This is a genomic window from Pseudomonas sp. Q11, from assembly GCF_024494355.1.
GTDB lineage: Bacteria > Pseudomonadota > Gammaproteobacteria > Pseudomonadales > Pseudomonadaceae > Aquipseudomonas > Aquipseudomonas hefeiensis.
Genome location: NZ_JAKNQY010000003.1, coordinates 7,666 through 64,473, shown reverse-complemented (window position 1 = coordinate 64,473; position 56,808 = coordinate 7,666). Strand labels below are relative to the sequence as shown.

Below are 56,808 nucleotides of genomic sequence, written 5' to 3'. Positions count from 1 at the left end.
GACGGTCGGCACACCGGCACCGGTGGTGGTAACCATTTCGTACTGGGTGGCGCGACCCCGGCTGACTCTCCATTTCTACGGCGCCCTGACCTGCTGCGCAGCCTGATCAGTTACTGGCATAACCACCCGTCACTGTCCTACCTGTTTTCCGGCTTGTTCATCGGCCCGACGTCCCAGGCGCCGCGGGTGGACGAAGCGCGCAACGACGCGTTGTATGAGCTGGAAATTGCCTTCGCACAAATGCCGCAGCCTGGCGAAGAATGTCCGCCCTGGCTGGTTGACCGGTTGTTGCGCAACCTGTTGATCGACGTGACCGGCAACACCCATCGTGCCGAATTTTGCATCGACAAGCTCTATTCGCCGGACGGCGCCACCGGGCGTCTCGGTCTATTGGAGCTGCGAGCTTTTGAAATGCCGCCCCACGCCCGTATGAGCCTGGCCCAGCAATTATTGCTGCGCGCGCTGGTGGCGCGGTTCTGGCGTGAGCCCTACCTGCCTGCGAAGCTGGCGCGTTGGGGGACCGAGCTGCATGATCGCTTCCTGTTGCCTCATTTTATCGAACAGGATTTTGCCGACGTCATCAATGAACTGAACGCTGCCGGTTACCCGCTGCGGGCCGAGTGGTTCGCCGCGCACCTGGAGTTTCGTTTTCCCAAGGTGGGCGATTACGCGGTCAGCGGCATCGAACTGCAATTGCGCCAGGCCCTTGAACCCTGGCATGTATTGGGAGAAGAGGGGGCGGTGGGCGGCACCGTGCGGTATGTGGACTCTTCTCTTGAGCGTTTGCAGGTCAAGCTCAGCGGCCTGGCGCCGCAACGGTATCTGCTGACCTGCAACGGTGTGCCGGTGCCGCTTCAAGCCACCGGTCGGGTCGGCGAATTCGTCGCCGGGGTGCGTTTTCGCGCCTGGCAGCCGGCCAACTGCCTGCAACCGACCATCCCGGTCCATGCACCGCTGGTCTTCGATTTACTCGACACCTGGACGCAACGTTCGGTGGGGGGGTGCCAGTATCACGTGGCCCATCCGGGGGGACGCAATTACGACAGCCTGCCGGTGAATGCCAACGAGGCTGAGAGCCGGCGAATGGCGCGTTTTTTCCGTCTCGGACACACGCCAGGGAAACTTCCGATTCCCAACCTGGCAGTGGATGACGAGTTTCCCCTCACGCTCGATCTGCGACGCTTTCCAGGGGCTTCAATGTAGGAGCTGTCGAGTGCAACGAGGCTGCGATCTTTCCCCCAGACACTTGAGTCCCAAGCGAAAGATCAAAAGATTGCAGCCTCCGGCAGCTCCTACAGGGCACCACCCAACGCCTCGTCATAATCTTCCACCTATCCGGGCGTCATGCGCTTGCGCTAGTCTCACGTTTCATTGCTGTCTGCCGAGCTTTCCATGCCTGACCTGCTTGACCGTTACCCGCTGACGACGGGCACCTATCACGAACTGTTGGACGACAGCGGCGCGGTGCGCGGGCACTGGCGACGCCTGCTCGACCATTTGCAGCGCAGTACGCCGGCCCAACTGGTCCAGCGTCAGGCACTGTTGGCCCGGCAGATCCAGGAAAACGGTGTCACCTACAACGTCTACGCAGACCCGAAGGGCGCCGACCGGCCGTGGGAGCTGGACCTGCTGCCCCACGTGATTGATGCGCAGGAGTGGAAGCAACTTTCCGCGGGCATTGCCCAGCGTGCACGCTTGCTCAATGCAGTGCTGGCCGACCTGTACGGGCCGCAACGGCTGATCAGTGAAGGGCTGCTGCCGGCGGAACTGGTGTTCGGGCACAACAACTTTCTCTGGCCGTGCCAGGGCATCACGCCGCCGGACGGCATTTTCCTGCACCTGTATGCCGTGGACCTGGCCCGTACGCCCGATGGCCGCTGGTGGGTCACGGCGGATCGGACCCAGGCGCCTTCAGGGGCCGGGTATGCGCTGGAAAACCGCATGATCGTCTCCCGCGCCTTTCCCGACTTGTATCGTGACCTGAAGGTCAAGCACCTGTCCGGTTTCTTCCGCACCTTGCAGCAGACCCTTGCGCGACAGGCTCCCGGTGATGGCGAGTCGCCGCTGGTGGTGCTGTTGACGCCAGGGCGGTTCAACGAAAGCTATTTCGAACACCTTTACCTGGCGCGCCAACTGGGCTATCCGCTGGTGGAAGGGAGCGACCTGACCGTTCGTGACGCCACGGTTTACCTCAAGACCCTGAGCGGGCTACGACGGGTCCACGCCATCATGCGCCGGCTCGACGATGATTTCTGCGACCCGCTGGAGCTGCGCACCGATTCTGCCCTGGGCGTACCGGGGTTGCTGGAGGCGGTGCGCCAGGGCCGGGTGCTGGTGGCCAATGCCTTGGGTAGCGGCGTGCTGGAATCTCCGGGCCTGTTGGGCTTTTTGCCAAAGATCAGCCAGTTTCTGTTCGGTGAGGAATTGATACTGCCGTCCATCGCCACCTGGTGGTGCGGTGAGCCGCCGGTACTGGCCCAGGCCTTGGAAAAACTGCCGCATTTGCTGATCAAACCGGCGTTTCCTTCCCAAAGCTTCAGCCCGGTATTGGGGCGCGACCTGAACGAACAACAGCGCGCTCTTCTGGCGGCACGCATGCAGGCGCGTCCCTACGCCTATGTCGCCCAGGAGCTGGCGCAGCTGTCCCAGGCGCCGGTCTGGCAGGCCGAAGACGGTCAGCTTCAGCCGCGGGCCATAGGCATGCGCGTGTATGCCGTTTCCGCGGAGGACGATTATCGAGTGCTGCCGGGCGGCTTGACCCGCGTGGCGGCCGAGGCCGACGCTGAAGTGGTGTCGATGCAGCGAGGCGGCGCCAGTAAGGACACCTGGGTCCTGGGAGAACAGGCGCCCAGTGGCGAACAATGGAAGGCCCAGCGAACCGTGGGCGTCCACGATCTGGTTCGACGTGATCCGTACCTGCCGTCCCGCGTCGTGGAAAACCTGTTCTGGTTCGGTCGCTACTGCGAGCGCTGCGACGACAGCGCGCGGCTGCTGCGGATCATGCTGGCGCGCTATGTCGATGGCGACGACCCGCAAGCGCTGCAATCGGCGGTGTCCCTGGGGGAAAGCCTGATGCTGTTGCCGGAGGAGGGCGAACTGCCCGAGCGTCTGCTGGCGGCGTTGTTGGGGGATGATTGGTCGTTCAGCCTGCGTTCCAACCTGCAGCGATTGCAGTGGGCGGCCTCCCAGGTTCGCGGCAAACTGTCCCGGGAGAACTGGCAGGCACTGGTGGAGTTGCAGCGCGAAGCCATGGAACTGGAAACCGCAGAGCCGGACTTTGGGGAGTTGCTGGATTTTCTCAACCGATTGGTGATGTCCCTGGCGGCGTTGTCCGGATTCGCCTTGGACGACATGACCCGTGACGAAGGCTGGCGTTTCCTGATGATCGGTCGTCGCCTGGAGCGCCTGCAATTTCTCAGCAGCAGCCTGGCGGCATTCCTGCGCGGCGATGCGGTGTTCGACCAGGCCGGGCTGGACTGGTTGCTGGAACTGGGCAACAGCAGCATCACCTATCGTTCGCGTTACCTGGCGGTGGCCCAGTTGATTCCGGTGCTCGACCTGCTGTTGCTGGACGAACAAAACCCTCACGCGGTGCTCTTCCAGTTGAAACTGGTGGCCCGTACCCTCAAGCGCCTGAACGATGACTTCGGCGCGCCCAGGGAAACCGCGTTGCCGGAGCTGGTCGCTCGCCTGTCATGCTTTGACCTGCGTTGCCTGGAGAATCCACTGTTCGGCGAGGCCAGCCTGCGTGCTGCGCTCGATGGATTGGCCGATCTGTTGCAGGAAGTGGCCGACGTCAGTGGCCTGGTGTCCGATCGCCTGGCCTTGCGTCATTTCGCTCACGTCGATGACGTCAGCCAGCGCACGGTGTCCGTCTGATGAGCGCTCGTTACCAGATTTTTCACGACACCCATTATCACTACGACAGCCCGGTGTCTCTGGCCCAGCAGCTTGCCCACCTCTGGCCACGCGCCTGTGAATGGCAGCGTTGCACCGAGCAGCAGTTGTTGATCAGCCCGGAGCCGACGACCCGTCGCGATGAGCTGGATGTATTCGGCAACCCTCTGACCCGCCTGGCGTTCGAACGGCCCCATGACGAGTTGCTGGTCAACGCGCGTCTGAGCGTGGAAGTGTTGGCGCGTCCTGAGCTGGACTTCAGTTTGTCCCCCGCCTGGGAGTCGACCTGTCAGGCGCTGACCTACAGCGGCCGGCCACTGGCTGCTCCGTTGCTGGATGCGTGCCGCTATCGTTTCGAGTCACCCTATGTGCACCTCAAGCGCAGCTTCGTAGAGTTTTCAGAAAGTTGCTTCCCTCCGGGGCGCCCATTGATACTCGGCGTGCAGGCGCTGATGGAAAAGATTTTCCAAGAGTTCACCTTCGACGCCGAGGCGACCCAGGTGGCGACGCCACTGGTGGAGGTGCTGGAACGACGGCGTGGGGTGTGCCAGGACTTTGCTCACCTGATGCTGGCCTGCGTGCGCTCCCGTGGGTTGGCGGCGCGGTACGTCAGCGGCTACCTGTTGACTCAACCACCGCCGGGCCAGCCACGGTTGATCGGTGCCGATGCCTCGCACGCCTGGATCTCGGTGTTTTGCCCGGTGCTGGGCTGGGTGGACTTCGACCCGACCAACAACGTTCAGCCGGCGCTGGAACACATCACGTTGGCCTGGGGCCGGGATTTTTCCGATGTGTCGCCGTTGCGGGGAGTCATTCTGGGCGGCGGCGATCATGACCCCGAAGTGCGGGTGACGGTGATGCCGCTTGAATCGTAGACAGATCCCATTGTGGGAAGGGACTGGCCTGTGAGGGCCGGCAGCGAGGCTGCCGGCCCTGGACACAGAACCGGGGGCCGGATCAGATCATCGGGCCCGGAGAGGCTCAGGCGTCCGGCGCCTGATCTTTCGGTGCATCAACATCAACGTCTGCCGCCACGTCGCCTTCGGTATCCGGGCTCAGTGCTGCTTCTTCTTCAGCGGTAGCTTTCTTGCGCTGAAGCTTTTCCTCTTTCTTCTGCTCCTTGGCCAAATCTCTCTGACGTTTGGCGAAGGAATAATTGGGTTTAGCCATGGGCGATCCTCTGGGGTCGAAGGTGAGGTTGAGCGGCGCGTATTCTGCCCTGTATCGGGGTCGAGCCGTTAGCTGGGTTTTTGTTCGGCCCACTTTGGATGTACCGACGGTTGCCACTCGTCCAGCGCATCGAGCAGGTTATGCGGTGATTCGCTCGCTTGCAGCATGTCACGATGGGGCGCGCGGACGAAGCCTTCGCCGACGATATGATCAAGAAAACCGGTGAGTTTGCTGTAGAAGCCGTTCACTTCCAGCAGTCCCAGCGGTTTTCCGTGATAGCCGAGCTGGCCCCAGGTCCAGACTTCGAACAACTCCTCCAGCGTGCCGAGGCCACCGGGCAGGGCGATAAAGGCATCGCTGAGCTGAGCCATGCGTGCCTTGCGGGCATGCATGCCGTCCACCACTTCCAGGCGGGTCAGGCCACTGTGGCCGATTTCCTTGTCTTTAAGGCTCTGCGGGATGATCCCGATCACTTCGCCGCCAGCCGCGAGGGCCGCATCGGCGACGATGCCCATCAAGCCGACCGCGCCGCCGCCATAGACCAGCGTCAGCTTTCGTTCCGCCAACGCACGCCCCAAGGCCTGCGCCGCTTCACGATAGGCCGGATGGCTACCGGTGCTGGCGCCGCAAAATACACAAACAGACGCTAAAGACATGCCTTACTCCGTGGTCAGTTACTGTTCCAGAGTAAAGCCTGGCTTTGGTTGCGCAAAGCAATTAAACCTCGCGCCGGGGTTTTTCGTAGGTGCCACTGGCGCCGCAGGCGTAGGCGGCGAGCAAGCTGCATAACAGGCTGTTGAGGTTCATGACGCGATACTCCAGAGAGAGGTGATGGAGTCGATCATATGGGTGCGTCATACCTTTGGCTGGTTGATTATGCTCATCAGGCTGATAGCCTTAAGTTGTATACAATCTTTGACTCAGGTCATAGGAACTTGTCTGAAATTCAGGCAGTCTTCCCCATTGACGGAATTTTTCTAACCATGCCTTGGAGATTCACCATGTTCGCCAAACTAGCTGCAGTATCCCTGTTGACGCTGGCCAGCAGCCAGCTGATGGCAGCCGAGTGCAAGACCACCATCGACTCGACCGACCAGATGACCTTCGGCACCAAGGCCATCGAGATCGACAAGAGCTGCAAGACCTTCACCGTAGAACTGACTCACTCAGGCAGCTTGCCGAAGAACGTCATGGGCCATAACTGGGTACTGAGCAAAGAGGCTGACATGCAGCCGATTGCTACCGATGGTCTGGCAGCCGGTATCGACAAGGACTATCTGAAAGAAGGTGATGCGCGCATCATCGCTCACACCAAACTTATCGGGGCCAAGGAGAAGGACTCGGTGACCTTCGACGTGTCGAAACTGAGCGCCGATGAGAAATACGGCTTCTTCTGCTCGTTCCCGGGCCACATCTCGATGATGAAGGGCACCGTTACCCTGAAGTAATTCTTCAGGCATAAAAAAGCGCCCCATCGCAGGGCGCTTTTTTTATGTCAAATAATCCCTGTGGGAGCGGGCTTGCTCGCGAAGGCGGTGGTTCAGGCAAGCTCAATGTTGACCGTGCCGACGTCTTCGAGCAAGCCCGCTCCCACAAGGGAATTGCGACCATAGCGGCGGTCAAGGGGCGTACGGCATCACCCGTTTGTGCTCGGTCTTGCAATAGGTCTCGCATATGATTCGGGCGGCCTCTTCGCGCACCGGCAGCCCGTGCAGGAATGCATCGATCTCGCCATAGGTCACGCCGTGGGCGGCTTCGTCGGGCTTGCCGGGCGACAGGTCCTCAAGGTCGGCAGTGGGGACTTTTTCCACCAGCGATTCCGGCGCGCCGAAGTCTCGGGCGATGGCCCGAACCTGGTTTTTCACCAGGCCGCTCAACGGGGCCAGGTCACAGGCGCCATCACCGAACTTGGTGAAGAAACCCATCACCGCTTCGGCCGCATGGTCGGTGCCGATGACCAGGCCTTGCTCGGCACCGGCGATGGTGTACTGCGCCACCATGCGCATCCGCGCCTTGGTATTGCCCAGCACGAAATCCCGGGAGCCCGGCGCTTTGCCTTCGAACGCCAACACTTCCTTGGCCAGTGCCTTGACCGCCGGACCGATGTTGACGGTATGACGCTCGTCCGGCTCGATGAAGTCCACGCAGGCCTGGGCGTCATGTTCGTCGAACTGGGTTTCGTACGGCAGGCGCACGGCGATGAACTTGTAGGCGGCGTTGCCGGTCTTCTCCCGCAGTTCGCGCGCTGCGCGTTGCGCCAGCAGGCCGGCGGTCAGCGAATCGACCCCGCCGCTGATGCCCAGCACGAGGGTCTTGAGTCCGGCGTTGATCAGACAATCCTGGATAAAGCCCACCCGACGAGCGATTTCGGCCTTGAGGGCAGCGTCATCGGCGAACGGCGGCTGAACCTTGAGCTGTTCAGCAATCTCACGCTGTACGGCTTGCATGAATTCACTCCTTGCTTGGTGTGTCAAAGGGCGGCAGGTACTTGGAAAACGTGTCGCATGTAGGCGACGAAATTCGGGTCCTTGCAGTGGGTCTTGCCGGGCTCGTCTGAAATCTTGGCCACGGGTTGTCCGTCACAGCTGATCATTTTAAGCACGATGCTCATCGGCTCCACACCCGGGATGTCACACGTCAGGTTGGTGCCGATACCGAAGCTGACATTAATGCGACCACGCAGTGCCCGAAAAATCTCCAGGCATTTGGGCAATGTCAGACTATCGGAAAACACCAGCGTCTTGCTCATCGGGTCGATACCGAGCTTGTGGTAGTGAGCAATGGCTTTTTCGGCCCAGATGACCGGGTCACCAGAGTCATGGCGCAAACCGTCGAACAGCTTGGCGAAGAACAGATCGAAGTCCTTGAGGAAGGCGTCCATGGTGATGCAATCGGTCAGTGCGATCCCCAGCAGACCCCGGTACTCACGCACCCAGCAATCGAGGGCGGCGATCTGACTGTCGATCAGTCGCGGGCCCAGTTGCTGGTGGGCCATGATCCATTCATGGGCCATGGTGCCCAGGGGTTTCATGTCCAGTTCCCGGGACAGATGCACATTGCTGGTGCCGACGAAGCGCCCGGGGAAATCGTGCTTGAGCACGTTCACCACTTCTTCCTGGACGCGGTAGGAAAATCGTCGGCGGGTGCCGAAGTCCGCGACTTGCAGTTCGGACAATTCCTCGACACTGGCGTTGGCGGTCAGCCAGTCGAACTTGCGATACAGCTGTTCGCGCGCCTGCTCCAGAACGATTTCGCGGTAGCGATAGCGGTTGCGTACTTCGCTGACAATGGCCAGCAGCGGCACTTCGAACAGGATCACGTGCAACCATGGCCCACGCAGGCGGATAAACAGCTCGCCGTTCTCGATGCCGGTGTGCATGTAGCGCAGATTGAAACGGAACAGGCCCAGAAAACGCAGGAAGTCGGGCTTGAGGAAGCTGATGCGCTCCAGGAAGCCCAACTGGTCGGCGCTCAGGCTCAGCTCGGCCAGGCGTTCGATCTGAACACGGATCTCTGCCAGGTATGGCCGCAGATCCTCGCTGTTGCGGCAGCGAAATTCCCATTCGACTTCGACGTTGGGGTAGTTGTGCAGCACCGCCTGCATCATCGTCAGTTTGTAGAAGTCGGTGTCGAGCAGGTTCTGCACGATGCGATCGGCAAATACACTCTCGCTCATGGCGGGAATCTCCAGACAGGCCGCTGCGGCGGGCAGCGGGGTGCAGCGGTTTGTGGTGAAGGGGCTAGTGGCGCATAACCGTGGTGAATATTGCCAGCGATTTTTTAACGGCGGGTACCCCGCTGGAGTATCTGGATATGCCAACGGGCCTCATCGCGGGCGAGCCTTGCTCCCACAGAAGAGCGGGTGACTGGCCGCTGCGCACACCCCTGTGGGAGCAAGGCTTGCCCGCGATAGCATTCTCAAGGTGCCATTGAAGCCTCGATCTGCTCCAGCATCCACTCCACAAAAAGCCGCACCTTGGGCACTTCCGCCGAATGCTCAGGATAGGCCAGGTAATAGGCATCGGTACTGGGCATCGCATATTGCCAGGGGATCACCAGCTTGCCGTCAGCCAGTTCTTCTTCCACCAGAAAGCGTGGCAGCAGGGCGACGCCGCAGCCAACCTGGGCGGCCCGAATGCACATGTAGAAGGTTTCAAAGCGCGGCCCGTGGTAGCTGTGTTCGGTGTGATAGCCCTGGCTGGCGAACCAGTCGTGCCAGGCCTGGGGACGTGAGGCGTTTTGCAGCAGCACCAGATCGGTCAGTTGCGTCGGGTCGCTGAAGGGTTGGGCCGGCAGATTGCCAGGGGCGCAGACCGGCACCAGCTCTTCGCCGAACAGTTTCAGGGATTCGGCGCCGGGCCGTGAGCCCTGGCCGAAATAGAACGCCAGGTCGCTGCGCCCCTGGACCAGGTCGTCGGCCTCCTGCTCGCTGCACAGATCCAGATGAATCTTCGGATGCCGCAGGCGCCAGCCTTTGAGCCGTGGGACCAGCCAGCGAGCACCGAAGGTTGGCGGCGTGGAAACCCGTAGGACTTCGGTATCGCCGCCGTAGGAGCGCAAATAGTGGGTGGACATCTCCACCTGCGTAAGGATTTTTCGTACCTCCCCCAGGTACAAATCTCCTGCCGGTGTCAGTTGCAAGCGTCGACGTACGCGGCGAAACAGCAAATGCTGTAGCAGTTCCTCCAACTGTGCGACCTGTTTGCTGACGGCGCTCTGAGTCAGATTCAGCTCTTCGGCGGCGCGAGTGAAGCTCAGGTGTCGGGTCACCGCTTCGAAGCACTGTAGCGCCGTGATCGACGGCAAATAGCGTTTATTGATCATGATGAGGCCTTAATTTCTTGTGGCTCTGCGTATCCGGTCATGGCCAGCATGAATAAACGGAATGATATCTCGCTTAAAGGTCGTTTGTTGGCAAGTCTCGGGCCAGCTACAACTACAGGTCTGATCAGCCGTGATTGTCCGGCTGCCAATTCTTTGTCTTTTGTTTGAGGAATTAACCATGGTTGCTGCATTGCTTGATCGTCTGGGTGTCGAACCGGCCTTGTACCAGAGCGGCACACAACCGGTGCATTCGCCCATTGATGGCAGTCGCATCGGCGCCGTGAACTGGGAAGGCGCTGCAGAGGTCGAGCAGCAGGTCAGCCGCGCCGAACATGCGTTCGACCTGTGGCGCCAGGTGCCGGCCCCGCGTCGCGGCGAGCTGGTGCGTCAATTCGGTGACTTGCTGCGCGAGTACAAAGCCGACCTCGGCGAACTGGTGTCGTGGGAAGCCGGCAAGATCACCCAGGAAGGTTTGGGTGAAGTGCAAGAGATGATCGACATCTGCGACTTCGCGGTCGGTCTGTCCCGCCAGTTGTACGGCCTGACCATCGCCTCCGAGCGTCCGGGCCACCACATGCGTGAATCCTGGCATCCGCTGGGTGTGGTCGGTGTGATCAGCGCTTTCAACTTCCCGGTGGCGGTCTGGGCCTGGAACACGACGCTGGCCCTGGTGTGCGGCAACGCGGTGATCTGGAAACCTTCGGAGAAGACCCCGCTCACCGCCCTGGCCTGCCAGGCGTTGTTCGAGCGTGTGTTGAAGAACTTCAGCGATGCGCCACCGTACCTCAGTCAAGTGATCATCGGCGGTCGCGATGCCGGCGAAGCGCTGGTGGACGATCCGCGCGTGGCGTTGATCAGCGCCACCGGCAGCACCCGCATGGGCCGTGAAGTGGCGCCGAAAGTCGCCGCGCGCTTTGCCCGCAGCATCCTCGAACTGGGTGGCAACAATGCGATGATCCTGGCCCCCAGCGCCGACCTGGACATGGCCGTGCGCGCCATCCTGTTCAGCGCCGTCGGCACCGCCGGCCAGCGGTGCACGACGCTGCGCCGCCTGATTGCCCATGAGTCGGTGAAAGAAGAGATCGTCACCCGGCTCAAGGCCGCTTATTCGAAAGTGCGCATCGGTCATCCGCTGGAAGGCAACCTGGTCGGGCCGCTGATCGACAAGCAAAGCTTCCAGGGCATGCAGGATGCGCTGGAGCAGGCGTTAAGTGAAGGCGGTAAGGTGTTTGGTGGTAAACGCCAGTTGGAAGACCAGTTCCCGAATGCCTATTACGTATCGCCGGCCATCGTCGAGATGCCGGAGCAGAGCGACGTGGTGCGCCACGAAACCTTCGCGCCGATCCTTTATGTGGTCGGCTACAAGGATTTTACCCAGGCCCTGCAACTCAATAACGCCGTGCCTCAGGGCTTGTCGTCCTGCATCTTCACCACGGATGTGCGTGAAGCTGAGCAATTCATGTCGGCGGTGGGCAGCGACTGCGGCATCGCCAACGTCAACATCGGCCCGAGCGGCGCGGAAATCGGCGGCGCGTTCGGCGGTGAGAAAGAGACCGGCGGCGGGCGTGAATCGGGTTCCGATGCATGGCGCGGCTACATGCGTCGCCAGACCAACACCGTGAACTACTCGCTTGAGCTGCCGTTGGCGCAGGGGATTACTTTCGACTGAGGTCGTGTCAACGCGTGTCCCCTGTGGGAGCGAGCCTGCTCGCGATAGCGTCGGATCAGCCAACATGGATGTTGCAAGGTAAACCGCATCGCGAGCAGGCTCGCTCCCACAATGAGTTTATGTGCAGTGGTTGGGTTTCATTTCCGGAGTCTGGCAATGCCGTTACGCGAAGAATGTCTGTGGGAAAAACTGACGCCGCAACGACCTGAGAATACTGCGCTCACTGGCGAAATCACGGTGGATGTCTGCGTAATAGGCGCGGGCTTTACCGGTTTGTCGGCGGCGGTGCATTTGCTGGAGCAAGGCAAGCGTGTCGCGGTGCTGGAGGCTCATCGGGCCGGGCATGGTGGGTCGGGGCGCAACGTCGGTTTGGTCAACGCCGGCTTGTGGATCCCGCCGGACGAGATAGAAGCCGGCTTCGGCGAAGCGGTGGGCAGCCAGCTCAATCGCATGCTCGGGGCGGCACCGGCGCTGGTGTTCAGCCTCGTCGATAAATACCACATTGATTGCCAGCTGCGGCGCGAAGGCACGCTGCACATGGCCCATAACGCCAGGGGCGAAGCGGACCTGCGCAGTCGTGAAGAACAATGGAAGCGCCGTGGCGCTCCGGTGGAGTTGCTTACCGGCCAGGCGTGTGCCGAGGCCACGGGCACCTCGAAAATCGCTGCGGCGTTGCTCGACCGGCGTGCCGGCACGCTCAATCCGATGGCCTATACCAGTGGGCTGGCCAAGGCTGCCAGCGACCTGGGTGGTCAGTTGTTTGATCATTCCCCCGTGACGCGCCTGGAACGCCAGGGTCAGCGCTGGTCGGTGCAAACTGCCCAGGGTTCGGTGCTGGCCGAACAAGTGGTGATCGCGTCCAATGCCTACACGGAAGGTGACTGGACCGAGCTGCGGCGCAATTTCTTCCCCGGTTATTACTACCAGGTCGCCTCCGCTCCGCTGACCGACGAAGCGGCGCGGCGCATCCTGCCGGGCGGCCAGGGCTCGTGGGACACTCGCCAGGTATTGAGCAGCATTCGTCGGGACAAGGACGGGCGCCTCTTGCTGGGTAGCTTGGGTAACGGCAATCGCAAGCCCGCCTGGTTCCTCAAGGCGTGGGCCGATCGTGTGCAACAGCACTATTTCCCTTACCTCAAGCCGGTGGAATGGGAATGCACCTGGACCGGTTGTATCGCCTTCACCCCCGATCATCTGATGCGCCTGTTCGAGCCGGCCCCCGGTCTGGTGGCCGTGACGGGTTACAACGGTCGGGGCGTGACAACCGGCACAGTGGTGGGCAAAGCCTTTGCCGACTATCTGTGTCATGGCAACGCCAGCGCGCTGCCAATTCCCTTCGCGGCTATGCGGCCACTGGCCGGGACAGGCTTGCGCAGTTGCTTGTATGAAGCGGGTTTTTCGCTGTATCACGCCGGCCAGTGCCTGCGGATTGTCATCTGAATGTTGAAAAATGTTGCCGGAGCACTCGTTTTCCCCCACAACGTCTAGCCTGTTATGGTGCGGGTTGTAGCAGTTGTGCACCGCCAGTGTGCAGTTAGGTGACGCGGGTTGTTACAGGCGGGTTGCACGTCGTTTCATGTGATGGTTGCAATGATGGCTCAGGGAGGGTTGTACCCATTTGGTTATACGGTTGTACCTTGTGCGGTTTAGACGGTTGCACGCCCAATAAAAAAGGGCTCGAAACAGTCGAAATAACAATAAAGCAGCGACTTTTCTAAGAATAAAAAACCGATGGCACGGCGCTTGCTCTGAGCTTTTCAGTGAAGTCGCAGTGCCAACTAAAAAAAACCTTGGAGCACCACCTCATGTCCCAGACGTTTTACAAGAAAGGCTTTCTGGCCCTCGCAGTGGCAGCTGCGCTGGGTGTTTCTGCGTTTGCTCAGGCCGACATCAAGATCGGCGTAGCGGGTCCGATGACCGGTGCCAACGCGGCATTTGGCGAGCAGTACATGAAAGGCGCACAGGCTGCGGCCGATGCGGTCAATGCAGCAGGCGGCGTGAACGGCGAGAAAATCATGTTGGTGGCCGGCGATGACGCCTGCGAACCGAAGCAGGCCGTGGCCGTGGCCAACCGTTTTGTCGACCAGGACAAGGTTCTCGCCGTGGTCGGGCACTTCTGCTCCTCGTCCACCATCCCGGCGTCCGAGGTCTACGGTGATGCCGGCATCATTTCCATCACCCCGGGTTCCACCAACCCGCAGGTCACCGAGCGCGGTCTAAGCGCGATGTTCCGTATGTGCGGTCGTGACGACCAGCAGGGCATCGTCGCCGGCGACTACATCGTTGATGTGCTCAAGGGCAAGAAAGTCGTCGTCCTGCACGACAAGGACACCTACGGCCAGGGCCTGGCGGATGCTACCAAGGCGCAGTTGGCCAAGCGTGGCGTTGAGCCGGTGCTGTACGAAGGCCTGACCCGTGGCGAAAAAGACTTCAGCGCCGTGGTCACCAAGATCCGTGCGGCCGGTGCCGACGTGGTCTACTTCGGCGGTCTGCACCCGGAAGCCGGCCCACTGGTTCGCCAGTTGCGTGAACAAGGCCTCAAGGACGTGAAATTCATGTCCGACGACGGCATCGTCACCGACGAACTGGTCACCACCGCCGGCGGCCCGCAATTTGTCGACGGCGTATACATGACCTTCGGTGCCGACCCGCGCCTGCTGCCAGACAGCAAGGCTGTGGTGGACGCGTTCCGTGCCAAGGGCACCGAACCGGAAGGCTACACCCTGTATGCCTATGCCTCGATCCAGGCCTTGGCTGCCGGTTTCAACGGCGCCAAGAAAAATGACGGCGAAGCCGCGGCTGAATGGCTCAAGGCCAATCCGGTCCAGACCGTGATGGGCAAGAAGGAGTGGGACTCCAAGGGTGACCTGAAAGTCTCCGACTACGTGGTTTACCAGTGGGACAAAGACGGCAAATACCATCAGCTGGAAAAACAGAAGTGACATGAGCGGCTGAATCGCCCGGCGCCCCAGGTGCCGGGCGATTTACCCGTGTCCATGCAATACCTGTCTTTTCTTCCGAGAGCTGCGCGCACATCGTGCAGCGTCGGCGGCTGAACCCCGGTCCGTCGCAGCGGTGTGCGTGCAGTCTCTCAAATGCGTGAGATTGCGTTATGGATGGTATTTTCCTGCAGCAACTGATCAATGGCCTGACCCTCGGGTCGGTCTATGGTCTGATCGCCATCGGCTACACAATGGTCTACGGCATCATCGGCATGATCAACTTCGCCCACGGCGAGGTTTACATGATCTCTGCGTACCTCGCGGCGATCAGTCTGGCTCTGCTGGCCTGGTTCGGTATCGAATCCTTCCCCCTCATGATTCTCGGCACGCTGGTGTTCACAGTGGTGGTGACCGGCGTCTACGGCTGGGTGATCGAGCGCGTCGCCTACAAACCCCTGCGTAACTCCACTCGCCTGGCACCACTGATCAGTGCCATCGGCATTTCGCTGATCCTGCAGAACTATGCCCAGATCAGTCAGGGCGCTCGCCAACAGGGCGTGCCCACGTTGCTCGAAGGCGCCATGCGCGTGGACATCGGCAGCGGCTTCGTCCAGCTCACCTACACCAAGATCTTCATCCTGATCGCGGCATTCGCCGGGATGGCCTTGCTGACCTACATCATCAAGTACACCAAGCTCGGCCGCATGTGCCGCGCCACCCAGCAAGACCGCAAGATGGCCTCCATCCTCGGGATCAACACCGACCGGGTGATTTCCTACGTGTTCATCATCGGTGCGGCCATGGCGGCCCTGGCCGGTGTGCTGATCACCATGAACTACGGCACGTTCGACTTCTATGCCGGCTTCATCATTGGCATCAAGGCGTTCACCGCGGCGGTACTCGGCGGCATCGGTTCCCTGCCAGGGGCGATGTTGGGCGGGATCATTCTCGGTATCTCCGAGTCGCTGTTCGCCGGTCTGATCAACTCGGACTACAAAGACGTGTTCAGTTTCTCGCTGCTGGTGCTGATTCTGATTTTCCGTCCCCAAGGCCTGTTGGGTCGCCCACACGTGGCGAAGGTATAAGTATGTCTGCTGCCAATAAACCGATTGATATCAAAAAGAGCGTCATCGACGCGATCCTGGCCGGCCTGATCTCGCTGATCGTGTTCGGGCCGATTGTCGGCGTAGTGCTCGACGGCTACAGCTTCAACCTGCAACCGGCTCGCGTGGGCTGGTTGGTGGCGATCGTGATGGTCGGGCGCTTTGCCTTGAGCCTGTTTCTGCAAACCCCCAAGGGACTGAAGATTCTCCAGGGTTTTGAAAGCACCAGCTCCGGCGTGCATGTGTTGCCCCCGGACTACAAGTCGCGTCTGCGCTGGATCATCCCGGCGCTGATCGTGATCGCCATCGTGTTCCCGTTTTTTGCCAACAAATACGTGCTCACGGTGGTCATCCTCGGACTGATCTATGTACTGCTGGGCCTGGGCCTGAACATCGTGGTCGGCCTGGCCGGGTTGCTCGACCTGGGTTACGTGGCGTTCTATGCCATTGGCGCCTATGGCCTGGCGCTGGGTTACCAATACCTGGGGCTGGGGTTCTGGACGGTGCTGCCACTGGCGGCGATTGCGGCGGCGATGGCCGGGTGCATATTAGGATTCCCGGTGTTGCGAATGCACGGTGACTACCTGGCCATCGTGACCCTGGGTTTTGGCGAGATCATCCGGCTGGTGCTCAACAACTGGCTGTCGTTTACCGGCGGGCCGAACGGCATGCCGGTACCGTCGCCAACCTTCTTCGGCCTGGAGTTCGGCCGGCGAGCGAAGGAGGGCGGGGTGCCGTTCCACGAGTTCTTCGGCATGGCCTACAACCCTAACGTCAAATTCCTGTTCATCTACATCGTGCTGTTCATCACCGTGCTGCTGGTGCTCTACGTCAAGCATCGCCTGACCCGTATGCCGGTCGGCCGCGCCTGGGAAGCCTTGCGCGAAGACGAGATCGCCTGCCGCTCCATGGGCCTGAACCATGTACTGGTCAAGCTCTCGGCGTTCACCATTGGTGCTTCCACGGCGGGCCTGGCGGGTGTGTTCTTCGCCAGTTACCAGGGGTTCGTCAACCCGTCGTCGTTTACCTTCTTCGAGTCGGCGCTGATTCTGGCGATCGTGGTATTGGGCGGCATGGGGTCGACGGTGGGCGTGGTCATCGCCGCATTTGTCCTCACCGTGGCACCGGAGTTGCTGCGCAGCTTCTCGGAATACCGGGTGCTGCTGTTCGGCGTGCTGATGGTGTTGATGATGATCTGGCGCCCTCGCGGCCTGATTCGCATCAGTCGTACCGGGGTGACGCCGCGTAAGGGAGTAGCGCCATGAGCGAAGTCGTGCTTTCCGTTGAAAACCTGATGATGCAGTTTGGTGGGATCAAGGCCCTTAGCGACGTCAGCCTGCAAGTCAAGCGCAACTCGATCTTCGCCCTGATCGGTCCCAACGGTGCGGGCAAGACCACGGTGTTCAACTGCCTGACCGGTTTCTACAAGGCCACAGGCGGCAAAATCGAGCTCAACGTGCGTGGCGAACGGACCGATGTCATCAAGCTGTTGGGCGAACCGTTTCGTCCGACCGACTTCGTGTCCCCCAAAACCCTCGCCAGTCGGGTGTTCTACAAGATGTTCGGCGGCACCCATCTGGTGAACCGCGCAGGCCTGGCGCGGACTTTCCAGAACATTCGCTTGTTCAAGGAAATGTCCGTGCTGGAGAACCTGTTGGTGGCCCAGCACATGTGGGTCAACCGCAGTCTGGTGGCAGGCGTGCTTAACACCAAGGGATACCGCCAGGCAGAAAGCGATGCCCTGGACCATGCCTTTTACTGGCTGGAAGTGGTGAACCTGGTGGATTGCGCGAACCGTCTGGCGGGCGAACTTTCCTACGGCCAGCAACGGCGCCTGGAAATTGCCCGGGCCATGTGCACCCGTCCGCAAATTATCTGCCTCGACGAACCGGCCGCCGGCCTCAACCCTCAGGAAACCGAAGCGCTGAGCGCGATGATCCGACTGCTGCGCGACGAGCACGATCTGACCGTGGTGCTGATCGAACACGACATGGGCATGGTAATGAGCATTTCCGACCACATCGTGGTGCTGGACCACGGCAACGTGATCGCCGAGGGCGGTCCCGAGGCGATTCGCAACGATCCGAAGGTGATCGCCGCCTACCTGGGTGCCGATGAAGAGGAGCTGGTATGAGTGGACCTATCCTCGAACTCAAGGAGCTGGACGTATTCTACGGGCCGATCCAGGCCCTGAAAAAAGTCTCGATGCACATTGGGGAAGGCGAAACCGTCAGCCTGATCGGCTCCAACGGTGCCGGCAAGTCCACGTTGCTGATGTCGATCTTCGGCCAGCCGCGGGCGGCGAGTGGGCAGATTATTTATCAGGGCGTGGACATCACGCATAAATCGTCCCACTACATTGCTTCCAACGGCATCGCCCAATCGCCGGAAGGGCGGCGGGTATTCCCTGACATGACGGTCGAGGAAAACCTGTTGATGGGCACCATTCCCATCGGTGACAAGCACGCCAGCGAAGACATGCAGCGCATGTTCGAGCTGTTTCCGCGGCTCAAGGAACGGCGCAACCAGCGGGCCATGACCATGTCCGGCGGCGAGCAGCAGATGCTCGCCATCGCCCGGGCGCTGATGAGCCGGCCCAAGTTGTTGCTGCTCGATGAACCCAGCCTCGGGCTGGCGCCGATCGTGGTGAAACAGATTTTCGCCACTTTGCGTGAACTGGCGTCCACCGGCATGACGATCTTTCTGGTGGAGCAGAACGCCAACCACGCCCTCAGGCTGTCGGACCGGGCCTATGTGATGGTCAACGGTGAAATCCGCCTGACCGGCACCGGCAAGGAACTGCTCGTCAATGAAGAGGTGCGCAACGCGTACCTGGGCGGGCATTGACACGAGCCAGCCATGAAAAAACCGGCGATTGATCGCCGGTTTTTTTATCTTTAAATCCACCACCCATCCCCTTGTGGGAGCGAGCCTGCTCGCGATGGCACCGGACCATCCAACCTCTTTATATCGGACATGACCCTATCGCGAGCAGGCTCGCTCCCACAGGGTTTGGTGCTGTGCCCGAGAATTGTGGACAACAATCCTGAGCCCCTGCGAAACCGCGACATAAAGTCGCCGCAAATAGTTGTTTTGTCACAGTTTTGACTTGTCCCCGTTTGCTGTGGAACCGGCTGTGGGTAACGTGGGAGTAGCTGGCTGAAAGCCTCTGAATACGTGGCTTTCAAGCCTATGGTTGTTTTTTGATCAGGGGTTTTCGGTCAACCGGGAGCGATGGTTGTCAACACTTTTATGAGGGCTGCAAAAGGTTTGAAAATCTGTGCGCAAGGCTGTGGATAAGTCTGTGATTAAACTCTGGAAAGACCGCGCGGAGGGCCGAATTTGCTGGCTTGAAGCCATCGTTCTTTTTACCGTCGGCTTATAGCAGATAAGTCGATCTGCACAACCTGCATTCCAGGGTCAAGGGAAAAAATTTTCCAAACCCCTCGCAAAGCCTTATGCACAGTGGCTTGTGGAATTTGCACTTGCCCCCGATTGCTGTGGACCCGCCTGTGGATAAGGTGCGGGCAACCGCCTGTGGCCCTTGTTTAATAAGGCCTGGCGCTGTTTGGTTGTTTTATGAGCAATCCTTGGGGTGCAACCTTGTCTCCAGAAGTCTTGCCCCTACCGTGTCAGGCCGGGCATGCTGTGGGCCGACTTCCATTCATTGGCTGTTTTGAGCCCCAAGGAGAACACGATGTCCAACACCCTGTTTATTACCGGCGCAACGTCCGGTTTCGGTGAAGCCTGTGCCCGTCGTTTTGCCGAGGCAGGCTGGAAACTGGTGCTGACCGGTCGTCGTGAAGAACGCCTCAACGCCCTGTGTGCCGAGTTGTCGAAGCAGACCGAAGTGCATGGCCTGGTGCTTGACGTGCGTGATCGCAAAGCCATGGAAGAGGCGATCGCCAACCTGCCACCGTCCTTTGCCAAGTTGCGGGGGTTGATCAACAACGCCGGCCTGGCCCTGGGCGTTGATCCAGCGCCCAAGTGCGACCTCGATGACTGGGACACGATGGTCGATACCAACGTGAAAGGCTTGATCTACAGCACCCGTCTGCTGTTGCCGCGGCTGATCGCCCATGGCCGTGGTGCCGGGATCGTCAACCTGGGCTCCATCGCCGGCAACTATCCGTACCCTGGCAGCCACGTGTATGGCGCGAGCAAGGCGTTCGTCAAACAGTTCTCCCTGAACCTGCGTTGCGATCTGCAAGGGACAGGCGTGCGGGTGAGCAACATCGAGCCGGGCCTGTGCGAGAGCGAGTTTTCCCTGGTGCGTTTCGCGGGTGATCAGGAGCGCTACAACGCGACCTATGCCGGGGCCGAGCCGATCCAGCCGCAGGATATCGCCGATACCATCTTCTGGGTGCTCAATGCCCCGGCTCACATCAACATCAACAGCCTGGAGTTGATGCCGGTGAGCCAGACCTGGGCCGGGTTTGCCATCGAGCGCAACAAGGCGTAAGACCGCGTTATCGTTCATCGCGGGCAAGCCTTGCTCCCACAGAATTGACTCATCCATGGGACAAGCCTTGCTCCCACAGAGTTGACTCATCTATGGGGACAAGCCTTGCTCCCCACAGAGTTGACTCATCCATGGGACAAGCCTTGCTCCCCACAGAGTTGACTCATCTATGGGGACAAGCCTTGCTCCCCACAGAGTTGACTCATCCATGGGACAAGCCTTGCTCCCACAGAGTTGACTATCCATGGGGGGCAAGGTCGGCCAAAGCCCTGTGGGAGCAAGGCTTGCCCGCGATAGCGATTTATCGGTCAGCCCAGATAATCAGCCAACCCGCGATAGCAGGTCATCAAGTGATAAGGCGTGGTCGATGGCATGTCCTGGCGGCTGACAGTGCCGTCAGCGTCCAGGCATTCATGCCAGCCTTCGGGGCGCAGGAAGTGTTGCTGCAACGCCTGCAACTGGCGCAGCAACGTCTGGCTTTCGGGGCGCAGGGTCAATGCCCGAATATACTCGGCCTGGGCCCAGATGCGCTGGGTGGCGTCCCGCGGCGCAACCTGTGATCCCAGGCTCAGCATGGCGCACACCGCGCCGGACTGCGGGCTCACGCCTTGCTGTTCGGTACGGTTGAAGCTGCTCTCAAGGGCTGTGTGCAACTTACCGCCGCGCAACATGGGCGATGAGGCCAGCAAGTAATACCACTCGAACTGATGGCCTGGCTCAAACCAGTTATCCACAGCCTTCACGGGTTTTTCCATCATGACGCGCTGCTGCGGGTCGATGAAGTGCTTGAACATGGCATCGCACAGGGCCAGCAATGCCTGATGGACGTTGACGTCGTCGCGAACCGAGAGGGTGGCGAGGAAGGCTTCGGCCAGGTGCATCAGCGGGTTTTGCAACGGGCCGGATTCGCGTGTCGACCAATCGCGTCCCAGGCTGGCCTCGTAAAGACCGTCTCCGGTCGCAAAGCGCCGGGCGATGACTTCGAGGGCTGCGTTGAGCACCGACTCCACCAGCGGTTCGCGAACCTTGCTCCAGTAATGGGCGCAAGCAAACAGGATGAAGGCGTGGGTGTAGAGATCTTTGCCGGTGTCCAGCGGTACGCCTTGGGGGTCAACGCTGTAGAACCAGCCGCCATGTTCGCCATCATGGAAGTGTCGCTGCAGCGAGCGGAACAGTGCGCCTGCCCGTTCTTCGGCCTGTGGTACTTCGCCGATCAGGCTGGCAAACACATATAACTGCCGCGCACAGGCCATGGCCCGGTAGCGCTGGGGCGCGAGCGGCTTGTGCCGGGTATCGAGAGATTCATAGGGCAGCGCCAGTTCGGCATTCCATCCCGGGCCTTGCCACATCGGCACGATCACGTCGTGAAAGTGCTGGCGTACCGTGGCGAACAGGGCAGGCAGTTCAGGCGCAGGAGCGGGGCGGGAAGCATCGGGCATTGGCGGACGTCGTCACGGCTGGGGGGCGATTGCGCGACATGGTAGCAGAGTGGCAAGTTCGAGAGAGGCGGGGCCCTCCAGTCCGTCATCGCGAGCAGGCTCGCTCCCACATTTATCGGCGTACACCACGCCCTGTGGGAGCGAGCCTGCTCGCGATTAGCCTTGATGGGCGCTGAAAATCAACCCGCCAACAACCACACCCCAGCCGCCGCCGAACCCACTCCGGCCAGGCGCACCAGTGGCGCGGCCGCTCGTGGCAAAACGCGAACCACGGCGTAGCCAGCGCCATGCAGCGCCGCCGTCGCCGCGACAAAACCGGCCGCGTAAGCCAAGGGACTTGTCATGTCCGGCAGTTCCAGGCCATGGGCCACGCCATGGAACAGCGCAAACACCGCCGTCGCGCCAATCGCCAGGCTCAGCGGCGGGCGTACCGCCAGAGCCACCGCCAGGCCCAGGGCCAGCACCGAGGCGGCAATCCCGCTTTCCAGTGCTGGCAGGTCCAGGCCTTCAAAGCCGAGCAAACCGCCGATCAGCATGCTGGCGACGAAGGTGCACGGCAGTGCCCAGCGCGCCGCGCCTTGTTGTTGGGCGGCCCACAAGCCGACCGCCAACATCGCCAGCAGATGATCAAGCCCGCCGATGGGGTGACCGAGGCCGGCCATCAGGCCGTTATCGCCATGGCCGGGGTGAGCGAAGGCCAAGGCCGGAGTCAGCAACAGGGCGAGGGCGCCAAGCAGGCGTTTGAAGGTCATGGATAAGCTTCCTTGTTGAACGGGTGAATCGTTGAAGTTGAAAAATCAGGCGGCGGTCAGCAGGCCCTGGCGTTCGATGAAGGCGATGATCTGCTCCAGGCCCTGGCCGGTTTTCTGGTTGCTGAACACGAACGGCTTGCCGTTGCGCATTCGTCGGGTGTCGCTGTCCATCATTTCCAGGGACGCCCCCACCAGTGGCGCCAGGTCGATCTTGTTGATCACCAGCAGGTCGGATTTACAGATGCCCGGCCCGCCTTTGCGCGGCAGCTTGTCGCCGGCCGAGACATCGATCACGTAAATGGTCAGGTCCGACAACTCCGGGCTGAAGGTCGCCGAAAGGTTGTCGCCACCCGATTCCACCAGGATCAGATCCAGCCCCGGAAACCGCCGGTTCAATTGATCCACGGCCTCAAGGTTGATCGAGGCGTCTTCGCGAATCGCCGTGTGCGGGCAACCGCCGGTTTCCACGCCGATAATTCGTTCCGGCGCCAGAGCTTGGTTGCGCACCAGAAAGTCGGCATCTTCGCGGGTGTAGATGTCGTTGGTGACCACCGCCAGGTTGTAGCGTTCACGTAGAGCCAGGCACAGGGCCAGGGTCAGTGCGGTTTTGCCGGAACCCACCGGGCCGCCGATACCGACGCGCAGAGGTTGTGTATTCATGAGGGTCTCCTAGGAACGGAACAGGCGGCTGTACTGGCGTTCATGGGCCATGCTCGCCAGGGACAGGCCAAACGCGGCGCTGCCGTAGTGGTCGGGATCGATGTTCGAGGCGTCGTGCTGGGCCTGTTGCAGCAGCGGCAGCAGTTCGCTGGTCAGGCGCTGGGCGGCTTGCTGGCCCAGGGGCAGGGTCTTCATCAGTACGGCCAACTGGTTTTCCAGCCAGCTCCATAACCAGGCGGCAAGAGCGTCCTGGGGGCTGATGTGCCAGGCGCGAGCGGCCAGGGCCCAACCCAGGGCCAGGTGCGGTTCGGTACGTTGTTCAACAAAGCTCCGTGCCGCGGCATCGAGTTCTGGCAGGCCGCCCAGCAACTGCTGCAACGAATAGCCCATCTGCCGGCTCTCCTGATACAGCTCGCGGGTTTCCCGGCTGGCGCGGTGTTCTTCGCAGTGTTGCAGCAAGGCGTCCCAGTCGTCGGCGGTGGCGGCGGTGCAGTGGGCCAGCAACAGAGGCGCCTCGAAGCGTGCCAGGTTCAACAGCAACTGATCGCTGATCCAGCGACGGGCGTCGTCGCAGGTTTTGACCTGGCCGTTATCCACCGCCATCTCCAATCCCTGGGAATAGCTGTAACCGCCAATCGGCAATTGCGGGCTGGCCAGACGCAGCAGCGCCCACGCCGGATTCATGTGCGTACGCCGAACTGATGCAGGCGGGGCGCGTAGTTGAAATCTTCGTCGCCGTGTCGGGAATGATGATGGCCGCCGCCATACGCGCCGTGTTCCGGTTGGAACGGCGCCTCAATGTTTTCGGCGTTGGCACCCAGTTGTTCGAGCATCGCCTTGAGCACGTAATCGTCCAGCAGGCGCAGCCAGCCATCGCCCACTTGCAGGGCAACATGGCGATTGCCCAGGTGATAGGCCGCACGGGTCAGTTCAAATGCATTGGCGCAGGTGACATGCAGCAATTGTTCGGGGCGGGCGCAGACGCGCACGATGCGCCCGTCTTCAGCTTGCAGGCATTCGCCATCGTAGAGCGGCGGCTGGCCTCGCTCCAAAAACAAACCCACGTCTTCACCTTCGGCACTGAAACAGCGCAGGCGGCTTTTGCTGCGGGCGTCGAAGGTCAGGTGCAGCTCGGCGTCCCAGCGGGGTTGAGTGTCGATTCTGCGATGAATCACCAGCATCGGAAGGCTTCCAGCAATGAACGGTGCTGTGTTTAGAGCAAGGGGCTTGCCAATAGATGGAGATGTAGGAAATAGCTGGGGTGGCGTTTCAGGATGGTTCGGATTGCGTGCTGTTATGGTGCGCCTACTGGTGCCGTGCACCATTTTGCAGCTTGCGCGAAACACTGTGGGAGCGAGCCTGCTCGCGATTGCGGTGCATCGGTGGAATCAATGTTGGCTGACCCACTGCTATCGCAAGCAGGCTCGCTCCCACAAAGGAAACCTCTCGGCGGCTACTCGGTGCTGCCCAAGCCTTGCCAGTGCTTGAGCCCGATGAAAATAAAGCGCAATTGCTGGGTGATTTTCACTTGGGGCGTGAGGTGTTCAGGCAGGGCTTCTGCGGGCGGGTCGAGGATGTCAGGCAGAGTGGCGAATACGCTTTTGACGATGAGGTCGGCCATTACGCTCAATGCGGCAAGGTCCAAATGCTGCAATTTGGGCATCAATGCCAGGTCGGCCGCCAGGTCCGAACTGATGCCTTCACGCAGACAGGCGATGGCTTTGCGCACGGGCAGGGAGCCGCCGTACTGCTCGCGGGCCAGGAACAGGAACTGCGAACGGTTGGCTTGCACCACATCCAGAAAAATACGCACCGAGGCATCAATGATGCCGCCCATGACGAATTCGTTGTGGCGCACCAGCCGGATGGTTTCGCGAAAGGTCTGGCCGACTTCGCTGACCAGTGCCAGGCCCAGTTGGTCCATGTCGTCGAAATGCCGGTAGAACCCGGTGGGGACGATGCCGGCGGTCCTGGCGACTTCCCGCAGGCTCAGGCTGCCGAACCCTCGGCCGCACTCCATCAAATGACGGGCTGCATCCATCAAGGCATTTCGGGTCTGTTGTTTCTGTTCGGCGCGGGGCAGCATCGCAGGGCTGACTTCTGATTCACGGGAGCGCTGCACTCTAGCAAATCGACTTTGTCGCCGTCGAACGGTAGAGGGGGATCAAACGAGAAAGCGAGGTTCTTGAAAAGTTAAAAGCCCGATTGCAGGAATCGGGCTTTTTTCCGGGCCACCATCGGCTCAGCTCAATGCGCTGTTGCGTTTGATCACGCGGTCACCACCGCCTTCAGCAACGGCCTGACCCTGTGGGGTGCGCTCGTAGCCACCTTCAACCAGGCCTTTTTCTTCCAGGCGACGACGGCCACCTTCAGCTACTTCCTGACCTTGAGGGGTACGTTCGTAGCCGCCTTCAGCAACTGTCTGACCCTGAGGGGTACGTTCGTAGCCACCTTCAGCAACTGTCTGACCCTGAGGGGTACGTTCGTAGCCACCTTCAGCAACTGTCTGACCCTGAGGGGTACGTTCGTAGCCGCCTTCGGCAACTGTCTGACCCTGAGGGGTACGCTCGTAACCGCCTTCAGCCAGTTCCTTACCTTGACGGGTCTGGTCGTAGCCATCATCAGCAACGGTCTGGCTATAGACCGAGCGGCTGTCCTTGACCTGTGGCGTGGCTTGTTCGGAGGCTGGCAGTGCGAAAGCGGTGGAGGCCAGCATGGAAAGGGTGAGGCTCATCAGTAATTGGCGTTTCATGATCATTGCTCCTTGGGGGGGCGATAAAGTGGGTACGGAGGCAATGCTACTCTCGATAAGTCGATATAAAAGTTCATAAACGCAATGGTAATAATCAACAGAATTGATTGTTTGGCCGGAAGGCTCTAGAACGGGTGTTTCCGAGGCGATGTTTTGCACTGAGTGGGTATTTTGTACCCATTCATGCCTCGCAAAAGTGCGGGGCCGGTAACACGTAGCTGGCGGTTCGGTCAGGTTTTTCCAGTTATTTGTGCCGTTCATCGCCCATAGAGTTAAACCAGTTGGCTGTTTTGCCAGTCCTACTCTTCACAACGAGCCGGTTACAGGTTCGTGCTTCCAAGCCGTCGCTTGTCCGGACGCAGACTTGTCATCAGGAGCCTTGTGCATGACGCGCACCTCAAAAATCCTCGCCTGGACCTTCGCCAGCCTTGTTGTCCTGCTGGCCGTGCTGGTGCTGGTCATCGCGTTCTTTGATTGGAACCGGATCAAGCCGCCGCTCAACGCCAAGGTTTCCGAGGAGTTGCATCGCCCGTTCGCCATCAATGGCAACCTGGCGGTGGTCTGGCAGCGCGAACCGGAGGAGGGCGGCTGGCGGGCCTGGGTACCGTGGCCCCATGTGGTGGCCGAAGACTTGAGTCTGGGTAACCCTGACTGGTCGAAAACCACGCAAATGGTCACGCTCAAGCGCGTCGAGCTGCGCATCTCGCCCCTGGCCTTGCTGGCGCAGCGAGTAGCAATTCCGCGCATCGACCTGACCGAACCCGACGCCAACCTGCAACGCCTGGCCGATGGCCGTGCCAACTGGACGTTTGAGTTCGACCCGAAAGAGCCGGACGCCGAACCGTCCAGCTGGGTGCTGGACATCGGCACCATCGGCTTCGACAAGGGTCATGTCACCCTTGACGACCAGACGCTGAAAACCCGGCTGGACCTGCTGATCGACCCGTTGGGCAAACCCATCCCTTTCAGCGATATCGTTGGCGACAAGACCGCGGAAAAGGCCCGGGACGCAGGTGCGGCGCCCCAGGATTATGCGTTTGCCTTCAAGGTCAACGGCCAGTACCACGGACAGAGCCTCGCAGGCTCCGGTAAGGTCGGTGGCTTGTTGGCGCTACAGGATGCGTCGCAACCTTTTCCGTTGCAGGCCCAGGCGAAAGTCGACGATACCCGTGTCGAACTGGCCGGCACGCTGACCGACCCGATGAACCTGGGCGCGCTGGATCTTCGCTTGAAACTGGCCGGTAGCAGCCTGGCCAATCTTTACCCGCTGACCGGCGTGACCTTGCCGGATTCGCCGCCGTATTCCACCGATGGCCGCCTGATTGCCAAGCTCCACGAGCCCGGCGGGGCACTGTTTCGTTATGAAGCCTTCAACGGCAAGATCGGCGATAGCGATATCCACGGTGACCTGGCCTACGTCGCCAGCCAGCCGCGGCCCAAACTCAGTGGCGCACTGGTCTCCAATCAACTGTTGTTCAGCGACCTGGCACCCCTGATCGGCGCCGACTCCAACGCCGAACAAAAGGCCCGAGGCGGCGCGAGCAAACAGCCGTCCGACAAAGTACTGCCCGTGGAGGAGTTTCGTACCGAGCGCTGGGGCGTAATGGACGCCGATGTGGAGTTCACCGGCAAGCGCATCGTCCACAGTGAGCAGTTACCCTTCACTGACCTTTACACGCATCTGGTGCTCAACGACGGCCAACTGAGTCTCGAGCCCCTGCGCTTTGGTGTGGCCGGTGGCCGGCTCGATGCGCAGATCCGCCTCAACGGCCGCACACGGCCCCTTGAAGGCCAGGCGAAGCTGACGGCGCGGGGTTTCAAGCTCAAACAGCTATTCCCCGGTTTCGCGCCGATGGAAACCAGCTTCGGTGAACTGAACGGCGATGCCGATATCACCGGCCGTGGCAATTCGGTGGCAGCGTTGCTGGGCACCTCCAGCGGTACGTTGAAAATGCTCATCAACGACGGCGCCATCAGTCGGGAGTTGATGGAGCTGGCGGGGCTGAACGTCGGCAACTACGTGGTGGGGAAAATCTTTGGCGACGAGGAAGTGAAGATCAACTGCGCGGCGGCGGACTTCGACATCAAGACTGGCCTGGCGACCACCCGCCTGTTCGTGTTCGACACCGCGAACGCGATCATTTACGTCGATGGCACGGCGAACATGGCTACTGAACAACTGGACCTGACCATTACGCCGGAGTCCAAGGGCTGGCGCTTGATTTCCCTGCGCTCGCCCTTGTACGTGCGAGGCACCTTCGCCAAGCCCGCGGCGGGCGTCAAGGCCGTGCCGTTGATACTGCGTGGGGCCGGGATGGTGGCGCTGGGTGTCATTGCCGCGCCGGCGGCCGGGTTGTTGGCCCTGGTTGCACCCAGCGGTGGTGAGCCGAACCAGTGCGCGCCATTGCTGGAACAGATGAAGGCCGGCAAGGCGCCGGTGACGGTCAAGCCAACCCGTTAACCAGGCTTTTCGGTGAGGGTTACTGGCCCCATCGCGAGCAGGCTCGCTCCCACATTCGACCGCGACAGGACACGATTCAATGTGGGAGCGAGCCTGCTCGCGATAGCGGTATTACAAGTCGGCCAGGATATCGGCCATGTCATCGGCATGCTCTTCTTCCTGAGCCAGGATGTCTTCAAAGATTCGCCGGGTGGTCGGGTCTTTTTCACCGATGTACTGGATGATTTCCCGGTAGCTGTCGATGGCGATCCGTTCGGCGACCAGGTCTTCGTAGACCATTTCCTTGAGGGTGTTGCCCGCCACGTACTGGGCGTGGGAGTTGCGCGTCAACAGGTCGGGGTTGAACTCCGGCTCGCCGCCCAACTGCACAATGCGCTCAGCGAGCTTGTCGGCGTGTTCGGCTTCTTGGTTCGCGTGTTCGAGAAACTCGCTGGCCGCCACGCTGGCCTTGAGGCCGGTGGCCATGAAGTAGTGGCGCTTGTAGCGCAGCACGCACACCAGTTCCGTGGCCAGCGCTTCGTTGAGCAGGCGAATGACTTCCTGTCGATCAGCGCTATATCCCTCGGTCACGGCGCCGTTCTGCACGTTCTGCCGCGCCCGTTCGCGCAGGGTGGTTACATCGGATAGGTGCATGTCGCTCATCTCGTTCTCCTGGAGGCTGATCCGGTAGGGCGTCACACTCTGATGGCGTGATCGCTCTAAATCTGAGTGACGCGATCCTCGAAAAGTTTTACTGAGTTTTTCAGTGCATGAGCGGATTGCCGCGCCTCTTGCTCCAGCCACTGGAAGAATGCCCGCACCGGCGGATGGCGTTCACGACCCGGAACGCACAGGGCGCTGTAGCCGGCGCCGTTGACCTGGATCTGCGGCCGATAAGCCACCAACAGGCCGCTGGCGACGCTTTCAGAAGCCAGGATGTTGCTCGCCAGTACCAGGCCTTGTCCGGCGATTGCCGCTTGCAGGGCGTAATGCTCCTCGTCGTACTCGCGTACGCAAGGTTGCTGGGCCAGCCAGGTTTCGCCGGCCTGGGCGCACCAGGCCTCCCAGCCATGGGCATACAGTTTGGCGTTGTGCCAGCGCACGCTGATCAGCGTGGGCGGCCTCTGCGCAGCCAGGGCCACTTGCTCCGGCGAGCCATACACGCCGAAGTTTTCATCGAAAAGACACAAGCCATACAGGTTCGGGTAACTGTCCAGGCTGTAGCGCACCACCAGATCGACACTGGCGTCCTGATGCAAATCGACCACTTCGCAATGGGTGTCCAGGCGCACGTTGATATTCGGGTGACGTGCATAAAACCGGCCCAGGCGCGGCACCAGCCACAGGCTGGCAAACGCTGCGGTGGTGGAAAGGGTCAGGTGAGTGTTGGTGCGTTGCGGGCGCAGGGTGTCGACGCTTTGCGCCACTTCCAGCAAGGCACTGTGCAAACTCTGGAACAAGCGTTGGCCGCCGTCGGTGAGCCGCACCTGGCGCGGCAGCCGTTCGAACAGTTGCAGGCCCAGCCAGGTTTCCAGGGCGCGAATCTGATGGGAGACCGCCGTAGGCGTCACCGACAGCTCCGCCGCGGCTGCCTTGAAGCTGAGCAGTCGTGCGGCAGACTCAAAGGCGCGCAGTGCGTTGAGGGGCAGCGTGGCAAACATTACTGATCTCCTGAATTGCCATGGATGAAGTCAACTCATCTAGCGTGACGAGCACTCATTTGCTCGGCTGTAGCGTCGGACATCAAGCTGGAGGCGAAAAAGATCTATTGATTCTAGTCGCAATCCAAGGAGATTCAGATGAGCAAAATTCTTGTCGTGCATGGCAGCCCTCGTGGTGAGCGCTCACACTCCCGACGCCTGACCGAGCGTTTTGTCTCGGCCTGGCAGGCCGCCCATCCGCATTGCCAACTGACCCGTCGCGAAGTGGGGCGCACCGTGATTCCTCCGGTCAACGAAGCGTTCATCGCGGCGGCGTTCTACCCCGAACCGCAAGCCCGACCGCTGACCATGCAGGCGGATCTGGCACTCAGTGATGCATTGGTGACGGAGTTGCAGGCCCATGATCGGTTGGTCATCTCCGCGCCCATGCACAACTTCAGCGTGCCCAGCGGCGTGAAAGCGTGGATCGATCAGATTGTGCGGATCGGTCTGACGTTCAACCACAGCCTGGATAACGGCGTGTCGCAGTACGAGCCGCTGGTGCTGGGCAAGAAAGCGCTGATCGTGACCAGTCGCGGCGACTTTGGTTTCGGGCCCGGCGGTCAGCTTGAAGGGATGAACCACGCCGACACGCTGCTGCGCACCGTGCTGGGCTTCATCGGTATCACCGAGGTGACGGTGGTTGCCGCCGAAGGCGAGGAGTCGGCCGAGCGCAGTTTCGCCCAGTCCTGCGCCGAGGCTGAGCAACGCCTGCTGGGGTTGGCGCAGACGTTCTGATGGCGCGGGTGTCATAGACGGGTCATCATCGATACCGATGCTGACCACCTATTGATCAAGGATGTCGCCATGTCACAACAGTGCGCCACTCGTTACCCGCTGGTGCTGGTCCCCGGAATGCTCGGATTTATTCGTCTGGTGCTGTATCCGTATTGGTACGGGATCGTTTCGGCGCTGCGCCGGGGTGGGGCAGTGGTGATTGCTGTGCAGGTGTCGCCGCTGCACTCATCCGAGGTGCGCGGCGAGCAGTTGCTCGCGCGGATCGAGGAGATCCTCAAGCAAACCGGTGCACAGAAAGTCAACCTGATCGGCCACAGCCAGGGCGCCCTCACGGCACGTTACGCGGCGGCCAAACGCCCGGACCTGGTGGCATCGGTCACCTCGGTGGCCGGCACCAACCATGGTTCCGAGCTGGCTGATTACCTGCAGACCCATTACCCGGCCAACAGCGCCAAGGGCCGCTTGCTCAGTGCCTTGCTTCGATTGATCGGCGCCCTGATGAGCCTGCTGGAAACCGGTTATCGCGGGCCCAGGTTGCCGGTGGATATCCAGGCGTCCCATGGCTCTCTCACGACCGCGGGCGTGGCCCTGTTCAACCAGCAATATCCCCAGGGCCTGCCAGAAACGTGGGGCGGGAGTGGACCCGAAGAGGTCAATGGCGTGCGTTATTACTCCTGGTCCGGGACCTTGCAGCCGGGCAAGACCGAAAGGGGACGTAATCTGTTTGATGGCACCCACCGCAGCTGCCGGCTGTTCGCCCGCACCTTCGTGCGTGAGGCCGGGCAATGCGACGGCATGGTCGGGCGCTACAGCTCGCACCTGGGCACGGTGATCGGCGATGACTATCCGCTGGATCACTTCGATATCGTCAACCAGTCGCTGGGGCTGGTGGGCAAGGGCGCCGAGCCGGTTCGTTTGTTCGTCGAGCATGCGGCGCGGTTGAAGGTTGCCGGGGTGTAGGGCTTCAGGTCGGGTTGTCCGTCATCGCGAGCAGGCTCGCTCCCACAGTTGACCGCACTCCGCCAGAAGAAACCCGATCCGAATGTGGGAGCGAGCCTGCTCGCGATGACGGTCAATCAGGCACAGAAATTCGCGCAGATGAAGGTGTAACGGGCGTTGTCTACACTGCATCTCATCGCCGTACCCATCGTGCGGCAGCCAGGAGAAAACATCATGAAGATGCTGCGTGTCCCTTTGTTGATGATCGGTTTGCTGTTGTGTGCCCAGGGCTTCGCCGCCACGGCCCAACAGAACAAGATGACCACCTGCAATGCCGACGCCACCGCCAAGGCCCTCAAGGGTGATGAGCGCAAAGCCTTCATGAGTAACTGCCTCAAGGCCAGCCCGGCCGCTGCGAGTACCCCGCAGGAACGCATGAAGACCTGCAACGCCACGGCCACTACCCAGGCGCTGAAGGGCGATGCGCGTAAAGCGTTCATGAGTGAGTGCCTGAAGAAAAAATAACGGCCAGGGTTTTCTTCAACCTTTGCCGGCCCCATCGCGAGCAGGCTCGCTCCCACAGTCGATTTGCACTGCCCGGTCCATTGTGGGAGCGAGCCTGCTCGCGATAAGTCTTCACAGGCGCTACAAAAAAACACCTGCACTGCGATCAAGGTCAGCCGATACAATCCCTAGTGCTGTTGGTGGAACGCTGGCAGACTGCCGATCCTTTCACGCCGTTTTGTTCTGAGGCTGTATGCCAACGTTTTCTCAGCGTCATGTCTTGTTGGTGATCAGTTGGGTGATCATTTTTGGTGGGTTGTTGCTGGTGCTGCCGTTGCGCCTGTTGCCGAGCCTGTTGGCCGGTTTACTGGTGTTCGAGCTGGTCAACATGCTCACCCCGCAGCTGCAACGGCTGATCGAGGGCCGGCGGGCCCGCTGGTTGGCGGTAGCGCTGCTGGGCACGCTGGTGGTCAGTGTGCTGTCGTTGATTTTCGCCGGGGCCATCAGTTTCCTGCTCCATGAGGCGGAAAACCCAGGCGCGTCCCTGGACATGTTCATGGCAGTGGTCGATCGCGCCCGGGGGCAGTTGCCACCGTTCATCGATGCCTACCTGCCGGCCAGCGCGGCCGAGTTCCGGGTGGCCATTGGCGACTGGATGAGCAAGCACCTGAGCGACCTGCAGCTGGTGGGCAAGGATGCGGCGCACATGTTCGTGACGTTGTTGATCGGCATGGTCCTGGGGGCCATCGTCGCTCTGCAGCGCATCCCCGACCTGACCAAGCGCAAGCCCCTGGCCGCGGCGCTGTTCGACCGTCTGAGCCTGTTGGTCAAGGCGTTTCGCAACATTGTGTTCGCCCAGATCAAGATTTCCCTGCTCAACACCTTCTTCACCGGGATTTTCCTGGCGGTGGTGCTGCCGCTGTTCGGTATCCACCTGCCGTTGACCAAGACTCTGATCGTCATGACGTTCCTGTTGGGGCTGCTGCCGGTCATAGGCAACCTGATGTCCAACACCCTGATCACCATCGTCGCCTTGTCGCTGTCGATCTGGGTGGCAATGGCGGCGCTGGGTTACCTGATCGTGATCCACAAGCTCGAATACTTCCTCAATGCGCGCATCGTCGGTGGGCAGATCAGCGCCAAGTCCTGGGAATTGCTCATGGCGATGCTGGTGTTCGAAGCCGCGTTCGGCCTGCCGGGCGTGGTGGCGGGGCCAATCTACTATGCGTACCTCAAGAGTGAGTTGAAGCAGGTGGGGATGGTGTAGGAAAGCAGCTGCAAGCTTCGAGCTTCGAGCTTCAAGCTGCAAGTAAAAGCCAGCCGCGCCGCCTGACCGCTCTTACTTGCAGCTTGAAGCTTGCAGCTCACAGCTGCTTTTTACCCATACCGCTTCATCGCCTCGATCGCCAACCCGCTGCCGATGCTGCCGAAGATGTTGCCTTCCACATGCCGGGCCAGGGGCAGCATGGCCGAGACGCTGTTGCGCAGCGCCGGGATGCCGCTGGAACCGCCGGTAAAGAACACCGTATCCACCTGGTCGACGCGCACATTGGCATCGTTGAGCAATTGCGTGACGCTGCCGCGTACCCGCTCCAGCAGGCCGTCGATGGCCGATTCAAACAGTTCGCGGCTCAGGTCCACGCTCAGGCCCGGCTCGATCCGGTCCAGCGGCACGTGGCGCTGGTCGGTGTGGGTCAACTGGATCTTGGTTTCTTCCACTTCCATCGCCAGCCAGTGCCCGGCGCGTTGTTCGATCAACTTGAACAGCCGGTCGATGCCACCGGTGTCTTCGATGTCGTAGCGCATGCTCGCCAGGGCCAGGGTGGATTTTTGTGAGTACACGCCATTGATGGTGTGCCAGGTCGCCAGGTTCATGTGGTGGCTGGTGGGCATGTAGGCGCCGCTTTTCATGCGGCTGCCGTAGCCGAACAGCGGCATCAGGCCGGCCAGCGAGAGCTGCTTGTCGAAATCAGTCCCGCCGATGTGCACGCCGCCGGTGGCGAGGATGTCAGCGTGGCGGTTGTCGTGGGTGCGGCGCTCGGGCGACAGGCGCACCAGGGAGAAGTCGGAAGTACCGCCGCCGATGTCGACGATCAGCACCAGCTCCTCTTTCTCGATGGTCGACTCATAGTCGAATGCCGCCGCGATGGGCTCATACTGGAACGAGACTTCCTTGAAACCGATGGCGCGGGCCACGTCCACCAGGGTGTTTTCCGCTTCCTGATCGGCCATTTCATCGTCGTCGACGAAAAACACCGGGCGACCCAGCACCACTTCTTCGAATTCCCGACCGGCGGTGGCCTCGGCGCGTTTCTTCAACTGGCCGATGAACAGCCCCAGCAGATCCTTGAACGGCATGGCCGTGCCCAGCACGCTGGTGTCGTGCTTGATCAGCTTGGAACCCAGCAGGCTCTTGAGCGAGCGCATCAGCCGGCCTTCGTAGCCTTCCAGGTATTCGTGCAGGGCCAGGCGGCCATACACCGGGCGGCGTTCCTCGAGATTGAAAAAGACCACCGAGGGCAGGGTGATCTTGTCGTCCTCCAGCGCAATCAGCGTTTCCATGCCGGGGCGCAGCCAGCCGACAGTGGAGTTGGACGTGCCGAAGTCGATGCCGCAGGCACGGGCCGGGGATGCGTTTTTCATGTCTTTCGGGTTCCAGTTGAAAAAACGGCCGCGCAGTGTATGTCAGTGCGACGCGGATTCGAAGGCCGGTTATCTGCTAATTCGCAAACATCGGCCTTGAAAGACCGTGTCCGACCCCCAAACTTGCTGGCATGAGCCTGGTAGCCACAGGGCGGGTACAAGAACCGCCACCGGCTGCCGATAAACTTCTGAAGCGCCGCCCGGTCACAAACCTTGAGATCGGTCAAACCCCAGGACTTGTATCACGAGCATGCTGCGGGTGGCGGTGCGATATCGATAACGGATGGTGATCCTTCGATGGACTTCAAAGACTATTACAAGATTCTGGGTGTGGAGCCGACGGCTGATGACGCCACGATCAAGGCTGCTTATCGCAAACTGGCGCGCAAATACCACCCGGATGTGAGTAAGGAAAAGGATGCCGAGACCAAGTTCAAGGACGTCTCCGAAGCCTATGAGGCGCTGAAAAGCGCCGACAAACGCGCCGAGTACGACGACCTGCGTCGCTATGGCCAGCACGGCCAGCCTTTCCAGGGACCGCCGGGCTGGCAAAGCCGGGGCGGTTTTGGCGGTGGCCAGGACACTGGCGATTTTTCGGATTTCTTCAGCTCGATTTTTGGTAATCGCGGGCCGGGTTTCGGTGGTGGACAGTCAGGCCGCAGCACCGGCCGTCGAGGGCAAGACGTGGAAATGGAATTACCGATCTTCCTGGAGGAGACCCTGTCGAGCGATTCGAAAAAGGTCAGCTTCCAAGTGCCGCAGTACAACGCCGCCGGCCAGCACGTCAGCAATACCAGCAAAAGCCTGAACGTGAAGATTCCACTGGGCGTGACCGACGGCGAACGCATCCGCCTCAAGGGCCAGGGTGCGCCGGGTATCGGTGGCGGTGCCAATGGTGATTTGTACCTGATCATTCGCTTCGCCCCGCACCCCAAGTTCGACGTCGAAGGCCAGGACCTGATCATCACCTTGCCCCTGGCGCCTTGGGAATTGGCGCTGGGCACTGAGGTGGCGGTGCCGACCCTCACCGGCAAGATCAACCTCAAGGTCCCGGCCGGCAGCCAGAACGGCCAGCGCATGCGCGCCAAGGGCCACGGTTTGCGCAACAAAGCGGGCGAGCGCGGCTACCTGTTCGTGCAGCTCAAGGCCGTGATGCCCAAGGCCAGCGACGAGGCGGTCAAAGCGTTGTGGGCGGAACTGGCGAAGAAAGCTGCGTTTGATCCGCGGGAGAACTTCTGACAGTGGCCGGTCACTGTTGGTAGGAGCTGGTAGGAGCTGACGAGTGAAACGAGGCTGCGATCTTTTGATTTTGATCTTTCGCTCTAGACTCAATGGGTAGTAGAAAGATCGCAGCCTCGTTTCACTCGTCAGCTCCTACGCTCCTACGCAGTTAAAGTATTGGGAGAAGCAGATCATGAACACCCCGATCATTGAACTGAACCTGTTGGAATTCTGTGAAGCCGCCGCATTGGCCGATGTCCATGTGATCGAAATCGTCGAGCATGGCATCCTCGAACCCCACGGCGCGGCCCCGACGGATTGGCGTTTTACCGATTACGAACTGGCCCTGGCCAAGCGTGCCGCGAAGCTGCGGCACGATCTGGACCTGGAGTGGGAAGGCGTCGCCCTGGCGCTGGACCTGCTGGAGGAAGTCCAGCAACTGCGGGCCGAGAACCGTCGGCTGCGCCAGCAACTGGGCCGCTGGGTGGACTGACAGCGGCCGCGCGTGTCCGTCATGTCTTGTCAAAAAAAGCGATAAATAGTTACCGCACTTCTCGGTGGCACACTGGTTAGGCTCGGGTTTTCCATCGTCAAGGATGACCCGATATGCCAGGCTTCACCCCCCGTCTCGCCATTCCCCAGGGCGAGCATTTCGAGCTGCTCAAAGCCCATATTCCCGGCTGGTACCGCGGGGCCATCGTGCAACGCCAGCAAGAGCTGAGCGACCATGCGCTGGAACTTCCGGACTGGTATGCGAAAGCTTCCCCCGACCTCTGGAGCAGCCTCAAGGACAGTCATTCTCTGTACCGCGAGCGCCTGAACCAGGTCGACAACCGGCTGGGCAATATCCAGGACATTCGCGCCTTTGCCGAACCCTTGCTCGAGCAAGCGATCCTGGATGAGTTCAAGCTCGCGCTGAACGTCAACGCGGTGTATTTCGTCCGTAGGTACGTGCGCAAGACCCACGATGATTTTTTTGGGGCGCTGGTCCTGGACAGCGAGGGCGGCCATTTCGATCGCTACGAATACCGCGGCACGTCGCTGCTGGAGGCGGCGCTGGCCAACTTCACGCCGGAGGAAACGGGCAAGCCCACCTGTGCCGATTGCAACCTCATTACCACGGTGCATCCGTTCCAGGGCGGCGCTGTTGTGCCTTCCATCGACGCCGTTCGCGCAGGGGCATTGCCGATTGCCCCGCAAGCCTTCGCCAAGTTGTGTCGCACCCTGGACCTGGGGCGCCGGTATCAGGAACACATCAACGCTGTCCTGCGGCCCGACGACAGCAAGACGTACAACCATTCGCTTGAGGAGCATCACCGGCAGGGCCTGGCGCTGAGCATCCAGATCGCCCGGGCCAAGGCCGACATCAGCCCGGCGGTCTACCAGATGTTGCAGCAGGTGATCGACGGGGCCAGCGATGTCACCCTCGATGGCCAGGCAGTGACGTTCACTTCCCTGAACGTCTTCGACATCGAACTGGTCGGCCCGCTGTTGATCGGCCCCGACCTTGAAAACAGTCGCCGGGTGGTGCCGGTCGTGGCCTACCTTCCGGGTGATCCCGAGCATCCCCTGAAAGCCTATGCCTCCAGCGCCGAGTTCATGGCCGAACTGCGGCGACGCCTGCACGGCGGCGCCTACCGCCGTTTCTTCAGCCGTTTCGTGCCGCTGCGTCAGCAGGGGGTGTTTTTCCGGCAGTTCAAGCACCTCTATCAAATCCTGCCGACGGCCGATGACCAGGCCGATTACCCACTCAAATCATCGTTGCGTAACCTGCCCATGGGCACGGTGCCGATTCCCGGCGACCTGTGGGTTTCGCTACGCCTGCGGCAGATCGAGAAGATCCGGGCCGACGCACGCGCGGTGGCGGTGCCTACCGGTGATGAAGACAAGAAAGCCCGCCTGGCGCGCCTGGACAGTTACCTGGACGCGGTGGTCGACGTGTTCAACCTGGCGGCGTTCGTCGTACCAGGGTTGGGGCCGTTGATGTTGACGGTCGGCGCCGTGCAGATGTTCAACGAGGCCTTCGAAGGCATCGAAGCGTTCGAGCGTGGGGAGATCCGGGAAATGTGGGCGCATTTTTCCAGCGTGGCCCTCAACACGGCCTTCGTCGCCACCGGTGCGGCGGTGCTGCCGCACATTCGATGGTCAGGCGCGGTGGATCAGTTGGAGCCGGTTCAATTGGCCAATGGCCAATCGCGTCTGTGGCGCCCCGACCTGAGTGTTTACCAGAGTGAACTGGCGCCTCCCGCGACTTCGGGTCCGAATACCCAGGGCCTGTATCGGGTCGGCGACCAGCAGCTTCTGCCGCTGGGTGAGCACTATTATGAAGTGCAACAGGACCCGCAGACCCTTCGCTATCACATTCGTCATCCTTCCCGTCCGCAGGCCTACCAGCCTGAGTTGACGGACAACGGCAGCGGTGCCTGGCACCACGAACTGGAACAGCCGCGTACCTGGGAAGGCCCGACACTGATGAGACGCCTGGGGCACGGCGTCAAGGATTTCAGCGATGCCGAACTGGAGCAGATCCGCCTCGCCAGCGCGACCCCGCAGGACGTGCTGCGACGGCTGCATGTCGAGGGCGAGCCGGTGCCGGCGTTGCTGGCCGACACCCTGGGTCGCTTCGACCTCTGCCGACAAATCGACACGTTCATCGGGCAACTGCAGAGCGAGGAGCCGCTGGGCCATGACCTGGCCGAGCCGATGGTGCACCTGCTGACCCACTACGGCCCGTGGCCAAGAGGGCTGAGGCTGAAGATCGTCGACGGCTCCGGCCGGACGCGCTGGGAATACGTCCGGCCCTCGGAAGGCGAGACCCTGGTTCGTGAGGCCAGCCTGACCGAGGACAAGGTCCGCACGGCTGCGCTGTTGAAAAACCTGATCGAAGCGGTGGATGCCGCAGGCGTCGATCTGTTGGCCACGGCGAGCCCGCCGATTGCGAAAACCAACATGGACGCTCGCGTCGGGCACCTGCGCCAGGCACTCGCTGAAGCGGCGCTGAATGAAAAGGTGCAGTTGCTCAACGATTACTACGCGCTGGGCGAGACGAGAGGTGACCCCCATGTGGCGCTGATCAAGTCGCGTTTTCCTTCGGTTCCGGCCACGGCGATCGAGCAGATCATCACCTTGGCCGGCACCGAAGAGCTGCAGCAAATGGCCGCCTGGAATTTCGCTGAGGCCAGCCAGACCAAACCCATCCCGCTGCGCATCGCCGAAGAGCTGCGCCACTTCCAGCGCGCGGTGCGTCTGAACCGAGCCTACGAGGGCCTGTACCAGGACGCCTTGGCCACGGCGGACACGCCTCGACTGGTGTTGGCCACCCTGGAAACCTTGCCCGGCTGGAGCGACACGCTGCGCATCGAACTGCGCGAAGCGACTGTTTCCGGCGCCTTGATCGACAGCATCGGGCCGCTGGATGCGACGCAGACCAAGGTCGTGGTCAGGGACGATGATCGCTACCAGGCCTTTGACGACAACGGCAATGAACTGAGCCATTGGGGCAGCGTCTTCGATGCCTTGCAGCATGCCCTGCCGGATGCCGAACGCCGGGCCATGGCTCGACCTTCGATTCATCACGGCGACCTCTTGAAAGAGGCGGTCGGCGCTTCGCCGGTGGGCCGGGATGCGCTGGCGAGCCGCTTGCAGATGCCCGCGCTCAAGCCTGCCTTTAAATCGCCGATGCGCCTGGCTTCGGGCCGAGTCGGTTACCCCCTGGGTGGACTGCGGGATTGGTTGGGCCTAGGCCGAACGCCGGAAAGCCGGGTGCTGGAGCTGTACCCGAGCTATGCGGAGGAGCAAACCGAGGCGCTGTTGCGATCACTGGGCGACGGCGCGGTAAGGGAACTCAAGCGACGTAAAGTCGAGCTGAAAATGCTGCGTCGGGATCTGGACCGTTGGGTCGCTACCCTTGGCTGGCGCCATGTAAGTGATGGCCTGGTGGCAGTGCCGAAGTCACTCAGGGAGGTGGCGGCTGAGCAAATCGAGCGATGCTGGCGGCGCCAGACCCCGGTCGTTGTGGGAGCGGATGGCCGCAGGATTGGCTATGGACTTGATCTGAGTGGCGTGAACGTCGGGGCACTGCCGGAGTTGACGGCGGACTTCAGCCATGTGGGTGTGCTCAAGCTGCATGACATGGGCTTGACGCTGCACTACTGCGATAGCTTCCTCCGTTCTTTCTCCTCCCTTCGCCGGTTGGACATGCCCAGGAACCGGTTGATCGATATTCCCCAGTCCCTGGAAGGCATGAGGAATCTGGAGACGCTGCGACTGGATGCGAACCGGATCGGCCTGACTGCTCGCGGCGCCGGGATCCTGCAAGGCCTTACCCGCTTGAAAAACCTCGACCTAGATCACAACTTGCTGGGGCGCCTGCCGGATTTCAGCAGGTTGCCTGACCTGGAACGATTGCACCTGAAGAGTACCGGGATCACGGCTTGGCCCACCGGCCTGCGCGACCAGCCGCTGACGCTGATTGATTTGCGCGACAACGGCTTGACCCAGGTGCCAGATCACCTGCTCGACCCGCCCGCCGAGCGTGCCCATGTCACCGCACGCCTCAATCGCGTGACGTTGTTGCAGGGCAACCCGTTGAACGAGTTGGTCCAGCAGCGCATGCGTGATTATTGGGCGACGGTCTTGCAGACGCGTCCTGAATGGGCAGTCCTGCGTTTGCCCGATGCGTTTGGGTTTTCAGCGTCGGTCGGGCCGTCGAATATGCAGCAATGGATGCTCAACCTGCCTGCGGGCCAAACGGCGCACAAAAGAGTCTTGTGGCAAAGCCTGGCGGATGAACCGCAATCGGGAGAGTTTTTTGAGTTGTTGCATCGGTTGGCTAACTCTTACCATGGTCTGAAAGATCATCCGGACCTCCAGGCCCGCGTCTGGCAGATGCTCGACGCGATGGGGCGTTCCACCGAACTGCGTGATGAACTGTTCGACCTGGCCGGCCAACCGGCCTGTGAAGATCGCGCAGCCTTGTCGTTCAGCTACCTGGAAATCCGCTTGATGATCCACAACGCCAGGGCCATGGCGGTTGGAAAGGATGAGGCGGCAACGCTGGTCCAGTTGGCCAAGGGGCTGTTTCGCCTCGATGAGGTAGAAAGTATTGCCCTGAAGGATATCCAGCGGCGCCGTGACGCGATCAACGCCCGCCCCGACCTGACCAACGAGGAAAAGCTCGAAAACCTGGCGCTGATCGAAGAGGTCGAGGTGCGTCTGGCTTTCCGGGTGGGGCTCAAGGATCGACTGAAACTACCGGGGCAACCCGCGGGCGGGGTTTTTCTCACGCTGGGAGATGTCACCCCTGAAATGCTCGATACCGCTGCCGATGAGGTTCTTGCGCTGGACGATTCCCCCCAGCAGTTTCAGTCGCTGGTGGGCCGGGATTTCTGGATCGACTATTTGAAGCAGCAACATGGGGTTTCTTTCCAAGCGCTGAATGACACCCTCATCGCCAACCAGATTGAACTGGATGAAGCGAAGGCGGCCGGGACCCTGGAGGACGCCGACTACGTCAGCCAGTCCGAGGCGCTGGGCCTGCAACACAAGATCAAGGAAGCGGAGCTGGTCCAGTCGTTGACGCGAACTGAGCTGGATGCGCTGCCGGAAGGTACTGACCTGTAATCTGACCCGGCCCCCGGTCATTTCAGGACGCAATGAAACCCTGTGGCGAGGGAGCTTGCTCCCGCTGGGGTGCGAAGCAGCCCTCGCTTTTTTGCGGTTGCTGCGCAACCGAGCGGGAGCAAGCTCCCTCGCCACAAGAACTGCACAAGAACCGCGCCGGTTTAAAACAGGAAATAACGCTGCGCCATCGGCAGCACTTCAGCTGGTTCGCACCACAGCAATACGCCGTCGGCCTTGACCTGATAGGTCTGTGGGTCGACGTCGATGCTCGGTAAATAGTCGTTGTGAATCAGGTCGGTTTTCTGCACATCGCGGCAGCCTTTGACCACGGCGATTTTCTTCTTCAGCCCAAGCTGTTCCGGCAACCCCGCCTCGGCGGCCGCCTGACTGATGAAGGTCAGGCTGGTGGCATGCCGCGAGCCGCCGTAGCTGGCGAACATCGGCCGGTAGTGCACCGGTTGCGGTGTCGGGATCGAGGCGTTGGCGTCGCCCATCAGGCTGGCGGCAATCGCCCCGCCCTTGAGAATCAGGGTCGGCTTGACGCCGAAGAACGCCGGACGCCATAGCACCAGATCGGCCCACTTGCCCACTTCGATGGATCCCACTTCATGGCTGATGCCGTGGGTGATCGCCGGGTTGATGGTGTACTTGGCGATGTAGCGCTTGATGCGGAAGTTGTCGTTGCCTTCGCCGTCGCCGGGCAGGGCGCCGCGCTGCTTCTTCATTTTGTCGGCGGTTTGCCAGGTGCGCGTGATGACTTCGCCGACGCGGCCCATGGCCTGGCTGTCGGAGCTGATCATCGAGAACGCACCCAGGTCATGGAGGATGTCCTCGGCGGCGATGGTTTCGCGACGGATACGGCTTTCGGCGAAGGCCACGTCTTCGGCAATGCTCGGGTCCAGGTGATGGCAGACCATCAGCATGTCCAGGTGTTCGTCGATGGTGTTACGGGTGAACGGTCGGGTCGGGTTGGTGGAACTGGGTAGCACGTTGGCGAAGCCGCAGGCCTTGATGATGTCTGGCGCGTGTCCGCCGCCGGCGCCTTCAGTGTGATAGGTGTGAATGGTGCGGCCCTTGAACGCGGCCAGGGTGGTTTCCACGAAACCCGATTCATTGAGGGTATCGGTGTGGATCGCCACCTGCACGTCGTACTGGTCGGCCACGCTCAAGCAGTTGTCGATGGCGGCCGGGGTGGTGCCCCAGTCTTCGTGCAGCTTCAGGCCGATGGCGCCGGCCTTGACTTGCTCGACCAATGGCTCCGGCAGGCTGGCGTTGCCCTTGCCGGTGAAGCCGATGTTCATTGGAAAAGCGTCGGCGGCCTGGAGCATGCGCGCCAGGTGCCACGGCCCGGAGGTGCAGGTGGTGGCATTGGTCCCGGTGGCCGGGCCTGTACCGCCGCCGATCATGGTGGTGACGCCGCTCATCAGCGCCTCTTCGATCTGCTGCGGGCAGATGAAGTGGATGTGGGCGTCGATGCCGCCGGCGGTGAGGATCATGCCTTCGCCGGCGATCACTTCGGTGCTGGCGCCGATGGCGATGGTCACGTCGGGCTGGATGTCCGGGTTGCCGGCCTTGCCGATGGCCGCGATACGCCCGTCCTTGAGGCCGACATCGGCCTTGACGATGCCCCAGTGATCGATGATCAGCGCGTTGGTGATCAGCGTGTCGACGACCTCGGCGGCCAGCAGCTGGCTCTGGCCCATGCCATCGCGAATCACCTTGCCACCGCCGAATTTCACTTCTTCGCCGTAGGTGGTGAAGTCCTTTTCCACTTCGATCCACAGTTCGGTGTCGGCCAGGCGGACCTTGTCACCGACGGTGGGGCCGAACATGTCGGCATATGCCTGACGACTGATTTTCATTTCCTGGTTCCTCGGAACTGAGCTGCAAGCTTCAAGCTGCAAGCCTCAAGTAAAAACAAAGCAGGGGGGAGCGCCGCAAACCGCTGTTTCTTGCAGCTTGCAGCTAAAAGCTTGCAGCTGAAGTCATTCACAAGCTGCCCATGATTCGTCCGGCGAACCCATAAACCCGCCGCAACCCGGCCAGTTCGACAAGCTCGACTTCCCGACTCTGGCCCGGTTCGAAGCGTACGGCGGTGCCGGCCGGGATGTTCAGGCGCATGCCACGGCTGGCGGCGCGGTCGAAGGTCAGGGCGTCGTTGGTTTCGAAAAAGTGATAGTGCGAGCCGACCTGGATCGGCCGGTCGCCGCTGTTGGCTACGTTCAGCGTGAGGGTGCGGCGACCGACGTTGAGTTCGATGTCGCCGGGCTGGACCCGGTATTGGCCTGGAATCATTGCGGTTGCCCCAAAGTCTTGTAGTAAATAGTGGTCGGGGTGTAGGTCCCGTCCGGGCTCTGGCAGTAGTCGGGCAGTTCACCGACGCGGATGTAACCCATGGCGTGGTAGAACGCTTCGGCTTCGGAGCCAGCCTGGGTGTCGAGGTACAGCAGGCCGCGCTTGTGCTGGCGAGCGCCGAGTTCCAGGGCACTCATCAATTGCTGGCCCAGTCCCCGGCGGCGCGCGTCGCCGCGCACCAGCAGCTTCTGCACTTCGGCGCGGTTAAGCCCGTTGCGCTTCTGGCACAGGGCAAGCTGTACGCTGGCCTGCACTTGCTCATCCTTGACCACCACCCACAGCAACAGGCTGCCCTGGTCGAGGCTGGCCTGGACCTCGTCGAAATAGGCGCGGGCCTGGACCGCATCGAGGTCGGCCATGAAGCCCACGCTGGCGCCGTAGCCCACGGCATCGAGCAACAGATCGATCAGGCCCTGGCGATAGTGTGCAAAGCTTTCTGCGGGGACTCGACGCAACTGGGCGGCGTTCATCGGTTATCACTCCTTGTCGACGGCAGGCGGTAGCGCCCCTGGGTTGAGGATCAACTGCATGAAAGTCAAATCCAGCCAGCGGCCGAATTTGCTGCCCACCTGGGGCATCTGCCCGGTGGTGATGAAGCCCGCTCGCTCATGCAGGCGAATCGAGGCGGCGTTGGCGCTTTCGATAGCCGCGACCATGACGTGCTTGCCGCACGCCCTGGCGCGCTCGATCAGCGCCATCATCAACAGTGCGCCCAGGCCGTTACCGCGCTGGTCGTCACGCACGTACACCGAATGCTCCACGGTGTGCCGGAAACCGTCGAAGGGCCGCCAGTCGCCGAACGAGGCATAGCCGAGCACATTATCCTCGTCATCGACCACCACCAGCACCGGATAACCTTGGGATTGTCGGGCGCTGAACCAGGCCTGGCGATTGCCCAGGTCCACGGCCTGTTCGTTCCAGATCGCCGTGGTGCTCAGCACCGCGGCGTTGTAGATGTCGCGGATCGCTGGCAAGTCGGCGTGCCGGGCGTCACGAATGTCATAGGTCATGGCGCAGCCTCATGCGATCGGCTGGTGGACGGTGACCAGTTTGGTGCCGTCGGGAAACGTCGCTTCGACCTGGATCTCCGGGATCATTTCCGGGATGCCTTCCATCACCTGTTCGCGGGTCAGCAGCGTGGTGCCGTAATGCATCAGCTCGGCCACGGTCTGGCCGTCGCGGGCGCCTTCGAGCAGGGCGGCGGAAATATAGGCCATCGCCTCCGGGTAGTTGAGCTTCAAGCCGCGAGCCAACCGCCGCTCGGCGACGAGGCCGGCGGTGAAGATCAGCAGCTTGTCTTTTTCGCGTGGGGTCAGGTCCATGTGCAATCCATAAGGGCAGATAAAAAATTCGCTGTAAACACATCCCACTGGGAGCGGGCCTGTGGGAGCAAAACCTGTGAAAAGCAAACCTGTGAAAGCCAAACCTGTGGGAGCAAATTGTGAAAACCAAACCTGTGAAAGCAAACCTGTGGGAGCAAAGCTTGCTCGCGATAGCAGCGCCTCGGTCGATCAGAAGGACCGCGTTATCGTTCATCGCGAGCAAGCTTTGCTCCCACAGACATTAATTGCAGCATGCCATTGCTCCCACAGACATTCATTGCTTGCACACCATTGCTCCCACAGAAAAGCAAATTCAGGTACTCCAGATTCTGGGAGGTATCGCCTCTCGCCCCAGCAACGCCGGGCGCAGAAGTCGCCACAATTCAATCAACCACCCCCGCGCCAGCAGCGCCTCGCTCGCCAGGCACCGGGCCACGACCAGGCCTGGCAACTGAGTCAGATCACCGCGCACTTCATGGCCCAGGGATCGGCACCGTTCCAGCAACTCGCTATCCATCTCCCCAGTCACCAACAGCGTGGCAAACACCGGATCGCCGCCCAGCCCGATGGGCGAGTCGAGCAACCCGTCACCGCCCACAATGCGCTGGCGTTCATGCCAGAGCAACTGCCCGTCGCGGCGGATGTCCAGCCGCGACTGGAAGTGCCCCAGGTCAAATCGCTCACCGCTGGCCGGCCGACCGAGGGCCACCATGTCCCAGTAGAACAAGCGCCCGTCACCCTGCAAGTCGATGCTGGTGTTGAGTTCGGCCTGGGCGGCGCTGAAGACGATGGTTTCCTGGGGCAGCCATTCCAGGGTCGCCCCCGCGGCCACGCTCAGGTTCAGTTGCTGATAGGCCGGGCCGGCGGCGCGATACCACTTGGCCGCGCCGGGGCTGGTCAACTGCGCCCAGGCCCCGGGGCCGACGTGGGCCGCGATGTCCAGCCGGTCACCGCCGGCAATTCCGCCGGGCGGGTGGACGATGATGTGCTGGCACACTTCGGGACCTTCGGCGTACAGATGCTTTTGCACCCGCAGCGGACCTTTGTGGCGGCGCTGCACCGGGCGCGTGCAGTCACCGAACCGGGCGTAACCCAGTTCCAGCTCGGCATGCCAGCTGGGGGTGAACAGGGCCGAAGGTGGCAGTGAGGAGACAGGTAGGTTCATGATTTCCGATTATCGTTAGAGCGCTACAGACTAGATCGTAACCAGGCCGCGCACACCCTCGGCTTCCATATTTTCTCCGCGTCCCTGCTGCACGATCTCGCCCCGGGACATCACCAGATATTGATCAGCCAGCTCGGCGGCGAAGTCGTAGAACTGCTCCACCAGCAGAATTGCCATGTCGCCCCGAGCCGCCAGTTTCTTGATGACCACGCCGATCTCCTTGATCACCGATGGCTGGATGCCTTCTGTGGGCTCGTCGAGGATCAGCAGGCGCGGACGGCTGGCCAGCGCCCGGCCAATGGCAAGTTGCTGTTGCTGGCCGCCGGACAAGTCACCACCGCGGCGCAGTTTCATCTGCTGCAGCACGGGGAATAATTCGTAGATGAACGCTGGCACCTCCTTGGCCTCGGAACCCGGAAAGCGCGACAGACCCATCAGCAGGTTCTCTTCCACCGTCAGCCGACCGAAAATTTCCCGGCCCTGGGGCACGTAGGCAATGCCGGCGTGCACCCGTTGGTGCGGCTTGAAGGTGGTAATGGGTTTGCCTTCCCAGCTCACCGCCCCTTCCTTGGCCGGCAACAGGCCCATCAGGCATTTGAGCAGGGTGGTCTTGCCCACGCCGTTGCGGCCCAGCAGGCACGTTACCTCGCCGACCTTCACGTCGAACGACAGGCCGCGCAGGATGTGGCTACCGCCGTAGTATTGGTGGAGGTGTTGGACCTGTAGCATTTGAACTCCGTTTTTTAGAGCTTCAAGCGGCAAGCTTCAAGCTGCAAGTAAGAGCAGGATGGTGTACGGCTTTGCTTTCAACTTGCCGCTTGAAGCTTCACCTTCCCAAATAAACTTCTATCACTCGCTCATTGTCCTGCACCTGCGCCAGCGATCCTTCGGCCAGCACGCTGCCCTGATGCAACACCGTGACGTGGTCGGCAATCGCGCCGACGAAGCCCATGTCGTGTTCCACCACCATCAGCGAGTGCTTGCCCGCCAGGGACTTGAACAGCTCGGCGGTGAACTCGGTTTCGGCGTCGGTCATGCCCGCTACCGGTTCGTCGAGCAGCAGTAGCTGTGGGTCCTGCACCAGCAGCATGCCGATCTCCAGGAACTGTTTTTGCCCGTGGGACAGTAACCCGGCGGGGCGATTGACCGAAGTCGTGAGGCGAATGGTCTCCAGCACCTCATTGATGCGCGCGTGCTGCTCGCCGGTCAGTTTCGCCCGCAGGCTGGCCCACACCGACTTGTCGGTTTTCAGCGCCAGCTCCAGGTTCTCGAATACGCTCAGGGCTTCGAACACCGTGGGTTTCTGGAACTTGCGACCGATGCCGGCCTGGGCGATCTGCACTTCGCTCATGCTCGTCAGGTCCAGGGTTTCACCGAACCAGGCCTTGCCGTGGCTGGGCCGGGTCTTGCCGGTGATCACGTCCATCAGCGTGGTCTTACCCGCGCCGTTGGGGCCGATGATGCAGCGCAGTTCACCGACGCCGATGTACAGGTTCAGCGCGTTCAGGGCCTTGAAACCGTCGAAGCTGACGCTGATGTCTTCCAGGGTCAGGATGGTGCCGTGACGGGTGTTCAGGCCCTTGCCGGCAGCCTGACCGAGGCCGATGGCGTCGCGACTGCTGCCTTGGTCTTTGTTGGGATCCAGTATGGGTTCGAGCATGAAATCGGCTGTGGGTGCTGCTCTCATTTCTAGATGCCGCATCATTCGCCCCTTTTCTTAAGTAGCCCGATCACACCCTTGGGCAGATACAGGGTCACGACGATGAACAGCGCGCCGAGGAAGAACAGCCAGTACTCGGGAAAAGCCACGGTGAACCAGCTCTTCATGCCGTTGACCACACCGGCCCCCAGCAGCGGCCCGATCAGCGTGCCGCGCCCGCCAAGGGCCACCCACACGGCGGCCTCGATGGAGTTGGTCGGCGACATTTCGCTGGGGTTGATGATGCCCACCTGCGGCACATACAGCGCCCCGGCCAGGCCGCACAACACGGCGCTCAATACCCAGACGAACAACTTGAAGCCTCGGGGATCGTAGCCGCAAAACATCAGGCGGTTTTCCGCATCCCGCACGGCGGTCAATACGCGGCCGAACTTGCTGCGAGCCAGACGCCAGCCGATAAACAGGCTCGCCACCAAGAGCAGCACCGTGGCCAGGAACAGCACCGCCCGAGTGCCCGGTTCAGTGATGCCAAAGCCCAGGATCGAGCGAAAATTGGTGAAACCATTGTTACCGCCAAATCCGGTTTCATTACGGAAAAACAACAACATCCCGGCAAACGTCAGGGCCTGGGTCATGATCGAGAAGTACACGCCCTTGATCCGCGAGCGGAAGGCGAAGAAGCCGAACACCAGCGCCAGCAAACCCGGCGCCAGCACCACCAGGCACATGGCCCAGAGGAAGCTGTCGGTGCCGCTCCAGTACCAGGGCAATTCGCTCCACGACAGAAAGGTCATGAACGCCGGCAAGCCGTCACCGGCGGCCTGGCGCATCAGGTACATGCCCATGGCATAGCCGCCCAGGGCGAAGAACAGGCCGTGGCCCAGGGACAACAGGCCGGCGTAGCCCCAGACCAGGTCCAGCGCCAGGGCGACGATGGCGTAGCAGAGAATCTTGCCCACCAGGGTCAGGGTGTAAGCCGAAACGTGCAGCGGATTATCCACCGCCAACAGCGACAGCAGCGGCAGACTCATCAGCACTGCCAGGATCACTACGCCGACGGCGATGGTGATTTTGGGGCCGGCCTTTTGCGAGGCCGTGAGCATCAGGGGCTGGTTCATCAGTCGATTACCCGTCCTTTAAGCGCGAAGAGGCCTTGCGGACGCTTCTGGATGAACAGAATGATCAGCGCGAGGATCAGGATTTTGCCGAGCACGGCGCCGATCTGCGGTTCAAGAATCTTGTTGGCGATGCCCAGGCCGAACGCGGCGAACACACTGCCGGCCAACTGACCGACGCCACCGAGCACCACCACCAGGAACGAGTCGATGATGTAGCTCTGGCCCAGGTCCGGGCCAACGTTGCCGATCTGGCTCAGGGCCACGCCGCCGAGCCCGGCGATGCCCGAGCCGAGGCCGAAGGCGAGCATGTCCACGCGGCCGGTGGGCACGCCGCAGCAGGCGGCCATGTTGCGGTTCTGGGTCACCGCGCGCACGTTCAGGCCCAGGCGGGTCTTGTTCAGCAACAGCCAGGTCAGCACCACCACGAACAGTGCGAAGGCGATGATCACGATGCGGTTATAGGGCAGCACGAGATTCGGCAACACCTGGATGCCACCGGACAGCCAGGCCGGGTTGGCGACTTCGACGTTCTGCGCGCCGAACATCAGCCGCACCAGCTGGATCAGCATCAGGCTGATGCCCCAGGTGGCGAGCAGGGTCTCCAGGGGGCGCCCATAGAGGTGACGGATCACCGTGCGCTCCAGAACCATGCCGATGGCGGCGGTGATGAAAAACGCCACCGGCAGGGCGATCAACGGGTAGAACTCGATGGCGTTCGGAGCGAAGCGCTGGAACAGCATCTGCACCACGTACGTGGAGTAGGCGCCGAGCATCAGCATCTCACCGTGGGCCATGTTGATCACACCCAGCAAACCGAAAGTGATCGCCAGGCCCAGGGCGGCCAAGAGCAGGATCGAGCCCAGGGACATGCCGCTGAAGGCCTGGCCCAGCAATTCGCCGATCAGCAGCTTGCGCTTGACCTGGCCGAGGCTGGTTTCGGCGGCGGTGCGCACCGCGGCATCGGTTTCAACGCCGGGCTCGAGCAGGCCTTCGAGGCGGGTGCGGGCCAGCGGATCGCCGGTTTCCCCCAGCAGCCGGACGGCGGCCAGGCGAACTGACGGGTTGGGGTCCACCAGTTGCAGGTTCGCCAACGCCAGGCTCAGGGCGGCATGCACGTCTTCGTCCTGCTCGCCGGCCAACTGCCTGTCGAGAAATGCCAGTTGGGCCGGGCGGGCGCTTTTTTGCAGTTGCTGGGCGGCGGCCAGGCGCACATTGGCGTCGGCGGCGAGCAGTTGATGACTGGCCAGGGCGGTTTCGATCAGCCCTCGCAAGCGGTTGTTCAGACGCAGGGTCTTGGGCTGGCTGTCGACGGTCAACTGGCCTTGTTGCAAGGCGTTGATCAGTTCGACACGCTCAGGCTCCGGTTGCGCGGCCCAGGTTTGCAGCAGCTTGGCTTGCTGGGGCGGCTTGGCGGCGACGAAATCTTCGGCGTCACCGGCGTGGGCGCCTATCGGCAACAGCAGACAGGCAAGAAGAAGGAGCAAACGATAAAGGGACATAGCTACGTCCTGTAAGACTGCGACGGACCCTGTGGGAGCAAAGCTTGCTCGCGACAGCGGTATGTCTGGAGGACCGCTATCGCGAGCAAGCTTTGCTCCCACAGGGCTAGGGGCATGTTCCCGAACTCAGTTGCTCTTCACCGCATAGTCAGGCTTCTTGTCGTTGCCTTCGATGAACGGGCTCCACGGCTGGGCGCGGATCGGGCCCTCGGTCTGCCAGACCACGTTGAACTGGCCGTCGGCCTGGATCTCGCCGATCATCACCGGCTTGTGCAGGTGGTGGTTGGTCTTGTCCATGGTCAGGGTGTAGCCCGACGGTGCGTCGAACGTCTGGCCGGCCAGGGCTTCGCGGACTTTGTCGACGTCGGTGGACTTGGCCTTCTCAGCCGCTTGCGCCCACATATGGATGCCGACGTAGGTGGCTTCCATCGGGTCGTTGGTCACGGCTTTATCGGCGCCCGGCAAGTTCTTGGCCTTGGCATAGGCTTTCCAGGAATCGACGAATTTCTTGTTCGCCGGGTTCTCCACAGACTCGAAGTAGTTCCAAGCGGCCAGGTTACCCACCAGCGGTTTGGTGTCGATGCCGCGCAGTTCCTCTTCGCCCACCGAGAACGCCACCACCGGTACGTCGGTGGCTTTCAGGCCCTGGTTCGCCAGTTCTTTATAGAACGGCACGTTGGAGTCGCCGTTGACCGTGGAGATGACCGCGGTCTTGCCGCCGGCCGAGAATTTTTTGATGTTGGCCACGATGGTCTGGTAGTCGCTGTGGCCGAACGGGGTGTAGACCTCTTCGATGTCCTTGTCCGCCACGCCTTTGGAATGCAGGAACGAGCGCAGGATCTTGTTGGTGGTACGCGGGTAGACGTAGTCGGTGCCCAGCAGGAAGTAGCGTTTGGCGCTGCCGCCTTCTTCGCTCATCAGATATTCCACCGCCGGAATGGCCTGCTGGTTCGGCGCCGCGCCGGTGTAGAAGACGTTAGGCGACATCTCTTCGCCTTCGTATTGCACCGGGTAGAACAGCAAGCCGTTGAGCTCTTCGAACACCGGCAACACGGATTTGCGCGACACCGACGTCCAGCAGCCGAACACCACCGCGACCTTGTCCTGGGTCAGCAATTGGCGACCCTTTTCCGCGAACAGCGGCCAGTTCGATGCCGGGTCCACGACCACCGCTTCGAGCTGCTTGCCGTTTACCCCACCCTTGGCGTTGATCTCGTCGATGGTCATCAGCGCCATGTCCTTGAGGGACGTCTCGGAGATCGCCATGGTGCCGGACAATGAATGCAGGATGCCGACCTTGATGGTTTCGGCGGCCTGGACGGTCCAGGCCATGCCCATCGCGGCAATGCTTGCCGAGAGTGTAAAAGCCTTGATCAAGCTACGACGCTTCATTGTGCGATCTCCGTGCAATTATGAGTTTTTTTCGATGGCAGATGCAGACGCTGAAGAGGCTTTTGCAAGGGGTGTGCCCGGTTGGAGAAAGGCTTGGGAATGCGGGTTTGGCGCGAGGGGGAAAAGTGCCGGTGCACCACGATCGAACGCAGCATGGGCGCCGGTGCGAAGGGATGCGCCACATTGGGGCGCAGGATTGCAGTTCCCCTGTGGGAGCGAGCCTGCTCGCGATAGCGGTGGATCAGCAGCACAGATGTGACTGACACACCGCTATCGCGAGCAGGCTCGCTCCCACAAGTTATTTGCAAGTCAGGGAAACAGGGGAGGTTCAGCGACGGCGCATCAGGCCGATGAAAAACAGTCCGCCGATAGCGGCAGTGGCGACGCCAATGGGCAAGTCCTCCGGTGCGATCAGGGTCCGGGCCGCCACATCCACCCACACCAGGAACAGGCTGCCGAGCAGCACACACGCCGGCAACAGCCGACGGTGCTCGGCGCCCACCAGACGCCTGGCAATGTGCGGCACCATCAGCCCGACAAAACCGATCGAGCCGCTGATGGACACCAGCACGCCAGTCATCAGCGAGGCGATCAGGAAAATCCACAACCTCACCTTCGCCGCGTTCAGGCCCAGGCTCACGGCAGTCTGTTCGCCCGCCATCAGTGCGTTCAGCGGCCGGGCCATGCCCAGCAGCAATCCCAGCCCCAGCAACACACTGGCGGCCGGCACCGCCAGCAATTCCCAGCGCGCCAGGCCCAGGCCGCCGAGCATCCAGAACATCACCGCGGAACTGGCGCGATGGTCACCCAAAAACAGCAAGAGGTTGGCCGCCGCCATCATCACGAATGACACCGCCACGCCGCACAGCAACAAGCGATCGCTTTCCAGACGGCCTTGGCGACTGGCGATGGCCAGTACCAGCAACATGCTCAACAGTGCGCCGATAAATGCCGCCAGCGGCAGGGTCAACAGGCCGATGATCTCACCGACATGCAGCACCACGATGACTGCCCCCAACGTCGCGCCGGACGTGACCCCCAGCAGGTGCGGATCGGCCAGGGGGTTGCGCGTCACCGCTTGCAGGACCGCACCGATCAACGCCAGCCCCGCGCCCACCAGGGCACCGAGCAGCAGGCGCGGTACACGGATCAACCAGACGATATGCTCCTGGCCCGGGGTCCAATGCACGTCACCCACACCGAAAGCCTTGTTCAGCAGGATGTCCCAGACCACCGCCACCGGTACCCGCGCCGGACCGAACCCCAGGGATACCACGCACGACACCAGCATCAGCGCGCCGAGGCAGAGCAGCAGAGCGCCATAGCGACGATCGTTCATTGGCCGTGGAAACCCTTCGCCAGGGTTTGTACCGCCAGCCCATTGTCGATGCCCGGCGTGGCCTGGACGTAGGGGATCACGATGAAGCGCCGGTGCTTGATGGCATCTACCGATTGCAGGGCCGGGTTGTTCAGCAAGAACTGCTGTTTCTGCTCGGCGCTGACTTCACCGTAATCGACAATCACGATCACTTCGGGGTTGCGCTCGACCACGTTCTCCCAGTTCACCCGGGTCCAACTGGTCTGCACGTCATCGAGAATATTGCGCCCGCCGGCCGCATCGATCAGGGCCTGGGGCATGCCGAGACGGCCGGAGGTCATGGCGCGGTCTTCGCCGCTGTCGTACAGGAACACCCGGGGCCGATCGGCGGGCAGTTGCTTGCGCACTTGCGCCACCTGGGCCTGCATTGAGGCGATCAACTCATTGGCGCGATCCTGCACGTCGAAAATCCTTCCCAGGTTGCGCAGGTCGTTGTAGGTGTCTTCCAGGGTGGCAGGCGGGCGTTTCATCACGAACGCGCAGGATTCGGTCAGCTCGTACACGTTGATGCCCAGCGGTTGCAGGGTTTGCGGTGTCAAGTCGCCGCCCACCCGCATGCCGTAGTCCCAGCCGGCGAAGAAGAAATCCACGTTGGCATTGAGCAGGGTTTCCACCGACGGGTATTTGGCTGCCAGCTCCGGCAGGCCATCGAGGATTTTTTCCATCTGCGGCGTTACCGATTTCCAGCCACTGATGCCGCTGTAACCCACCATGAGCGACTTGAGTCCCAGGGCGAGCATCATCTGGGTCATGTTGATGTCATGGCTGACGGCGTGTTTCGGCGCCTGGTTGAAGGTCACTTCGCGGTTGCAACTGTGGATCGTCAACGGGTAGCGGGTGGCCTCGGCCAAAGCATGTGCACTGCCGAGCAGCAGTGGCAGGAGCAGCAGGGAACGCAAGATCATGGTTGGGTTATCCAGGTGATTCGGGGGTGGGCGGCCAAGGGGTGTTCGTCAATCAGCGCCTGGACGCCAAATACGTCGCGCAACAGCGTGGCCGTCAGCACTTCCTTGGGCGTGCCGCTGGCGACGATGTGTCCGTGGTCGATGACGTAGAGCCGATCACAGAACGCGGCGGCCAGGTTCAGGTCATGGATGCTGGCGAGGGTGCCGATCCCCAGGCGCTTGATCAGTTGCAGCAGTTGGAGTTGATAACGCGGGTCGAGGTGATTGGTCGGCTCATCGAGGATCAGCAGCTGCGGCTGTTGGGCCAGGGCGCGGGCCAGGATCACCCGCTGCTTTTCCCCGCCCGAGAGCGTAGCGAAAGCATGCTCGCCGAAGCCTTGTAATCCGACCGCTTCGAGGGCCTCGATGACCAGACGGCGGTCTTCGTGACTGTCGCCATCGAACAGGCCTTTGTGGGGCGTGCGCCCCATGGCGACCACTTCCTGGACCGTCAGGCCGAAGGCGTCGGGAAACTCTTGCAACACCACGGCGATGCGTTGAGCGCACCAGCGCGAGGACTGTTTCCAGACGTTGTGATGGTCGAGTTTTACCTCGCCCGCTTCCGGCTGACTGAACCGATAGGCGCAGCGCAACAGACTGGTCTTGCCGCTGCCATTGGGCCCGATCAACCCGACAAACTCCCCGGCACCCACCTGCAATGTGGCGTCACGCAGCTGGAACTGGTGATGGCAGTGGCCATGGCCCAGGGGTGTCCAGGCGAGGTGGGAGAGGGTTAGCGAAGTCATGCAGCTACTCAAATGATTGGATCGAAACACAGTCCCCTTGTGGGAGCGAGCCTGCTCGCGATAGCGCTGGATCAGCCTGAGCAGAGGTGGCTGACAGACCGCTATCGCGAGCAGGCTCGCTCCCACAGGAACGCCGTGTTCACAATTCGCAAGGCGGGCGCGATTGTAGAGGTTTCGCGCCGTCTTTCGTTAACGCGCTGTCTTCAACTTGAAGATGAAACCACCTCAGGCTGGCGATTGAGGCGGGTGACGAGCCGATCCAGCAACCACACCACCACCAGCGAGGCCCCCACCAGCGGAAACACCACCGCCAGGGCCAGCATGATGAACACCCCGGTCTTCCAGGTCGGCAAGTCGTGACGCAGCGCCGGTACGCCGAACTTGCCCAAGGGCCGACGCTTCCACCAGATCACCACGCCGCTGACGGCGCTGAGCAGGATCATCAAGCAAATCAGCAACACGATGATCTGGTTCAGCGGGCCGAACATCTTGCCTTCGTGCAGCATTACGCCGGTTTCGGTGGCGCGGGCGACGGCGCCGTAATGTTCCCAGCGCACATCCGCGAGGACCTTGCCGGTGTACTGGTCCACGTGCAGGGTCGCGTCGTTTCGCGGGTCGTCGGCGAATACCGCGATGGTGAATACGCCGGTGGCGGTGGTCGGCAGAGTGATGCTGTAGCCAGGCTCCACTTTGCGTTCGGTGGCGATGTCCTGCACCGCTTGCAGGCTGACGGTCGGCGCGGCGGGACCTTCATGGGCGCCGCCGTGGGCCATGTGTTCGGCATGGTCGCCGGACATCGGCATCGGGGTATTTTCCACGGCCCAGGGTACGGTCTGGCGGTGGGCATTGTTGAGGCTGCCGGCCGCGACGTCGGACTTGGGCATGTCGTTCCACATGGCCGCCGGGAAGCGGTTCCAGAGCTCAGCGTATTGCTTGCCCCAGAAGCCGGTCCAAGTCATGCCACTGAGCAGCATCACCAGCAGAAACGCCGCGCCCCAGAAGCCGACGACCCCATGCAAGTCGCGCCAGAACACGCGGCCGCGAGCGTTCCAGCGTGGCCACAGCACCCCAGCCGACGATTGCCCGCGAGGCCACCACAAGTACAGGCCCGACACCACCAGTACCACGCCCCAGCCGGCGGCCATTTCCACCAGTCGGTCACCCACGGTGCCGATCATCAACTCACCGTGGATGGCCCGGGCCATGGCTTGCAGGTTGTCCTTGGCATCCTGTTCACCGAGGACATCGCCATGGTACGGGTCGATGAACACGTTCAGCTCGCGGCCCTTGTCGATCACCACGAATTGCGCACTGCGCTCGGCATTGATCGGCGGCAGGTACTGTTTGACCTGGCCTTCGGGGTAGGCCTGGCGGACCTGCTTGAGCAGGTCGTCCGCCGCCATCGTGTGATGGCCAGCCGGCACGTTCAGCAGGCTGCCGTACATCAGAGGGTCGAGTTGCGGCTTGAACAGGTAAATGATGCCGGTCAGGGCCAGCATCACCATGAACGGCGCCACGAACAGCCCGGCATAAAAATGCCAGCGCCAGGCCAGGTGGTAGAAATTGGGTTTCGGTTGGCTCATCTTAAAAGCGCTCCGCAGGGCAAATGTGATCGTTATGTTTTTTGCGGTTGCTGCGCAACCGATCGCGGGCAAGCCTTGCTCCCACAGTCTTTGTCATTGCTGTGGGACCCATTGTGCTCCCTCAGCAATGGATTCCCTGTGGGACAAGCCATGCTCCCTCAGCAATGGA

General features: G+C 61.4%; 50 protein-coding genes (1 of these 50 only partly in view). 20 read left to right on the top strand and 30 right to left on the bottom strand.

Annotated elements, in window-relative coordinates; genetic code table 11:
- The 3 genes from MA884_RS04530 to MA884_RS04520 all read left to right on the top strand — a co-directional run.
- Positions 1 to 1,203 carry the 3' portion of a transglutaminase family protein gene (locus MA884_RS04530; protein ID WP_256229252.1) on the top strand. The gene continues 2,088 nt to the left of window position 1, outside the view, so 1,203 of the gene's 3,291 nt are visible here — the last part of the coding sequence; its start codon lies off the left edge, out of view; its stop codon occupies positions 1,201 to 1,203.
- Positions 1,204 to 1,392: 189 nt separating this feature from the next.
- Complete coding sequence (locus MA884_RS04525; RefSeq protein ID WP_256229251.1) at positions 1,393 to 3,879, top strand: circularly permuted type 2 ATP-grasp protein; 2,487 nt, start codon at positions 1,393 to 1,395, stop codon at positions 3,877 to 3,879.
- On the top strand, positions 3,879 to 4,772 hold the full coding sequence (locus MA884_RS04520) for a transglutaminase family protein (protein ID WP_256229250.1): 894 nt from the start codon (positions 3,879 to 3,881) through the stop codon (positions 4,770 to 4,772). The genes MA884_RS04525 and MA884_RS04520 overlap by 1 nt, the downstream gene beginning before the upstream one ends.
- 106 nt (positions 4,773 to 4,878) lie before the next feature.
- Here the strand turns inward: MA884_RS04520 and MA884_RS04515 are convergent, their stop codons facing one another.
- Together MA884_RS04515 and MA884_RS04510 are read right to left on the bottom strand one after the other, a co-directional pair.
- Positions 4,879 to 5,067, bottom strand: a complete 189-nt coding sequence (locus MA884_RS04515; protein ID WP_256229249.1) for a hypothetical protein — start codon at positions 5,065 to 5,067, stop codon at positions 4,879 to 4,881.
- Positions 5,068 to 5,135: 68 nt separating this feature from the next.
- Complete coding sequence (locus tag MA884_RS04510; protein WP_256229247.1) at positions 5,136 to 5,723, bottom strand: TIGR00730 family Rossman fold protein; 588 nt, start codon at positions 5,721 to 5,723, stop codon at positions 5,136 to 5,138.
- A gap of 345 nt (positions 5,724 to 6,068) precedes the next feature.
- Between MA884_RS04510 and azu the strand changes: the two genes are divergently transcribed.
- Positions 6,069 to 6,515, top strand: coding sequence for an azurin (gene azu, locus MA884_RS04505; RefSeq protein ID WP_256229246.1), 447 nt, complete (start codon positions 6,069 to 6,071; stop codon positions 6,513 to 6,515).
- Positions 6,516 to 6,686: 171 nt separating this feature from the next.
- Here the strand turns inward: azu and nadE are convergent, their stop codons facing one another.
- From nadE to MA884_RS04490, 3 genes are all read right to left on the bottom strand, one after another.
- Positions 6,687 to 7,514 (bottom strand): ammonia-dependent NAD(+) synthetase, encoded by an 828-nt coding sequence (nadE, locus tag MA884_RS04500; protein ID WP_256229245.1) that lies wholly within the window; start codon positions 7,512 to 7,514, stop codon positions 6,687 to 6,689.
- A gap of 23 nt (positions 7,515 to 7,537) precedes the next feature.
- Positions 7,538 to 8,743: a nicotinate phosphoribosyltransferase gene (gene pncB / locus MA884_RS04495; protein ID WP_256229244.1), complete on the bottom strand. Its 1,206-nt coding sequence runs from the start codon at positions 8,741 to 8,743 to the stop codon at positions 7,538 to 7,540.
- A 242-nt stretch (positions 8,744 to 8,985) separates the two neighbouring features.
- On the bottom strand, positions 8,986 to 9,891 hold the full coding sequence (locus tag MA884_RS04490) for a LysR family transcriptional regulator (protein ID WP_256229243.1): 906 nt from the start codon (positions 9,889 to 9,891) through the stop codon (positions 8,986 to 8,988).
- A 178-nt stretch (positions 9,892 to 10,069) separates the two neighbouring features.
- Here MA884_RS04490 and MA884_RS04485 point away from each other — a divergent pair, with 178 nt between their 5' ends.
- The 8 genes from MA884_RS04485 to MA884_RS04450 all read left to right on the top strand — a co-directional run bounded on the left by MA884_RS04485 (position 10,070) and on the right by MA884_RS04450 (position 20,067).
- Complete coding sequence (locus MA884_RS04485) at positions 10,070 to 11,560, top strand: aldehyde dehydrogenase family protein (protein WP_256229242.1); 1,491 nt, start codon at positions 10,070 to 10,072, stop codon at positions 11,558 to 11,560.
- A gap of 156 nt (positions 11,561 to 11,716) precedes the next feature.
- Positions 11,717 to 13,000: an FAD-binding oxidoreductase gene (locus tag MA884_RS04480; protein WP_256229241.1), complete on the top strand. Its 1,284-nt coding sequence runs from the start codon at positions 11,717 to 11,719 to the stop codon at positions 12,998 to 13,000.
- Positions 13,001 to 13,365: 365 nt separating this feature from the next.
- The gene (locus tag MA884_RS04475) at positions 13,366 to 14,502 is read left to right on the top strand and encodes a branched-chain amino acid ABC transporter substrate-binding protein (RefSeq protein ID WP_256229240.1); all 1,137 of its coding nucleotides are present in this window, start codon (positions 13,366 to 13,368) and stop codon (positions 14,500 to 14,502) included.
- A 170-nt stretch (positions 14,503 to 14,672) separates the two neighbouring features.
- Positions 14,673 to 15,587, top strand: a complete 915-nt coding sequence (locus MA884_RS04470; RefSeq protein ID WP_256229239.1) for a branched-chain amino acid ABC transporter permease LivH — start codon at positions 14,673 to 14,675, stop codon at positions 15,585 to 15,587.
- 2 nt (positions 15,588 to 15,589) lie between these two features.
- Entirely contained in the window at positions 15,590 to 16,870 is a 1,281-nt protein-coding gene (livM, locus tag MA884_RS04465) for a high-affinity branched-chain amino acid ABC transporter permease LivM (RefSeq protein WP_076382888.1), read from the top strand.
- Positions 16,867 to 17,739, top strand: a complete 873-nt coding sequence (locus MA884_RS04460) for an ATP-binding cassette domain-containing protein (RefSeq protein WP_214913573.1) — start codon at positions 16,867 to 16,869, stop codon at positions 17,737 to 17,739. Before livM ends, MA884_RS04460 begins: the two co-directional genes overlap by 4 nt.
- Entirely contained in the window at positions 17,736 to 18,452 is a 717-nt protein-coding gene (locus MA884_RS04455; protein ID WP_076382886.1) for an ABC transporter ATP-binding protein, read from the top strand. The genes MA884_RS04460 and MA884_RS04455 overlap by 4 nt, the downstream gene beginning before the upstream one ends.
- 850 nt (positions 18,453 to 19,302) lie before the next feature.
- A complete protein-coding gene (locus tag MA884_RS04450; protein ID WP_256229238.1) occupies positions 19,303 to 20,067 on the top strand; it encodes an SDR family oxidoreductase in 765 nt (254 codons plus the stop codon).
- A gap of 308 nt (positions 20,068 to 20,375) precedes the next feature.
- On the opposite strand, the gene MA884_RS04445 is transcribed toward MA884_RS04450, so the two are convergent.
- The 7 genes from MA884_RS04445 to MA884_RS04415 form a co-directional block, all read right to left on the bottom strand.
- Positions 20,376 to 21,506: an AGE family epimerase/isomerase gene (locus tag MA884_RS04445; RefSeq protein ID WP_256229237.1), complete on the bottom strand. Its 1,131-nt coding sequence runs from the start codon at positions 21,504 to 21,506 to the stop codon at positions 20,376 to 20,378.
- Between the two features lie 179 nt (positions 21,507 to 21,685).
- Entirely contained in the window at positions 21,686 to 22,258 is a 573-nt protein-coding gene (locus tag MA884_RS04440; RefSeq protein ID WP_256229236.1) for a HupE/UreJ family protein, read from the bottom strand.
- A 45-nt stretch (positions 22,259 to 22,303) separates the two neighbouring features.
- Complete coding sequence (gene ureG / locus MA884_RS04435; protein WP_092395804.1) at positions 22,304 to 22,918, bottom strand: urease accessory protein UreG; 615 nt, start codon at positions 22,916 to 22,918, stop codon at positions 22,304 to 22,306.
- A gap of 9 nt (positions 22,919 to 22,927) precedes the next feature.
- A complete protein-coding gene (locus MA884_RS04430) occupies positions 22,928 to 23,602 on the bottom strand; it encodes an urease accessory protein UreF (protein ID WP_256229235.1) in 675 nt (224 codons plus the stop codon).
- Positions 23,599 to 24,099 carry an urease accessory protein UreE gene (gene ureE, locus MA884_RS04425; protein WP_256229234.1) on the bottom strand — a complete coding sequence of 167 codons (501 nt, stop codon included), beginning with the start codon at positions 24,097 to 24,099 and terminating at the stop codon, positions 23,599 to 23,601. The genes MA884_RS04430 and ureE overlap by 4 nt, the downstream gene beginning before the upstream one ends.
- 272 nt (positions 24,100 to 24,371) lie before the next feature.
- On the bottom strand, positions 24,372 to 25,004 hold the full coding sequence (locus MA884_RS04420) for a TetR family transcriptional regulator (protein WP_256229233.1): 633 nt from the start codon (positions 25,002 to 25,004) through the stop codon (positions 24,372 to 24,374).
- Between the two features lie 156 nt (positions 25,005 to 25,160).
- Positions 25,161 to 25,670: a hypothetical protein gene (locus MA884_RS04415; RefSeq protein ID WP_256229232.1), complete on the bottom strand. Its 510-nt coding sequence runs from the start codon at positions 25,668 to 25,670 to the stop codon at positions 25,161 to 25,163.
- A 385-nt stretch (positions 25,671 to 26,055) separates the two neighbouring features.
- Between MA884_RS04415 and MA884_RS04410 the strand changes: the two genes are divergently transcribed.
- The gene (locus MA884_RS04410; protein WP_256229231.1) at positions 26,056 to 28,131 is read left to right on the top strand and encodes an AsmA family protein; all 2,076 of its coding nucleotides are present in this window, start codon (positions 26,056 to 26,058) and stop codon (positions 28,129 to 28,131) included.
- Positions 28,132 to 28,242: 111 nt separating this feature from the next.
- Here the strand turns inward: MA884_RS04410 and MA884_RS04405 are convergent, their stop codons facing one another.
- Together MA884_RS04405 and MA884_RS04400 are read right to left on the bottom strand one after the other, a co-directional pair.
- Entirely contained in the window at positions 28,243 to 28,773 is a 531-nt protein-coding gene (locus tag MA884_RS04405; protein WP_256229230.1) for a bacterioferritin, read from the bottom strand.
- Positions 28,774 to 28,829: 56 nt separating this feature from the next.
- Positions 28,830 to 29,771, bottom strand: coding sequence for a LysR substrate-binding domain-containing protein (locus MA884_RS04400; protein WP_256229229.1), 942 nt, complete (start codon positions 29,769 to 29,771; stop codon positions 28,830 to 28,832).
- 138 nt (positions 29,772 to 29,909) lie between these two features.
- Here MA884_RS04400 and MA884_RS04395 point away from each other — a divergent pair, with 138 nt between their 5' ends.
- From MA884_RS04395 to MA884_RS04380, 4 genes are all read left to right on the top strand, one after another.
- The gene (locus MA884_RS04395; protein ID WP_256229228.1) at positions 29,910 to 30,548 is read left to right on the top strand and encodes an FMN-dependent NADH-azoreductase; all 639 of its coding nucleotides are present in this window, start codon (positions 29,910 to 29,912) and stop codon (positions 30,546 to 30,548) included.
- 69 nt (positions 30,549 to 30,617) lie between these two features.
- Positions 30,618 to 31,508, top strand: a complete 891-nt coding sequence (locus tag MA884_RS04390; protein ID WP_256229227.1) for a triacylglycerol lipase — start codon at positions 30,618 to 30,620, stop codon at positions 31,506 to 31,508.
- A gap of 213 nt (positions 31,509 to 31,721) precedes the next feature.
- A complete protein-coding gene (locus MA884_RS04385; protein ID WP_256229226.1) occupies positions 31,722 to 32,012 on the top strand; it encodes a PsiF family protein in 291 nt (96 codons plus the stop codon).
- A 232-nt stretch (positions 32,013 to 32,244) separates the two neighbouring features.
- Positions 32,245 to 33,258, top strand: coding sequence for an AI-2E family transporter (locus tag MA884_RS04380; protein ID WP_256229225.1), 1,014 nt, complete (start codon positions 32,245 to 32,247; stop codon positions 33,256 to 33,258).
- Between the two features lie 110 nt (positions 33,259 to 33,368).
- On the opposite strand, the gene MA884_RS04375 is transcribed toward MA884_RS04380, so the two are convergent.
- Positions 33,369 to 34,634, bottom strand: a complete 1,266-nt coding sequence (locus tag MA884_RS04375) for an Hsp70 family protein (RefSeq protein ID WP_256229224.1) — start codon at positions 34,632 to 34,634, stop codon at positions 33,369 to 33,371.
- Between the two features lie 297 nt (positions 34,635 to 34,931).
- On the opposite strand from MA884_RS04375, the gene MA884_RS04370 reads away from it, so the two are divergent.
- From MA884_RS04370 to MA884_RS04360, 3 genes are all read left to right on the top strand, one after another.
- Entirely contained in the window at positions 34,932 to 35,873 is a 942-nt protein-coding gene (locus tag MA884_RS04370) for a DnaJ C-terminal domain-containing protein (RefSeq protein ID WP_256229223.1), read from the top strand.
- Positions 35,874 to 36,048: 175 nt separating this feature from the next.
- On the top strand, positions 36,049 to 36,348 hold the full coding sequence (locus MA884_RS04365; protein WP_256229222.1) for a chaperone modulator CbpM: 300 nt from the start codon (positions 36,049 to 36,051) through the stop codon (positions 36,346 to 36,348).
- Between the two features lie 113 nt (positions 36,349 to 36,461).
- Positions 36,462 to 41,477, top strand: coding sequence for an NEL-type E3 ubiquitin ligase domain-containing protein (locus tag MA884_RS04360; RefSeq protein ID WP_256229221.1), 5,016 nt, complete (start codon positions 36,462 to 36,464; stop codon positions 41,475 to 41,477).
- A gap of 161 nt (positions 41,478 to 41,638) precedes the next feature.
- Here MA884_RS04360 and ureC read toward each other — a convergent pair whose 3' ends face one another.
- The 15 genes from ureC to MA884_RS04285 form a co-directional block, all read right to left on the bottom strand.
- Complete coding sequence (gene ureC / locus MA884_RS04355) at positions 41,639 to 43,339, bottom strand: urease subunit alpha (protein WP_256229220.1); 1,701 nt, start codon at positions 43,337 to 43,339, stop codon at positions 41,639 to 41,641.
- A gap of 127 nt (positions 43,340 to 43,466) precedes the next feature.
- The gene (locus MA884_RS04350; RefSeq protein WP_256229219.1) at positions 43,467 to 43,772 is read right to left on the bottom strand and encodes an urease subunit beta; all 306 of its coding nucleotides are present in this window, start codon (positions 43,770 to 43,772) and stop codon (positions 43,467 to 43,469) included.
- A complete protein-coding gene (locus MA884_RS04345) occupies positions 43,769 to 44,302 on the bottom strand; it encodes an N-acetyltransferase (protein WP_256229218.1) in 534 nt (177 codons plus the stop codon). The genes MA884_RS04350 and MA884_RS04345 overlap by 4 nt, the downstream gene beginning before the upstream one ends.
- 6 nt (positions 44,303 to 44,308) lie before the next feature.
- Positions 44,309 to 44,842, bottom strand: a complete 534-nt coding sequence (locus tag MA884_RS04340; RefSeq protein ID WP_256229217.1) for a GNAT family N-acetyltransferase — start codon at positions 44,840 to 44,842, stop codon at positions 44,309 to 44,311.
- 9 nt (positions 44,843 to 44,851) lie between these two features.
- Entirely contained in the window at positions 44,852 to 45,154 is a 303-nt protein-coding gene (gene ureA / locus MA884_RS04335; protein WP_047227360.1) for an urease subunit gamma, read from the bottom strand.
- Positions 45,155 to 45,467: 313 nt separating this feature from the next.
- The gene (locus MA884_RS04330; protein ID WP_256229216.1) at positions 45,468 to 46,319 is read right to left on the bottom strand and encodes an urease accessory protein UreD; all 852 of its coding nucleotides are present in this window, start codon (positions 46,317 to 46,319) and stop codon (positions 45,468 to 45,470) included.
- 30 nt (positions 46,320 to 46,349) lie between these two features.
- Positions 46,350 to 47,048: an urea ABC transporter ATP-binding subunit UrtE gene (gene urtE, locus MA884_RS04325; RefSeq protein WP_256229215.1), complete on the bottom strand. Its 699-nt coding sequence runs from the start codon at positions 47,046 to 47,048 to the stop codon at positions 46,350 to 46,352.
- A gap of 97 nt (positions 47,049 to 47,145) precedes the next feature.
- On the bottom strand, positions 47,146 to 48,006 hold the full coding sequence (gene urtD / locus MA884_RS04320; RefSeq protein WP_371134731.1) for an urea ABC transporter ATP-binding protein UrtD: 861 nt from the start codon (positions 48,004 to 48,006) through the stop codon (positions 47,146 to 47,148).
- 14 nt (positions 48,007 to 48,020) lie between these two features.
- The gene (gene urtC, locus MA884_RS04315) at positions 48,021 to 49,097 is read right to left on the bottom strand and encodes an urea ABC transporter permease subunit UrtC (RefSeq protein WP_256229213.1); all 1,077 of its coding nucleotides are present in this window, start codon (positions 49,095 to 49,097) and stop codon (positions 48,021 to 48,023) included.
- Positions 49,097 to 50,596: an urea ABC transporter permease subunit UrtB gene (urtB, locus tag MA884_RS04310; protein ID WP_256229212.1), complete on the bottom strand. Its 1,500-nt coding sequence runs from the start codon at positions 50,594 to 50,596 to the stop codon at positions 49,097 to 49,099. Before urtB ends, urtC begins: the two co-directional genes overlap by 1 nt.
- A 126-nt stretch (positions 50,597 to 50,722) precedes the next feature.
- Complete coding sequence (gene urtA, locus MA884_RS04305) at positions 50,723 to 51,988, bottom strand: urea ABC transporter substrate-binding protein (RefSeq protein WP_256229211.1); 1,266 nt, start codon at positions 51,986 to 51,988, stop codon at positions 50,723 to 50,725.
- 328 nt (positions 51,989 to 52,316) lie between these two features.
- Complete coding sequence (locus tag MA884_RS04300; RefSeq protein WP_256229210.1) at positions 52,317 to 53,327, bottom strand: iron ABC transporter permease; 1,011 nt, start codon at positions 53,325 to 53,327, stop codon at positions 52,317 to 52,319.
- Positions 53,324 to 54,271, bottom strand: coding sequence for an ABC transporter substrate-binding protein (locus MA884_RS04295; RefSeq protein ID WP_256229209.1), 948 nt, complete (start codon positions 54,269 to 54,271; stop codon positions 53,324 to 53,326). Before MA884_RS04295 ends, MA884_RS04300 begins: the two co-directional genes overlap by 4 nt.
- The gene (locus MA884_RS04290) at positions 54,268 to 55,056 is read right to left on the bottom strand and encodes an ABC transporter ATP-binding protein (RefSeq protein WP_256229208.1); all 789 of its coding nucleotides are present in this window, start codon (positions 55,054 to 55,056) and stop codon (positions 54,268 to 54,270) included. The genes MA884_RS04295 and MA884_RS04290 overlap by 4 nt, the downstream gene beginning before the upstream one ends.
- A 203-nt stretch (positions 55,057 to 55,259) precedes the next feature.
- Entirely contained in the window at positions 55,260 to 56,639 is a 1,380-nt protein-coding gene (locus MA884_RS04285; RefSeq protein WP_256229207.1) for a PepSY domain-containing protein, read from the bottom strand.
- Positions 56,640 to 56,808 lie beyond the last annotated feature (169 nt).

What these genes read in the sequence shown, in the direction of transcription:
- ureC (WP_256229220.1), bottom strand. Translation starts at nt 43,339, where the DNA reads ATGAAAATCAGTCGTCAGGCATATGCCGACATGTTCGGCCCCACCGTC.
- MA884_RS04290 (WP_256229208.1), bottom strand. Translation starts at nt 55,056, where the DNA reads ATGACTTCGCTAACCCTCTCCCACCTCGCCTGGACACCCCTGGGCCAT.
- MA884_RS04330 (WP_256229216.1), bottom strand. Translation starts at nt 46,319, where the DNA reads ATGAACCTACCTGTCTCCTCACTGCCACCTTCGGCCCTGTTCACCCCC.
- MA884_RS04365 (WP_256229222.1), top strand. Translation starts at nt 36,049, where the DNA reads ATGAACACCCCGATCATTGAACTGAACCTGTTGGAATTCTGTGAAGCC.
- MA884_RS04515 (WP_256229249.1), bottom strand. Translation starts at nt 5,067, where the DNA reads ATGGCTAAACCCAATTATTCCTTCGCCAAACGTCAGAGAGATTTGGCC.
- livM (WP_076382888.1), top strand. Translation starts at nt 15,590, where the DNA reads ATGTCTGCTGCCAATAAACCGATTGATATCAAAAAGAGCGTCATCGAC.
- MA884_RS04475 (WP_256229240.1), top strand. Translation starts at nt 13,366, where the DNA reads ATGTCCCAGACGTTTTACAAGAAAGGCTTTCTGGCCCTCGCAGTGGCA.
- MA884_RS04490 (WP_256229243.1), bottom strand. Translation starts at nt 9,891, where the DNA reads ATGATCAATAAACGCTATTTGCCGTCGATCACGGCGCTACAGTGCTTC.
- urtA (WP_256229211.1), bottom strand. Translation starts at nt 51,988, where the DNA reads ATGAAGCGTCGTAGCTTGATCAAGGCTTTTACACTCTCGGCAAGCATT.
- MA884_RS04510 (WP_256229247.1), bottom strand. Translation starts at nt 5,723, where the DNA reads ATGTCTTTAGCGTCTGTTTGTGTATTTTGCGGCGCCAGCACCGGTAGC.
- MA884_RS04380 (WP_256229225.1), top strand. Translation starts at nt 32,245, where the DNA reads ATGCCAACGTTTTCTCAGCGTCATGTCTTGTTGGTGATCAGTTGGGTG.
- MA884_RS04295 (WP_256229209.1), bottom strand. Translation starts at nt 54,271, where the DNA reads ATGATCTTGCGTTCCCTGCTGCTCCTGCCACTGCTGCTCGGCAGTGCA.
- MA884_RS04410 (WP_256229231.1), top strand. Translation starts at nt 26,056, where the DNA reads ATGACGCGCACCTCAAAAATCCTCGCCTGGACCTTCGCCAGCCTTGTT.
- MA884_RS04480 (WP_256229241.1), top strand. Translation starts at nt 11,717, where the DNA reads ATGCCGTTACGCGAAGAATGTCTGTGGGAAAAACTGACGCCGCAACGA.
- ureE (WP_256229234.1), bottom strand. Translation starts at nt 24,099, where the DNA reads ATGCTGGTGATTCATCGCAGAATCGACACTCAACCCCGCTGGGACGCC.
- MA884_RS04440 (WP_256229236.1), bottom strand. Translation starts at nt 22,258, where the DNA reads ATGACCTTCAAACGCCTGCTTGGCGCCCTCGCCCTGTTGCTGACTCCG.
- MA884_RS04455 (WP_076382886.1), top strand. Translation starts at nt 17,736, where the DNA reads ATGAGTGGACCTATCCTCGAACTCAAGGAGCTGGACGTATTCTACGGG.
- pncB (WP_256229244.1), bottom strand. Translation starts at nt 8,743, where the DNA reads ATGAGCGAGAGTGTATTTGCCGATCGCATCGTGCAGAACCTGCTCGAC.
- MA884_RS04520 (WP_256229250.1), top strand. Translation starts at nt 3,879, where the DNA reads ATGAGCGCTCGTTACCAGATTTTTCACGACACCCATTATCACTACGAC.
- MA884_RS04385 (WP_256229226.1), top strand. Translation starts at nt 31,722, where the DNA reads ATGAAGATGCTGCGTGTCCCTTTGTTGATGATCGGTTTGCTGTTGTGT.
- MA884_RS04460 (WP_214913573.1), top strand. Translation starts at nt 16,867, where the DNA reads ATGAGCGAAGTCGTGCTTTCCGTTGAAAACCTGATGATGCAGTTTGGT.
- MA884_RS04450 (WP_256229238.1), top strand. Translation starts at nt 19,303, where the DNA reads ATGTCCAACACCCTGTTTATTACCGGCGCAACGTCCGGTTTCGGTGAA.
- MA884_RS04395 (WP_256229228.1), top strand. Translation starts at nt 29,910, where the DNA reads ATGAGCAAAATTCTTGTCGTGCATGGCAGCCCTCGTGGTGAGCGCTCA.
- MA884_RS04445 (WP_256229237.1), bottom strand. Translation starts at nt 21,506, where the DNA reads ATGCCCGATGCTTCCCGCCCCGCTCCTGCGCCTGAACTGCCTGCCCTG.
- MA884_RS04420 (WP_256229233.1), bottom strand. Translation starts at nt 25,004, where the DNA reads ATGCTGCCCCGCGCCGAACAGAAACAACAGACCCGAAATGCCTTGATG.
- MA884_RS04340 (WP_256229217.1), bottom strand. Translation starts at nt 44,842, where the DNA reads ATGACCTATGACATTCGTGACGCCCGGCACGCCGACTTGCCAGCGATC.
- ureG (WP_092395804.1), bottom strand. Translation starts at nt 22,918, where the DNA reads ATGAATACACAACCTCTGCGCGTCGGTATCGGCGGCCCGGTGGGTTCC.
- azu (WP_256229246.1), top strand. Translation starts at nt 6,069, where the DNA reads ATGTTCGCCAAACTAGCTGCAGTATCCCTGTTGACGCTGGCCAGCAGC.
- MA884_RS04485 (WP_256229242.1), top strand. Translation starts at nt 10,070, where the DNA reads ATGGTTGCTGCATTGCTTGATCGTCTGGGTGTCGAACCGGCCTTGTAC.
- MA884_RS04300 (WP_256229210.1), bottom strand. Translation starts at nt 53,327, where the DNA reads ATGAACGATCGTCGCTATGGCGCTCTGCTGCTCTGCCTCGGCGCGCTG.
- MA884_RS04390 (WP_256229227.1), top strand. Translation starts at nt 30,618, where the DNA reads ATGTCACAACAGTGCGCCACTCGTTACCCGCTGGTGCTGGTCCCCGGA.
- MA884_RS04375 (WP_256229224.1), bottom strand. Translation starts at nt 34,634, where the DNA reads ATGAAAAACGCATCCCCGGCCCGTGCCTGCGGCATCGACTTCGGCACG.
- MA884_RS04470 (WP_256229239.1), top strand. Translation starts at nt 14,673, where the DNA reads ATGGATGGTATTTTCCTGCAGCAACTGATCAATGGCCTGACCCTCGGG.
- MA884_RS04350 (WP_256229219.1), bottom strand. Translation starts at nt 43,772, where the DNA reads ATGATTCCAGGCCAATACCGGGTCCAGCCCGGCGACATCGAACTCAAC.
- urtB (WP_256229212.1), bottom strand. Translation starts at nt 50,596, where the DNA reads ATGTCCCTTTATCGTTTGCTCCTTCTTCTTGCCTGTCTGCTGTTGCCG.
- MA884_RS04400 (WP_256229229.1), bottom strand. Translation starts at nt 29,771, where the DNA reads ATGTTTGCCACGCTGCCCCTCAACGCACTGCGCGCCTTTGAGTCTGCC.
- MA884_RS04415 (WP_256229232.1), bottom strand. Translation starts at nt 25,670, where the DNA reads ATGAAACGCCAATTACTGATGAGCCTCACCCTTTCCATGCTGGCCTCC.
- MA884_RS04285 (WP_256229207.1), bottom strand. Translation starts at nt 56,639, where the DNA reads ATGAGCCAACCGAAACCCAATTTCTACCACCTGGCCTGGCGCTGGCAT.
- MA884_RS04430 (WP_256229235.1), bottom strand. Translation starts at nt 23,602, where the DNA reads ATGAATCCGGCGTGGGCGCTGCTGCGTCTGGCCAGCCCGCAATTGCCG.
- urtC (WP_256229213.1), bottom strand. Translation starts at nt 49,097, where the DNA reads ATGAACCAGCCCCTGATGCTCACGGCCTCGCAAAAGGCCGGCCCCAAA.
- MA884_RS04345 (WP_256229218.1), bottom strand. Translation starts at nt 44,302, where the DNA reads ATGAACGCCGCCCAGTTGCGTCGAGTCCCCGCAGAAAGCTTTGCACAC.
- MA884_RS04370 (WP_256229223.1), top strand. Translation starts at nt 34,932, where the DNA reads ATGGACTTCAAAGACTATTACAAGATTCTGGGTGTGGAGCCGACGGCT.
- MA884_RS04525 (WP_256229251.1), top strand. Translation starts at nt 1,393, where the DNA reads ATGCCTGACCTGCTTGACCGTTACCCGCTGACGACGGGCACCTATCAC.
- ureA (WP_047227360.1), bottom strand. Translation starts at nt 45,154, where the DNA reads ATGGACCTGACCCCACGCGAAAAAGACAAGCTGCTGATCTTCACCGCC.
- urtE (WP_256229215.1), bottom strand. Translation starts at nt 47,048, where the DNA reads ATGCTACAGGTCCAACACCTCCACCAATACTACGGCGGTAGCCACATC.
- urtD (WP_371134731.1), bottom strand. Translation starts at nt 48,006, where the DNA reads ATGAGAGCAGCACCCACAGCCGATTTCATGCTCGAACCCATACTGGAT.
- nadE (WP_256229245.1), bottom strand. Translation starts at nt 7,514, where the DNA reads ATGCAAGCCGTACAGCGTGAGATTGCTGAACAGCTCAAGGTTCAGCCG.
- MA884_RS04360 (WP_256229221.1), top strand. Translation starts at nt 36,462, where the DNA reads ATGCCAGGCTTCACCCCCCGTCTCGCCATTCCCCAGGGCGAGCATTTC.
- MA884_RS04405 (WP_256229230.1), bottom strand. Translation starts at nt 28,773, where the DNA reads ATGAGCGACATGCACCTATCCGATGTAACCACCCTGCGCGAACGGGCG.